Raw genomic sequence first — 56,267 nt, forward strand, 5'->3', positions numbered from 1 at the left:
AGACGTATTTCACTACCAACGCGACCCGTATCTACGCGAATGTCACAAGCGTAACATCGACTTCAATCACGGCCCGGGTACTCTTCCCGGACGATGCACCGGTCGGCCCGAACAGCTGGCTCGTCAACGTCACCACCGTCGACGGCGGCACCAGCACGTCACCGGTCAGGTTCACGCTCCTGAAACCCGTGCCGGCCATCACCACCATGACGCCCCTTACCGGTCTGAGGACCAGCCTTGTCACCTTCTCGCTGGCCGGAACCAACTTCCAGCCCGGCCCCGGGAACACCACAGTCACGCTCTTCAACCAGACCTATTTCACGGGGCATGGCACCAACGTGACAACATGGCTGACGAGCGTGACACCGACCGCGATCACAGGTAATTTCACCGTGCCGGCCGACTCACCGTTCGGGAAAACCTGGGCCGTCAACGTCACCACTCTCAACGGCGCCACCAGCACGTCGCCGGTCTTGTTTACGGTCACCAGATTGGCGCCGACCATTGCCATGGTCACTCCCGCATCCGGGTGCCGGAACAGCACCGTCATATTTACGATCACCGGAACGAACTTCCAGCCCGGCATGACGACGATAAACCTGAGCAACTCGGCCTTTGGCGAACTGGATACTATCATCTATTCTGTCATGTCGACGCAGATTAACGGTGGGACCCGGATTCCCCCGGATGCTCCTACCGGCGCATGGAAGCTCAACGTGACCACTGCTGATGGTGGAAAGGCCAGCTCCGTATTCATGATAAACAAGGTACCGGTGCCGGCTGTCATATCTATCACTCCAGCGACCATGTACCGGAATACGACCGTTGCCTTTACCCTTCAGGGCACCTCTTTCCAGACTGACGGGCGCACAGTCGTGAACTTGACCAATGTCAGCGGGTACAATATCACGACTACTCTTTCAGCGGTCTACCCGACTCTCATTACCGGTAACGTATCGCTCCCGGACGACAACATTACCGGCATCTGGAAAGTGAACGTGACAACGATTGACGGCGGTATGGGTACAAAGGTCAATGCCGTCACCATTCTCTGAAAAAACCCCTCTTTTTCTTTCTTCCCGTTCCGGCCACACATTTCATATTCCCTGCACCGATCACTCTTAGAGGAATGCCATATGCAGCGACCCGCATTGCTGATTATCGATATGCAGAACGATTTCGTCCTTGAGGACAGGCCCCTCCGGGTGGCATGCGCCCGTGCCGTCATCCCGAACATCCGGAAAGTCCTCGATGCGTTCCGGGCAAAACACCTCCCGGTCTTCCACATCGTCAGAGTCCACCGGAAGGACGGCTCCGATGTCGAGATCATCCGGCAGGAGCTCTTCCGGAAACAGCCGTTTGCCGTCGAGGGAACGCCCGGGGCGGCAGTGATCGACGATCTCGCCCCGCTTCCCGGCGAGTACGTGGTCCCGAAGGTCCGGATGAGTGCCTTCATCGGCACCGAACTCGACCTGATGCTCCGGAACCTTGGGATCACGGACCTTGTCGTTACCGGCATCCAGACCCCCAACTGCATCCGGACCACGGTCTTCGATGCAATCGCGTACAACTACCCGGTCATCCTGGTCGTGGACGCGACCGGCGCCCAGTCGGACGAGATCCACACCGCCAATGTCAGGGATATGAAAAATATCGGCGTCGGGATCATGACCACCCGCGACCTGATCGCCGCCCTCTGATTTATCGATAAACATGCTCTCCGGCACCGAACTCGCCCTCGCAGGACTGGCCGCAGTATTAGCGGGGCTGATCAACGCCCTTGCCGGAGGTGGAACCCTCGTCTCGTTCCCCGCTCTCCTCGTGATGGGAATCTCTCCGGTGGCCGCCAATGTCACCAACGCTGTGGCGCTCTGTCCCGGCTACCTTGGGGGCGCCCTTGCCCAGCGGGAGGACCTTCGTGGGCAGGGGCACCGGCTCCGGATCCTGATCCCCGCCGGCATTATCGGGGGTGTCACCGGGGGGATCCTGCTGCTCTGCATTGATGAACAGGTCTTCCGGGTGCTCGTCCCGTTCCTGATCCTGCTTGCCGCCGGCCTCCTCGCGGTGCAGGACCGGGTAAAAGCGTATATTGCTTCCCATGCTCCCCATGATGCGGGTGCCACACCGGCCGGACGGGCTGCCCTTCCGGTCGGCCTCGCCGCCGTCTACGGCGGCTACTTCGGTCCCGGGCTTTCCGTGATCGTCCTTGCCGTGCTCGGCCTCTTCATCGATGACAACCTCACCCGGCTCAACGCCCTCAAGCAGTGCATCTCGCTTGCCGTCAATGTCGCAGCAGCGGTCTTCTTCCTCTTCACCGGCTTCGTGATCTGGCCGCTCGCCCTCGTCATGGCAGCCGGCGCCCTGATCGGCGGGTCTGCGGGAGGAACCATCGCGGGGAGGGTCGACCCGGCCCGGCTGCGGTGGGCAATCGTCGCCATCGGGATCGTTGTCGGGATCGTCTTCCTGATCCGGCTGTAACTCACGGAGCCGGTGAGCCCTCGCCAGGATTATCCCGGAATTATCAGGGTTCGGCGATTTTCCGTCACTACCTCCGCGGTACGATACCACAGCGGTTAAAAAAGAGAGGGGATAGTCTTGATCCGGATCAGAGCGCGTTGACGAGCGAGCGCCGGGTGACGACCCCCGCCAGCCTGCCCTTGTCCATCACCGGGACGGAGCTGATGTTCTTCTTCAGCATCAGGGCAACCGCGTCCGACACCTTTGCCGTCCGTTCCACGGAGATAAGCGGGGCGCTCATGATGTCCTTGACGAGCAGGTTCCGGATGCGGTGGTCCTGGTGGTTTCCGTCGACCTGCTTGCGGAACTCGCGCATCGCGATCGCCACGTCGGTCTCGGTCACGATCCCCGTATACTTCTCGTGCTCCGTGACCACGAACCGGGTAATATTGTCGTCCAGCATCCGGCGCCGGAGGTGGACGACGCGTTCGTCCGCCTCGATCGTGAGCACCTTCTCGATCGCACTCTCCATCCCGTCCTCGGGCTGGAACTTCTTCAGCAGGTCTCCGGCCGTGACCTGCCCGATGAGTTTGTGGTCGGCATCGTAGACGACCACCAGCTTGTATTTCTGAAGGAGGGGGATCAGGACATTGGTGTTTTCATCGGGATAGACGCTGGTGAAGTCATCCTCGACTACACTCGCCACGTGGATGGCAGTCGGGGCAAGGCCGGAGTTCTGTCTGCTGCCCAGCTTCTGCGCAATCGCCTGCCTTGAAACTGTGCCGATCACTGCGTTATTGTTGACTGCAATCAGGGGGTCGAGACCCGAATCGAGCATCTTGTCGAGCGCTTCTGTGATCTTGGCTGATTTTGCTATGGTTGCAGGCTTTGCCATTACATCTTTAATAAAAACTTCTTTTGTCATTTCGCCACTTCCTTTATGATATCATCGCGTTTTATTATCCCTGAAATCGTGTTGTCCTCCATGACAACAAGGCTGTTGACATGGTGTTTTTCCATCAGTGCAAGGGCATCCGGGAGCGGTGTGTCCGCAGGGACCGTGATCACGGGACTCGTCATCAGGTCCTCCGCGGTCACCGAGGGGATCACCATCAGGCCCTGTCCACCTAGCCCGTCTGCCTTTTCCCGTCTCCGTATGGTTACATCCTTTCCAACCACACCCGATACCTTCGGTTCGTCTTCGTAGAATGCCAGGTTCGTCTCGGTGATGATACCGGCAGGGGTACCGTCATCGTCCGTCACCAGCACCTTGTCATTGCGTTCGCTCATCACACCAATCACATGGTCGATCGAGTGGTAGCGGCTGACCGTTGCCACATCCTCCATCACGTCCCCGGCCGTGCACGATAATGCCCGGACGAGGGCGGATTTCATCAGATCGGTCTTGGTCACGATGCCGGTCACCTCACCGTCCTCCACCACGGGAACACAGCTGATATTCCGGTCAACGAACATCCGTGCGATCTCCCGCACGCCGGTGTCGGGTGCGACGACGAGAGGGCATTCAGTCATGAGTGCCCCCACCGGGATCCGGTCGAGGGGGCGGCGACGCCAGGCCGGTTCTCCCTGCCGCAGCCGGTAGGCAATGTCCTTCTTGGTGATGATCCCGACAAGCCGCCCGTCTTCCATGACCGGGAGGCGGGAGATCTTGTGCCGGACCATCAGGTTCCGGGCATGCGCTACAGTTGCGTCGGGATCGACAACAAAGATCGGTGAGATCATCACGTCACGTGCATACATCGCCTTCACCCCCCCGAAAACGCCCGCACAAGGTCAAACTCGGTGACGAGCCCGATCAGGCGGGAGTCTTCGATGACCGGCAGGGCCCCGATGTTCCGGGAGAGCATCTCCCGGGCCACCTCGTTGATGTTCTTCTCCGGGCTGGTCGTGAAGAGCTCCCCCGCAATCAGGGTCCTGACCGGCAGGCCGGTCACTTCAGCGACATTACCGGTCGTCATGCGGGAGAAGACCTCGCGACTCCCGAGGTACCGCATGATGTCCGTTGCCGTGACGATCCCATACAGCACGTCATCGCTCACCACCGGCAGGCGCCGGAACCGGTGCTTTGTCATATCCTTGGTAACGGTCGAGATCGGGCAGTCCGGCGCGGTGACCCGGAGGGACGAACTCATCACGTCCTCGACATGCAGCGGGCTCCGCTCCGACCCGAGTACCCCGAGGACATCGCGCTCCGTCACGATCCCCGCAAGGACCCCTTCCCTGTCGATAATCGGAAGCCCTCCGATCTTTTTTTTGATAATCATATCCACGGCATCGCTGATCCGTGCGTCGCTCGCGAGCGTCTCGGGCTGCTGGGTCATGATCGAGCGGACGCTCTCGTTGACCGCAGCGATCAGGTTACCGTTGTGCCGGACCTGGACAAGTTTGTACTTGTCGCCCCCGCCCATGAAATTGATGATATCTCCCGAGGTGATGATCCCCCGCAGTTTCCTGGTGCCGGCATCCGTGACGGGGAGCCTGCGGAACCCGCACTTCGTCATCTCCTCCACCGCCGAAATAATGCTCTGCGTCGGCGGCACTGATATGACATCGCAGGTCGCGATCGCCATGATCTCCCCTTCCTGTTCCGCGATATGGGATTTGAACTCCACCGGCCCCCGGTCGAGTTTGCCCTGCATTTTCAGGAGCCGGTCGCCCTGTTTGACGCCCCGGCCGTTCTGCTGCATTATTGACCTCCCGATTGTTCGAAGATTATCCTTCTGTCCCCGGGGCGTGCCCGCCCCGGTATATTCTCAAATTCACGGTATCGTTTTGTATTTTCATGTGAGCGCTGCAAGGACATCGTGGCGGTTGACGACCCCGACCAGGTGTTCGCCATCGACGACCGGCAGGAGGCTGACGTCGTGTTTGACGATCAGTTCCGCCGCGGCACTGATTGGATCGTCCGGCGCAACCGTGACAACCTGCATGGTCATCGCGTCCCCGATGGTTGTACGGGCGTGCTGCGCAATCGACGATCTTACCCTCCTGCTGCTGATCAGGTCGCGGCGGGATATAACCCCGACAAGCCGCTTTTTTTCAACCACCGGGAAAGCCGCAAAGCCGCTCTCCATGATCATCGTGTAGACCTTCTGGAGCTCATCCATTGGCCCTGCAAAGACCACATTCCCGGACATCTGCCGGGAGACCGGGCCATGCAGTTCGTTCCGGGAGATGATCACCGGAAAGATGTCAGCAAGGAGAACCCCGCCGACCACATGCGACTTCTCATCGACAACGGCTACACTATCCGTATGGAATTGCCTCATTGTTCTTGCCACCTGTTCGATCGAATCCTGGGGACCGGCCACGGGCGCTTCCCGGACAAACCCCTCGATGGTCACGTTCGATTTGGTTGCGGTCACCCGCAGGCCGTCCGTGATGTCGATATATCCGAGGAGTTTTTTTTTCGCGTCCACGACATATACTTCACGGAAACGGTCATCTCTTAAGATCTGCCGTGCCTTGGTTATCTGGTCGCTAGATTTCAGCACAGGGATCTCACGGATGAAATCCTGTGCTGTCCTCATTTGATATTGTCCTCCTCCCGGCAGCTCGGGCAGAGCATCACGTTGTCCACCCGCTTAAGATCATCAGACATCTGACTGCAGCGGTCGCATACGCCCTGCTCGACAACCTCCTCGCGGTTGATCTCGATGAGATCAATGAGGAGCTCGTTGAGCTCGTTAGAAACGGTAAGGAGATCCCGCACGGTCACGATGCCAATGACTTTCTTGTGCTCATCGACAACCGGGAGCCTTCTTACCTTATGCTTCACCATCATACGGGCAGCATCCACTACCGTCTTCTCCGCACTCACCGTAATGAGTGGCGTGCTCATGATATCGTTTACCTGTACAGTACTCGGCTTGAGATCCTTTGCCACCACTTTGCAGGCAAGGTCTTCCTCGGTCACGATGCCGATGGGTTTCGTGTTCTTGAGGATGATGACACTCCCGACCTCCTCAATGCACATGGCCTTCGCTGCCTTATCAGCGGTCGCCTCGATGCCGATCATGATCGGGTTCTTCTTCATCACTTCCCTGAGCGGGACGCGGGTCTCAAACTGGATTGCGTTGGACGTCTTTTTCATGAGTCACCTCCTTGAAGTGCTTGTGCTGATGATTACAATTAGCATACTCCCCTCCCCTTGTATAAATACAATGTGGCCATGACACGGACTCATGCGGTGCAGTAATATCCGTAAGGCCCGGTACTCCGGTACCGGCGGGAGAGTGCCTGTCCGGGATAAGAAACATAATAAACTGCGTATTCTATACATTACTAACGCATTATGGTGAATTCCGTGTACCTGAGTACAACGCTTTCCCATCGAGGTGGATAGTGAAGATATTTTATCAGACCTTTGGTACGGTAAAGAAGAAATTTTCCAACTTCCTTAACCAGGTTTTCAAGAAGAAAAAGACCCGGATCGGCATTTACGGTCCCCCGAATGCGGGAAAGACAACGCTGGCAAACCGCATCGCCCGTGACTGGACCGGCGATGCTGTCGGCCCGGTGAGCGAGATCCCGCACGAGACCCGGAGGGCACGCAAGAAGGAGGACATCATCATCTCCGGTGCGAACGGCAACACGATCACCATCGATATTGTCGATACGCCAGGTGTGACTACCAAGATCGATTACCACGAGTTCCTCGAGTTCGGGATGGAGAAGGAGGAGTCGATCATCCGGGCCCGGGAAGCAACAGAGGGCGTTGCCGAGGCAATGCACTGGCTCCGCGAGGACATCGACGGCGTGGTCTACATGCTGGACTCGACGCTCGACCCGTTCCTTCAGGTAAACATCATGATGATCGGGATCATCGAGGCACGGGACCTGCCGATCATCATTGTCGCGAACAAGATCGACCTGCCGGATGCAGCCCCGGCACGGATCCGCAGTGCTTTTCCCCAGCACCCGGTGGTCGCGATCTCGAGTCTTGAGGGAAGGAACGTCGAAGACCTTTACGAGACGATGCTCGAATACTTCGGGTGATCAGCAATGCCGCACAAGTGCACGAAATGCGGGCGGGAATACAAAGACGGGTCAACCGAGATCCTGAGAGGGTGCGAGAGCTGCGGCAACAAGAAGTTCCTCTACGTCAAGCAGGCGGAGCTCAATAAGGACGTACTCGAAGAGAAGTCCATTGACGAGATCGCTGACGAAACGCAGCAGGAGATCCTCGAGGTTGTCGAGCCGAAAAAGAAAAAGAAGGAAGTGGAGATGTACGACCGGGTGGAAACAATCCGGATCGTCTCGCCCGGTTCCTACGAACTTAACCTCGAGAAGATGGCCCAGAGCGACGAGCGGATCGTCAGCGTGGGCAAGGAGGGCTCGTATATCATCGACCTGATGTCGATGGCAAAGGACGAGCCGAAGAAGAGGCACCGGAAGAAGTGAGGGGGTTCTTCCTTTTTCTTTTTTTAAATATACACTCATACGCTCATGGGGCTCCGCCCCGCCGCTGTGGCTCCCCGGGTTGCGATAGTGCCGTAGTACCTTTTCCGGCACTATTGCATTGTGCCCCGTCCCCCGCAGGGCCTGGTGGCACAAGAGGGGGGTAGAGTGAGTGAAATTGGGCATCGCTTCTCCTGCATCACACATTGTATGCGGACTCAATGAGCTGGGTATGGGAAAAGATTGTGTGGTTTACGAACCAGACATCTGGTACTCCTGTGCACAAGCCGGATAATGCTGACCGTTACGATCGCCAGATACGGATGACGATCCCGCATTACGACAATATTCACGAAGAGATCCTTAACTTTGTAAAGGTCCAGTATCCCAACCCTAAAACATGGCTGGATACCGGATGCGGGACGGGTTCTTTCATCCGGAAAGCACAGGATATTTTTCCGGATACAGAGTTCTTCATCGCAGATCCATCGGAAGGGATGATCAAAAAAGCCTCACTGACCCTCGATGGGTGCCGGTATTCCCTTCTTGGCAGGTGCGGAACTGCAGATCTTCCCGCAATTACAAAAAGCAGGTTTGACGTGATCACAGCGATCCAGTGCCACCATTACCTTCAACCGGAGAAGCGGATCGCGGCCGTCCATGCCTGTTATTCCCTGCTGGATGGCAACGGTCTTTTTGTCACTTCAGAGAATATCCGCCCCTTTTCTGATGAAGGAATTGCACGGTCCTTATCGTACTGGGGTGCCTTCCAGCGCCAGGCCGGTCGAAGAATGGATGAAGTCAGGGATCATCTGAGCAGATTTGACCATGAGTATTTCCCAATAACGGTCACCGACCACCTTCAGGCTTTCCATGACTCCGGTTTCTCCATTGCCGAGATCCTCTGGCTCTCGTATCTCCAAGGCGTATTCTGGTGCAGGAAGTAAGGCATTCTGCTCCCGGATTCACTGTGTAGCAAGCTCGTCCCGGATCCCCTCGTACGGCGCCGGCAGATCGAGCCGGCGGGGAATCTTCCCTCATCATATCTTACCCCGGCAACGAGACATTGAATGCTGTACCAAGTGCATGCCATCCGGACACTGCCAGGTATTTTGGCGTTGCCCAAAGATACGGAGGCCCGTCATAGCTCATCAGGAGGGGATAGGGGCCGGGCGTAGGACAGTTCTCCTCATACACCCCGATTTTGTTGAACCATTTGTCCCGGAATGTCATGTTACCGTCAGTGGCATTGTAGTACCCATAGTTGTCAGCGCACCAGGGATCGTAGTAATAGGATCCGTTGGCAAGCTCGACTTCCACCCACTGGTGCGAATAAGAATACGTCCGGACGAGTCGGGCGTCGATGCCTGATTGCTGTGCCATGAATGCAAACAATGCCGAGTATTCTCTGCATTCACCGACCATGTTGTACGCGATCCAGTACGGATCGTCCGCGTACATTGTGCCTTCCTGATTTCTCTGGGGATAGAGGATCCCATCGTAATACGGGCTTGCTTTCATCCGGTAGTGGTCGGATTCAAGGTATGCATATGTACAAGCGGTATTCGGACAGATGAAGGCAGACAGATTATCATTCGGTCGGATCCAGTCCTTCATCTCCCAGACAAAAATCGCGTCCAGCCGGGCATCCGGATCAGATATCTGCCGGATCTTTTCCAGTTCTGCGGAAATGCGTTCCTTTCCCTCCGGGTAGATGACGTGGGAGTACCGGTCAGTCATGTAATTGTTGAGAATGGTGATATTATCGGCATCGCTTTTCTCGAGGGCAACAATATTAAGAGTCAACGAGTTCAGTATCAGGAACGGGTTCAGGCAGGGAAAAACTATCATGGCACCCGCAAGGAGAAGAATCCCGACTGCAAGAACCGGTGCCCATTTTTTCCGCACGTGGTTCCCGTTTTGTTTCTTCATACATTCACCCTGCTGTCATACGGAATCCAGCTGTCCACAATCCTTCTTCCTCTGCCGGTCCAATCCCGCTCCCGGGTTGTTCTTCCCGGTAACGTGTGCTCGATCCGGTTCCGGTGCCGATTTTGGCACGTATATCGTACTATTGATATAGTATACACAACTTAATGTAATTTAAAACTTACAATTTGGGGCCATCCGAGGAACTTATCGGTAAATGTACCTACCGACGGCTAACACTGATAAAACAACGATGGTTCCAGAGTTAGCCGCTGTAAAATAGGAGTGGAACCACATGATTGGGCGATTCCAAGGTGTCTGCTATCCCGACTCTTGAATTCCTGACAGGTCCGTTTATACCGTGCTGGAAGTGATCAAAAAATATCCAACTAATGTACGGGAGTTGTCCGTTTTATCTCTAAAATATGGGTTATCTCGTCACCAACTCATCCCGGATCCCTTCGTACGGCACCGGCAGTTCCAGCCGCCGGAAGAACTCGTCCGTGAAGATGATGCTGTTCACAATCGCCCATTCCGCACACCCGTGGCCAAGACACTTGTTTGGGAAGAATGGCAGGTTCTTTGCGGCAAGCGGGTTTGTCGCAAACTTCTTCCTGAGGACTTTCTCGAACCTCTCTGCCGTGGTCTCTTCGCCCCTGCCAGCGGTGCGGTCATCATGGATCACCACCCATTCCCGCTTGTAGTGCATGAGGTGGTTACGAATATCGATCAACGTCCGCACGTTGGCAAACGCCTGATCGTTCTCATCGAACGAGGGTTTTCCCGCGATCGCGAGGATCTTCTGGTACTTGCTGATCATAGGGGCACGGTCGAAGTTTTTCTCGTTCCGCCACTTTTCACCGATCGTCTTGAGGAGCGTCTCGTTCTTCTCATCCGCGAAGAAATAGGCATCGTCCGCTGCATCGGCATAGAACTCGTTGACCGTGGATTCGAGAAACGAAACGGAGGAGAGGACGGAGGAGAGGATGACGGCCTCGTGCTGCAGGAGCACATCCTGCGACAGGGGCCCGGAGGCTGCGCTGGTTTTTTCGATCCCATACCCGAGCCGGCAGAGTATTGCGGCGGACTGGATATACCGTACGGAGAAGCAGTCCCGGAACCGGATCGCCGACTCCTCACCACTCGTTTCGAGAGGTATTTTGTCCATCGTTACCATTCTTTTTGTCCGGTAAGGTAAAAAGGAGAAGGTAAAAAAATGGTAAAAACCGGCTGATCCTGCATCAACATCCGCCTTTTTGTCCCCTCCAAGAAAACCCTATATCGGTGTTAGGATAACGATACAACAACTCGCATATCCTCCCGCACGAAGGTTGTGGGAGACCCGGAGATGACCACGGTTTCTGACGAAGAGCATACACCCCATACCCCCCCAGAAATACCTTGGCGACCGGGGACTCATCATCCTGATCGCTGTGCTCTCCGCCTTTGTCCCTCTCTCAACCGATCTCTACCTTCCCGCACTTCCCGGGATGAGCGACTTTTTTCATGTCTCTGTTGATATCACCAACCTGACCCTGATACTCTTCTTTGTCTTTTTCAGTGCCGGGATGCTCTTCTGCGGGCCGCTTTCCGACAAGTACTGCCGACGGCCCGTCCTGCTTGCCGGCCTTGCACTCTACATCGCCGCAAGCGTTGTATGTGCCGTATCATGGGACATCTAGCACCTGATCTTCTTCCGCATTCTCCAGGCTGTCGGGGGCAGTGCTGTCTCAGCGGTCGCGACCGCTATGGTCAAGGACGTGTACTACGGGAGGAAACGGGAGTCGGTGCTCGCGATCGTCCAGTCCATAGTCGTCACCTCGCCCGCCGTCGCCCCGGTTCTGGGTGCGTTCATGCTCCCGTATACCTCGTGGCGGGGCCTCTTCTGGACGCTCGCCCTCATCGGTATCGTCTCGATGGCCGGCTGCCTCCTGCTTACGGAAACCATACCCTCGCGGTATACCGGCACCATGATGCAGTCCGTCCGCCGGCTCGGGACCGTGCTGAAAAATCCCGGGTTTACCTCGCTCCTTATCGTCTTCTCGCTCGTGAGCGTGGCATCGCTTGCTTTCATTGCCAAATCCTCGTATATCTGTGAAGACGGATTCGGACTCTCAGAACAGTGGTTCAGCTTCTATTTTGCCATCAATGCCATCGCCATGATGTCGGGGCCCCTCCTTTATCTCCGGCTCTCCCGGTCCTTCAGCCGCAATGCGGTCATCGTATCCTGTTTTGCCACCATGATCGCCGGTGGCGCACTGATCTGCTTTTTTGGCCGCCTGGGGCTCCTGCTCTTTGCCCTCGCACTGTTCCCGGCGACCCTGATGGGCAGCTGCGTGCGACCACCCGGTGCATTCCTCATGCTCGAACAGCAGAAGGAAGACACCGGTTCCGCATCCGCCCTGATCAACTGCTTTGGCCTCGTGTTGGGCAGCGCCGGGATACTCCTCGCCTCCCTTGACGCGGACAATCTCATCCTTATCGTGGGGGCGATCTACGTGGCTGTCGGGCTCGTGTGCCTGGCGGGCTGGCTGCTGATCGGCAGACTGAACCTGATACATGAGGTGCCGGGGATGGAGACCGATGATCGCTGCGTGTGTGGCGACTGTCGATTTTCTCCCGTACCCTTTATTATCCCCTCCCACCAATAGTAGAATAGCACTTTTAATGTGCTGACAGATGTAAGTCCGACGTGCGACACCGCACTGCCTATAAGCATGGCTTTGGGATTACAGAGAGTCAGTAGCAGACATGCAACTGCACTTTTCTGGACTTACGTTTAGTCTACTAGGAGGCTACACCATGGCACGAATGCATGCCCGCAGAAGGGGCAAGTCGAGCTCAGTCCGCCCCTACCGGAAACAGGCACCCTCGTGGTCGAACTCCGACCCCGCGGCGATCACCAAGATCATCCTGGAACTCCGCAAGGACGGCTCATCGAGCAGCAAGATTGGACTGGTCCTGAGAGACCGGTACGGCGTTCCCGATGTTAAGCTTGCCACCGGCAAGCGCCTCGGGACCATCCTGAGAGAGAACAAGGTCGCATCCGAGATCCCCGAGGACCTCCGCGACCTGATGGTCAAGGCCCTTGGCCTGCGCAAGCACCTCTCCGAGAACAAGAAAGACCTGCACAACAAGCGCCAGCTCCAGCTGATGGAGTCCAAGATCCGTCGGCTCGTACGGTATTACACGGGAAGCAGGAGACTGCCCGCGGGCTGGGTCTACAAGCCGGAGAACGCGGAGATCCTCCTCTCCAGGTAAGTTATCAGGAATCGTCCATCATGTCCCCGTCGCTTAAATCCGCAGCAGAGACCGTTGCAGCGCAGATCCGCAGGCAGGAGTTTATCGAGGTGCTCGCGCACCACGATGCGGACGGCATCAGTGCCGCCTCGATCCTCTGCCACGCGATGCTCCGCGCAGGCATCCGGTTCCGACTCCGGGTACGGCAGGACGTGAACGCATCGGATCTTTCCGGTGAGAGTGCATACCTCCTCTGCGATATAGGGGCAGGAATGGCAGACCTCCCGAGGACGACGATGGTGGTGGACCACCACCTCCCGCTGTTTGAGGGCGAGTTCCATGCGAACCCGCGGCTGGCCGGCATCGACGGCGACCGCGAGCTCTCCGCAGCAGGCACCGCGTACTTCGTGGCCCAAGAGCTGGGTGACAACCGCGATCTCGCCGGCCTCGTCATCCCCGGCATCATTGGGGACCGTCAGGAGATCCTAGGCAAGAACCTCGAGATCTTCAATAATGGGGTGGCAAACGGGATCATCGTGCCGGACCGGGGGCTGACGCTGCCGGGCCGGGACATGATCGAGCGCTGGTACACGACAACGAACCCGTACCTCGCGAACATCAGCGGCGCCGAGCAGCTCGTCGAGGACTTTGTGGAGCAGGCAAAGGACCCGTCTTCACCCAACAAACCCCTCATGCTCGATGTCCTGATCTCAAGAGTGGTGCTCGAAGCGGCGCCGAAGGCGACCCTTGCGGGCCTGCGGGGCATCTGGGGCGACACCTACCACCTCCAGCGCGAAGTGATTGAGGACGCCCATGCCCTTGCAGCGGTCATCGACGCCTGCGGCAAGACCGGCAACGGTGACATCGGTGCGACACTCTGCCTCCGCTCCTCTCACGAGATCGACCGTGCCTGGGAGATCACGAGGCAGCACCGCATCCGGGTGATCGACGCTGTCAGGACCGCACACCCGCACGAAGGGATTGCCGGCGTCTTTGAAGTGAAGGACGCTACCGTCCAGAGTGACGTTGCCGACATCCTCTCCCGCGACCTGCCCGCAAGCGGACCGGTACTCGTGTACGCCAAAAGCGGCGAGTACTGCCGGATCTCCGCACGATCACCCTTCAGCAGCAGCCTGGAACTCGGACCGAAAGTCCGCGAACTGGCGGCAGCCTGCGGGGGAAGCGGCGGGGGGCACAACCTCCGGGCAGGGGCCACGATACCCTGCAACAAGATCGGGACCTTCGCAAAGGGCTGGCAGGAGGCAATCGCATCATGATGCAGATCGAAGGTACCATCATGACCCTGCACACGGATGCCGCCTCCGTTGCCGCGGCACTCTCGCCCGACAACCTGCGCAGCATGGAGACGAAGGCAGACGGCAACCGGGTGGTCACGACCATCACGGGCACACAAGCCCGGTCGGTCATTGCATCGGTGGACGATTATCTGATGAACCTGGCAGTAGCGGAGGACGCATGTTCCCTCCGCACCGGAAAAACCAACAGGTGATACTATGGCAAAGAAGAAACAGGTAGGAAGAAGAGTTGAAGGCTGGAAGGCCAAGAGCTGGTTCAAGGTGCACGTCCCCGACAACCTCGGGAAGACGTACATCGGTGACACCATCGCCAACGACGCCGAGAGCGTTGTCGGCCGTGTCATGACCGCAACGCTCGGCGAGATCACAAACGACTACGCCAAGCAGTACATGAAGATGAACTTTAAGATCACCACCGTTACCGGCGACTCGGCATACACCGAGTTCGTGGGCCACGAAGTCACCCGCGACTACCTCCGCTCGCTCGTCAAGCGCCGGAGCTCCCGCATTGACACCATCGTCCCGGTCGTCACCAAGGACGGCAAGAAGGTCCGGCTGACGGTCTGCACGTATACGTTCGCCCGTGCCAATATCTCGCAGGAGCACGCGATCCGGAACGCGATTATGCAGGCAATTGCCGCACAGTCGTCCGCATGGGACTTGACCACGCTCCTGAACGGGATCGTCTCGGGCGAGATCTCCCGCGATCTCTTCAAGGCAGTCAAGACCATCTACCCCACCCGCAGGGTTGAGGTCATCAAGTCCAAGGTCGAGCAGGTGGCAGCAAAGATCTCGACAGCGTAATTTTTTTTTTGTTATATTAACAATGCGGATGTGCCTTGGGAAAGTTAAATGCGACTGCAACATAGATGCAGGACAATTATACAAAAACGCCATACTGGTTAGCGTTAAAGAATGAATTATATTCGGTTCCACGCCATAAGTTTCAGCAGTCCAGCGTATTTTTCAGTTCTTACATTCTTTCAGCTGGGACTGCTTCGTTTGTCCTAATAGTTTCATAAAACATGTTGGATCTCCGGCATAAAGGTCTCGGGTCTTTAAATATGCTGCTGCCCTGCAACCTCCCCCGCAGAAAGAGGGTGCAAACGAACAGGTATTGCATGGATCGCCCAAGCGGATCTTTTCCATCGTTCGGAGTGTTTGCAGAACTGAAGCCGATCTCCAGACAGAGGAAAAAGGGTTCTGCAGAATATTGCCAAGAGGGAAATCGTGTAAAAAGGGACACGGATAGGCCATTCCATCCGCCCCGATACTTAAGGTATCGTATCCGGCAGAGCACCCCATCGGTCCGTTGATTATATTATCCTGGGGAGAAGTGTTAAAAAGGAACGAATGGCAGGTTTCAACAGAAATATCCATTCTGTCTTTCAATTCACGTTTTTTTTCTGAAAGGATTTTACATAAAAACAGGTGTTCCTTCTGGTTGAGTTGGAAACGGTCCGCATAGATATGACCCCTGCCTGCCGGGAGAAAGGGAAGCGCCTTGAAATTGGTACATCCCGTCTTTTCCACGAAATCTATAAGACTCTCCAATTGATTGATATTTTCTTTTGTCACCGTGGTGCTTACACTTATGCCAATACTACAGTCAAGCAGCCGTTGAATTGTCAGACAGGCTGCGTTAAAAGCACCATGATACCCTCTGAACGCATCGTGGTATTCCCGCATTCCATCGATACTTACCTGGACATTGAAAATTGACAGATCCTCCAGGGTCTTGAAAACCTCTTTCCTTATGTTTACACCATTCGTGGCAATCCCGACCCGTATTCTCGTCTTTTCCAGGTACTCAAGCAGATGGATTATATCGGGACGCATCAGAGGTTCGCCCCCGGAAAGCGAGAGTGAAAAAATTTTTGCATCTGCCAAAATATCAATCAGTCGACAGGCTTCTTCGGTTGTCAGTTCCTGCGGCGATTTTTTTCCTGAATCAGTCAGACAATGGTGGCAATGTAAATTACATTGATAGGTAATATCCCAGATAACATTCTTCGGTGCCGATAAAAGACAGGTATCTTCAGGAAAAATGAACGGTTCTGCCAGAATCGGGTACGGGTTTTCTTTCTGGCTGCGGATTTTGAGGGAAAACATCGCGTGAAGTTTGTTCTGCAGCAGTTCGGTATGTTTTTGACTTTCTTCACGGGAGATACCAAATCGTGACTGGACGGCTGCATTAATCTGTTTCCATGAATTGTGATCGTTGCACAACGTGGTGATATACGCTTCAACAGGGTCCAGTTCTTCTTCGATTGCAAGGAACGGGTTGTACACCAGCGCTCCGAACCGTTCCTGACGCAGGACAATAAAAGAGAAGATCGAGGGAACCGTCACCTCAGGATTTAGAGATTCCCCCTTACTCTCCAAGATGTTCCTCGCGAGATATTTGCTCCAGCATTTTCTGTAATGGTTTTCTTAAGTCCGGAGGAAGTTTATCGAGTTTTTCTTTTCCTTCAGGAGTTTGGATCTGTTGGGCAATCTTCAGAAGATCGTCAGTACCCCAGATTTCGGTGATGTGCTGCGTCCATCCCGACTTATCAGGGGTCATGAGTACCGGGCAGGCGCCAAGAAACGATGCGCACGCATGAACACTCTGCCGGCAGATGAGTTGGCGTGAACAAATGAGATTTTTGGTACACGGGCCAGGACCAAGAATTTCAAATTTGCAGGGGCCGGAGAGGGAGAGATCGAAATGGACGATGGTTTCCGTTGCGGAACTTACTGTCACAGTTTGTACCGGAGAATCCTGATAATGGAACTTCGATACCATTACGATATGTGTTCCCGGAGTTATGTTGCCAAAGGTCGATTCCGTTGTCTTTTGACTATCCACGCCATCGATCCAGATCTCTGCATCTGTCGGCGTTGAAGTAACACGGATGCTGCCCGGTGGACAATCCATTACGTTAATCGTTCCAATAGGTGACGTATAGGGAAGGATGTTCTTCCCGGAAACAGTTAGTGTTGCATCGCCCTTGACCGAGGGATTGATGGGGAAAGATACGTGACCCTGCGTGTCGGTATCGCCTTTGCCCAGTATTGTCTGGTCCATGCTGATACAAACCAAAGCAGAACCGACACCCTGTTTACCATCCGTTACCTCTGCCATGAACAACTGGCTTCCCGTACACAATGTGGCCGGAGGATGCACAGTCACCCGGATGGGAATATTGCTCCAGACCCGCATCGCAGGATCCCCGGAAAGGCCAAGATTTAATTGGGCCGTATAATCATCCTTGATCTGTTGAGCCTGAAACATCTTTCCCAAAATCCCTGAATTACACATTTCGGTAAAGATATCCTTTAACTGATGCTTGTCAACAGTTGGCTGACCTAGTCGGGAATTTCCTATATATCCAACCGAACCGCCATCTGGATTCCCCATTGCCGCTTCACAAATCGTCTCTACCTTACAATCCAGTTGACTGGTCAGGCAGGCAAAAGCAAACCACACGCCGGGGCAATTACTGAGACCCCCGACATCTGCCCTGTTAATAAGACAAAAAGCAACTTGAGTGCCATGACTCATCAGGGCAACTGCAGTGTTGCCAATATGGGGAATCCCGCCCACGTCCCTTTCCAATCCCTGAATAATGTCAGAAGAAGTTTTTGCCAAACCAAGATCTGGTCTTTTGTTGGTTCCATAATCGGGATAGCTGGCAGCATCCTCGTAGCGACACATAAAATCCCAATTTGACTGGAGTTGAAGCATTGTTTTTCTCAGGTCTTCCACAGGACCAGATTCTAATGAATATTCTCCCAAGAAAAAAGAGAGCGCAAATTCATCCGGCAGGGGAAGTTCTGAAGATCCTTTTTTGTAAACGAATTTTTCATAACGAATAACTTTGTTAACGAATATGTCCACGTCACCTTCGGTTGAAACTGATACGCGGCCAAGGTACAGTACCGGTGTGAGATTTAATGTATCCGGTTCTCCGACCAGGTGACTTGGGTCCCCATGGTAGTTTTCCCCATAAACAGAGTTGTTGTCGGCATCCCAGTCATGAGCCGAGTTGCCGGTTGGAAGGAATGGATATTTGGATATATCAATATCTGTGTAATACAGATCAGTCGGGATATAGTTACCACTATATTTCATAAGGAATGAATAGCCGTGATAACTCGCCGGTCCAGTAATCTCTATTAACAAAGTTTTCGGGGGCAAAATATTTGCCTGATCTCCCGGCGGCACAGAAAAATCCTTAATAAAATGCCATCCTGGTAAGGAATCATCGAATTTCTCATTGTAAGGGATCACCTTTCCCTCCTGTGGCCCTCCTGAAGTAATAAGTACAATTAAATTAGGGTCGGTGTCATTGCCGGAGTTTGGCATAACATCATCACCTTCAAAGTCAGAGGGAAGGATTAACCTCGTTACCGTATTGCTGAATTTATAGGCTCTGCCACGCGGCATTCCAAAAATTTTTATTGAATTCAGGGAGAAGTCTGTCCCGGATAATATACGCAAGGTGAAGTACCGTGCGGGTACTGCATTGAATGTGAGCGTTTCAGTTCCGCCCTTTCCGGATTGCGATATGACATCGGAATAACTTTTGCCATCTATCGAGGCTTGAATGGTATATGATGTTGCATACGTGCTGCCCCACGTCAGTTCAATCCTGTTAACATATTGTTCCAATCCAGATTCCGATGTCACTGTGACGTAGAGTTCAGGTTTTTTATCATCTGGTCCACATTCCCAGGATATGGACTTAAATGCATTAGGATCTCCATTTTTTACACTTGTTGCATTTAGTTGGCAAATGGTAAACTCAACACTACGGTCCTCCTGATAGAAATATTGTCCCCATCTTTGCGTAATTGCCCTCCTGATAGGAATCGTTGCTCCATTGCCACCAATCAAAACATATTCGGTTCCCCAGTTATGGTGCGCCCATTTCAGAAAATTCCGGACCGCTTCCGCATCGTCCCTGGTTCCACCATCAAGGTACCCGGTGTCCAGCCAGAATTTCTGATTATTCGTATCAGGTACCGTGATGGGCGTGCCGGGTTTGGCTGTGATCTCTTCCAGGGTGACAACTCTGGAAACGCGTCCCATCTGTGTGCGCCAGTCAGCAAGCGGCTGGAACTTTTTGGAAAGTGCCTGGGTTGTAATAATAACGTGATCAATATGGGGGAACGACATGGGATTCACACCCCATAAGGTTGGAGATTTCGGAGAGTCATGTATTTGATAACGGTCTCCGGATTGATCACTATTGACATATCACGATCACTAAAGGGTGATGAGCGTTCACCATGATTCGTCCTATGAATCTCTTCGTTCAGGAAGACGGATTGATAGAGCCCGTTATCGTAGATCCGGTCATCGGTTTTTGAGAAATGTGATGTAAATGTAATATGTTTGGTCGTTTCTCTTGCCAGATTAGGATTTTTTTTCATTTTGCACCCTTACATGGTGCATACATTTACAAACCGATAAACCCAGCTGTATTCAAAAAAATCGAAAAAATCAGCTAAAAGAAAAGACCGATCGTAATCTGTTAAAAGGAAGGGCAATACTATTGCGGATATTCAACTGCGCAATTCCCTACACACAAAACGTTCGAAGCCTGATGGCTTCTCTGCTTCGTGGTTGGAGAGGTTTAAGAAACCTCGACGAGGAGAAGGGAGGCATTAGCCGACCTTCGACTCACTGGCAAACCACTCAACTCTCGAATGTATGACCCAATTCATCAGAATATCTTGGACCCCGAATCCTACGGAAGCGCCATCAAGAATAATCCCTCAGTAATAAATTAATCAAAGAGAAGAACAAAAAATTTCAAAAATTACCCTTGAGGAGATGCCTCTTCCGGCACGTACGCCTCTTTTTTCGCCTTCTCCGCAATAATTCCGCTGTTCCCGGACGGATCTTCCAGGATTAACGTAATCGGGAACGTTCCTGTCTTCACCCGGGCAATATCCGCGAGAAGTACCGCCGCGTTCTCCTTCTCCACGTCAGTACCCCAGGAAAGGGCTCCCTTCACGACCTGCTCGATCCGGTCGAGCACCCCCTCCACATTGGACACAAACCCCTGGCATGAGGGGCCTGGATCGATGCGGACACCGAGCTCCGGGATCTCGATGCTCGCGCTCATGCTCCGCACCACGCGGACCGCGAGGTCATCCTCCGCATCTACTGCCATCGTGTACCGTGCGGGATCAGCCTGTTTCAGGAGCTGCGTGTCGACGAACCTGTACCCGCAGGAAGGGCAGACCGCAGAAATGATAAGGATATCAGAAAAATAGGGAATATTTTCTGTCTTATACAGGTATTTTATATCAGTATTGCAACAGGGACACGGACCCGGGACGACTGTCTGCACTTATGCTCCACCAATCTTGTCGCGCGAGATCTTTACCGACATGGGGGTCAGCACTACGTAGCGCTGGTCGCCAAGGCCGATGATATCACCGTTGACATCCTTTGCCACTTCTTTCAAATCCTTGAGTACACGCTCGTAGGAGATCTTGTCCATTTTGAGACGGGAGATATCGACGATCACGATGTTGCCGGAGTAGACCTCGTCCTTGACGCGGGGGGTATCCTTGAGATCGGTAATAGTCGCGATCTTCACGAGCAGTGCCGGGGATGATCCCCCGTGTTCCTCGTATGAGGCAAGGTCGAGTTCCATATAATCGTCGTCCGAGTTCGCGGAACTCTTACCAAGAAGGGTGTCTATGATCTTAACCATAAAAAAACTGTATGACGAAAATTATTTAATAGTATCTATTTTGAAGCCCCCGGTCAGGGTTTTCTTACAAAAAAATGGGCAAAACTGGCGTTTTCCCGCATATTCCAAAGTACCCTCTTTTGGTCAGATCTCCATGCTCCAGATCTCATCCCCGACGTGGTGGAACTTTTTTACCATCTTTCCTGCCGTACTGGCACGCAGATCGGGCGCATCAAAAAGGGAGATTCCAATCGCAAGCGGCTTACCGTGCCGCTCATCCACGATCTGGACCGGTGCATTCGCCTTCACGTCATCAGTGACCGAGACGATACCGGGGCGCATGATATCCGCCCCGTTCACTACATAGGGGATCGCTCCTGCATCCACGACCACCCGGCGTTCCGGGAAGGGGCACTGGACAGCACCTTTCAGCGTTGGGAAAACCCAGGCCTCGGTGGCCATCAGGAGCGGTTTCTTATTGACCATGAAGAGTGAGACGTTTGCCGTGGTCTCGAGAACTTCAATCATCTCAGCGTGGAAGAGGTTTGCCGACGGCCCGATCTGCTCTGTGAGTCGCGCCAGCAGGTCCTGTGCCTGACTCCTGCGGATCGAATGGCGTTTCTTTACGACAATCTTTTTCATTGTTCTGCATCAACATTCAGAGCGCAGGCATAAAAAAAATTTGCATCGCAATGAAAAAAAACCTCATTCCCGGAGCTTGTGCCCGGCAGCAAACCTTATTGCCATGGGGGGATCTACGGTATGTTTAAGTAAACTGCTCGCACACATATATTACTCCAGAGCGATGGTAACAGGGTAGTATTATGACCAAAAGGCCGTTGGATATTTTGGATCAGGTGCTGAACCGTCAGCCCGTTATTGTATCTCTCAAAGGCGGGAGAGAAATACGGGGCGTTCTCCAGGGATACGATGTACATATGAACCTCGTACTCGACAAGGCCGAGGAAGTGGAAAACGGGCAGGTCCAGAAGGTCGGCACGCTCATCGTCCGTGGGGATAATGTAATTTATATCTCTCCATCACTCGAACAATAAGGTGAAACAACATGTCAAAAGGCACTCCATCAATGGGAAAGAGGAACAAGTTCACCCACATCGCCTGCCGGCGCTGTGGGAAGATCTCGTTCCACGCCCAGAAGAAAGTCTGCTCTGCCTGCGGTTTTGGCAGAAGCACCAAGATGATCAGCAACAAGTGGAACACCAAGAGACCAAAAATCCCGACGCATTAGAGTTGTACCATGTGTGGAATCGTTGGCATCGTGGATGCTGGCGGTGTATCAATCCAGCTCTATTATGCCCTGTACGCTCTCCAGCACCGTGGCCAGGAGAGCGCCGGAATCTCCACTTTTGACGGCACCAATCTCCATAAATTCAAGGGGAACGGACTTGTTGCCGATGTTTTTTCCCCTCCTGTTTTAACCGATCTGAAAGGCAATGCCGGCATCGGCCATGTCCGCTACCCGACTACCGGGGCAAACCTTCCTGAGAATATCCAGCCCCTGAACTTCCAGTTCCAGGAACATTTCATATCCATCGCACATAACGGGAATCTTGTCAATACGTGTGAACTCCGTGCCGAGTACGAGGAGGCGGGCCAGATGTTTACGACCACGACCGATACCGAGATCATAGCAAAGATCCTGATCGACGCGATCGGAAATTCGGGATCGGTCGAGGATGCGGTCAGCTTCTGCATGCACAAGCTCGTGGGGTCCTACTCGGTCGTGATCCTGATTGACGGAGCTGTCTACGGCTTCCGCGACCCGCTAGGCATCAAGCCCTTCTGCATCGGAAAGACCGAGCACGGGTACATGCTCGCCTCGGAGAGTGTTGCGATGGATGCCCTGAACGCGAAGTTCCTCCGGGACGTGAAGCCCGGCGAACTGGTCCGGATCGATGCGGAAGGGATTAAGTGCATGCAGATCGCGGTGGCCGGCAAACGCGCCCACTGTATCTTCGAGTACATCTACTTCGCACGGGCCGATGCGATCATTGATGGGGTGCTCGTGTACGATGTCCGCCGCCAGATTGGCCATAAACTTTTTGAAGAAGATCCGGTGAAGGCGGATTCGGTCTGTTCGGTGCCGGACTCCGGGACCGCGTATGCGATCGGGTACGCGGAAGGCTCGAAGATCCCGTTCGTTGAGTCCCTGATGAAGAACCGGTACATGGGGCGGACGTTCATCATGCCGACCCAGAAGGAGCGGGAGAGGGCGGTCCGGATCAAGCTCAACCCGATCCCGGCCCATCTCAAAGACAAGTCCGTGGTGCTGGTGGACGACAGCATTGTCCGGGGCACGACCTCGAAACGGATCATCGAGATGATGCGGGACGCAGGGGCACGGGAAGTCCACATGCGGATTGGCTCCCCTGCGATCAAGGCTCCCTGTTACCTTGGTGTGGATATGCCGACCCGCGAGGAGCTGATCGCGAGCAACAAGGCCGAGGACGAGGTCCGGCACAGCATCACGGCGACCACCCTCCATCATATCTCACTCGATGCTCTCGTGGAGGCGATCGGGTTCGACCGCGAAAGCCTCTGCACCGGCTGCCTCACGGGCTGCTACCCGCTCCCCATCGAAGGCGAGAAGGCGAAGACCTGCCAGATCAACTTCGTGGACGGTACAATCCAGTCCAAGCTCGGCTCGTTCGAAGCATAAGCATTCCCCAAAAAGATCGCTCTTATCTTATCCCGGTTCTCTGATATGCAACAGGATATAAGTCGGTTCCCGCCGGATATTCCGGGAAGAGATCCGCGGGATCTTTTTGGAGACAGGCATGGAGCATATCAGGCAGGCCTTCAACCGATTCGCACAGGACTATGATACCCAGCGGGAGTACATCATCCCGGAGATGCGGCAGTTTTACGGTACCGCGGTCTGGGCGGCGGAATCCAAAGAACCGGTACCGGAGATCCTTGACATCGGGGCCGGGACCGGCCTGATGAGTGCATGGATATTGCAGAAGTTCCCGCAGGCGCACCTGACGCTCGTGGATATTGCCGAGAACATGCTGGATATAGCACGGCAGCGATTTTCCGGCCGCGAGCATACCCGGTATGTGGTGAGTGATTATTCCACGGGAGAACTGGGTGGTCCGTACGATCTGGCCTGTTCCGCGCTCTCGATCCACCATCTTGCCTCGGAAAATAAGCGCCGGCTTTTTAAACGAATTTTTTTAGCATTGAAACCGGGCGGCATGTTTGTGAACGCGGACCAGGCAGATGGCGAGACCCCGTACTTTCGGGAGCGGTACCAGGATTACTGGAACGAGTTCCTCATGAGCGGCCCGATGACCGAAGCACAGCATCAGGAGATCCTGAAGCGCCGGGATGAGCTTGATCGGAACGAGAAACTCTCGGACCAGCTTATCTGGCTGCGGGATACCGGGTTCTCTGACGTGGATGTGGTGTACCGGAACCGGACGTTCATCGTGACGGTGGCGAGGAAGAGGTGAGCTGAAGGATCGATCATCGCCCTATGACCTGAAGTAATCAGAGCCCGAAATAACCCCCGTTTTGCAAACGGTGAGGCATCACTTTTTCTGCAGCTTTCATGATGGAGTACCCGAAAAAAACCGGATTATCACTCATGCGATCAGGGGGAGACAACGTAAAGAAAAATATCCAAAACAGAACAATAGCGAGGGATGGATTTGAACCATCGATCTTCGGGTTATGAGCCCGACGGGATATCCTGACTACCCTACCTCGCTTCCTATAATCAGGGTTATAATATAGTCGGCATCCGCAGATATACTTTACTCACTTTCTGGGGACGTGGCAGGGATGCCCAATTCGCTAGCATTAAATGAGCGGCGCCGTTATAATGAAAATATGGATGATGAGCTTGCCCGGTTGCGGGAGAAGCGGATGCAGGAGATGACACAGAAGATGAAACACGCAGAGAAGGGCAGGGTAGAGAATGTCGACGAGATGCACTTCCAGCAGTTTGTCAGCACCAATACATTTGCGGTCATCGATTTCTGGGCGGAATGGTGCGGACCCTGCCGGCGGATCGCCCCCATCATGGACGAACTCTCTGTCGAATTTGCCGGGAAGGTCGCGTTCGGCAAGTGCAATACCGATGACAACCGGCACCTCGCGATGCAGTTCAACATCGACGCGATCCCGGCGATGATGCTCTTCTCCCGCGGCCAGCTGGTGGACCGGATTATCGGGGCGTACCCCAAGGAAGCGATCCGGGAAAAGATTATCCGGAAGTTCGGGCTGGACTAAACTTTTTTAAAAATCAGAAAAATTACTGCTCTTTACCCTTCTCGTTCAGCTTTGCGGCCATGATAAAATCATTCAGTGTCAAGCCGCCGGCGGGATACGTGTAGAATGAAACTTCGACGACCCGTGACTGCTTCACGCAGACGTCCGGGAAATGTCCCTCCCCAGTAGAGAGAGCTGCAATCTCGTTGAAAAATGAGATACAGGAAGCTGCGTCTTCCTGCCCAAACGTTTTGGTAATATGCCCGTTATTGAGCGTCCAGCCCGGTACCTGCCCGAGGAGTTCCATCGTCTCCTTTCTTGTGAGGGGCGGGGAGCCGGGCTTATAGGTTGTGCACTTTTTCTGTGCGAGTTCCATGGTTATTTCTCGTCACTTTGGACAAAAATAGTTTCTCCAAGAGTATGGCAGCTGTTGTTGCCCCCGCCAGAGAAGCCCCGATGGGACATCATTATACCGTGTCTGGTCAGGGCAACGGAGGGGAAAGACCATAACGCCCAAGGAACAATCACTCTTTCTGGAATCGTGTCATCCGTTTTTTCATCCCTGCATGAGTCCCTCCAGCAGGTGCTCGCCCAGAGGCTCGACTGGTCCGAGCTGCGCGAAGTGCAGGAGCGGACGTATGCGGCAGTCACTGAAGGAAATGATGCGCTCGTCATCGCCCCGACCGCCGGGGGCAAATCAGAGGCAGCGCTTATCCCGGTGATGGATGATATCCTGAAGCATGGCAGGACCGGCGTGACCTGCCTTTACATTTCACCCTTAAAAGCGCTGATCAACGATCAGGAAGATCGGTTTGCCGCGTTCTGCGTCCCGACCTCCCTTTCGGTGATGAAATGGCACGGGGATGTGCCGAAAGGTGACCGATCATGGAAGGACGAGCCGCCCCACTTCCTGATGATCACACCTGAATCTCTCGAAGTTCTTTTGCAGGAACGAACACTGTCCGCGAGTCTCCGGCAGGTTCGCTTCATAATTATCGACGAACTGCATGCGTTTGTGGAGACCGACCGGGGGGTGCAGCTCAAGGTGCTGCTGGACCGTATGGATAGTATCACCGGGCGAAAGGTCCAGCGGATCGGGCTCTCGGCAACGACCGGGAACCCGGAAGAAATCCTGCACTGGCTTTCGGACGATCGCCACGGCGCTGCGCTGGTTGCGGTCCCGGCCCCGGCCCAACAGAAACAGTTCAGTTTCTTCATCGAACCCGAAGAAAGTAAACGGATCGATGCCCTCACAAGGATTGTTGCCGGCAGGAAGGCGCTTGTCTTTGTCAACAGCCGCAGCAGTGCGGAAAACCTGGCAAAATCCCTGCACAGCCGGGTCAAAAATCTCCATATCCACCACTCCTCCCTTTCCGTGGAAACGCGGAAATCCGCAGAAGATGCGTTCCTGTCGCATGATGGCGCCTGCATCATCTGCACGAGCACGCTCGAACTGGGCATCGATATCGGAGACCTTGATGTCGTGGTTCAGGTTGGCCCTCCGGATTCGGTCTCCTCGTTTCTCCAGCGGATGGGCCGGAGCGGCAGGCGGGGGCAGGCGGCATACATGGCATGGGTGCTCAAAGACTCCTGCGAGCTGCTCTGCAGCTGCGCCATCATCGAATGTGCCATGGACCGGGAGGTGGAGAATCTGCAGCCGCCGGAAAAACCGTACAATGTCCTGCTCCAGCAGCTCTTTCTCTCCCTGCACAACCATCCCCGATCAAGCCGCAGGAAGATCAGCGCAGAACTCCTCTCCCACCCGGTATTTGCCAATATCAGCCACAAGGATCTCGACAAGGTATTCAGGCATCTCATCGCGGAGGGTTTCATCACCACCGATGGCGAGATGCTGATGCCCGGCACCGAGGCGGAACGGGTGCTCGGGAGGTCGAACTGGAAAAACCTGTACTCAGTGATCAGCGGGGGCGGGGAGTACCGGGCCATAACGCCGGAGGGCGAGGTGGTGGGCAAGCTCGATGCCCGTTTTGTCAACAGCTGCAACGCAGACGGGATCACGCTTGGCGGCCGCGAGTGGTCGATGGTGAAGTGCGATGAAGGGCACAATATCGTAGTCGTTGTACCGTCAGGCGCCGTTGCGTCCCGCACGTTCTGGACCGGGACTGGAGAAACCGGTCTCTCATCCCTTGTCTCTGAAAGGATTCAACGGATCCGGATGCAGGGGGATTCCATACTACCCCTTGGAGAGCCCGAAAAGGAGCATCTCAGGCAAATACTCTCAAAAATTCCGGAGGGTGTAGGGAAGCACGGGCTGTATATCCTGGAGAAGAACGAACACGGGAGGAGAGAAGTCGTTGTATACTCCCTGCATGGGAGCCGGTTCAATCGCGTCCTTGCCCTCCTTCTCAAGGAAAGTCTTGGCGCAAAGGCACATGCCCGTGCCACGGATTTTGTCATCCGGGTTACCGGCGCGGGAAACAATGTTGCAGCTGCACTGGACGTGGTCAGGAATATGTCCCGAGATGAGATCGGCACCCTGCTCCCTATGCCCCCGCGGGAAGCCTGGAAGTTTGCCGGCCTGCTTCCGGACAACCTCTTCGCTGAATGTGCACTCTCCGATTATTATCATATCGGGAAGTTCATGGAAGCGATGTCATCCATGGAAATTAGTTCTCTCAAAAGCCCGGTTCCCGTGGCCCCACAGTCTCCGGAATAAGCGATACCTGGCAATTGATCCAAAGAGCGGATCACCTTTTTGTGGTCAACCGCCGAAGATAACGTATGCAGAAATGGTTCGTTCTTCTTGTCCTTGCCGCTCTTTTCGTACTGATCGGGGGGTGTGCCCAAGAGACTCCTTCGAAGCAGCCGTCAACACCTGTGCTGACCCCGACAGTACAACATACCACCGTGCCGCACTCACCTCCGACAACGGCTATAACACTACCGGTTACAACGCTGTTGGTTTCGGAGACCACGATTACGATCACGGACAATGCGTTCAACCCGGCAAATCTGACGGTGATGGTCGGGTCGCAGGTGCGATGGGTGAACGGGGATGATCACCCACACAATATCGAGTTTTCCAAGAAGATGTTCTCCACGTCCCACTACCTCCTTGGGCCAAGCCAGTCATTCAGCCAGCAGTTCGATCAACCGGGCACCTACGACTATGACTGCCTGATACACCCGTACATGCACGGTACCATCACCGTTGTGGAGTGACCTATGTTTCAGGAAATTTCCTATACCCTCATTTTCGGAAAACCGCTCATCATGTACCTGGGGATTCTCACCCTGCTCTCGTTTCTGGCTACCGCCTCCATCGCGATTATGAATATGAAGGGGATCACGACAATTCCCTTCGCGTGGCACCCGCGTCTTGCCGTCTTCTCCATCTGCCTCGCGCTGATCCATGGGGCGCTCGGAGTACTGGCATATTTCTAAAAAGAGAATGGAAAAGAAAAGTGAGGGGGGAAATTACAACCCGACCATGCAGAGTATGGCACCGACCACGATACCGGACATTGACGTGGATGCCGAAAGAATGCCTAAGAGAATATACCCTGCAATCGCCCCGGTCTTCAGCGGCATATAGGTATGATTACGGTTCAGCCTCCGTATGGCGCGGAAGGATTTCGCGTCTGCGGAAATGAGGGGAAGAATAAAACCGCATTTACAAACGCCGAGGGGGAGATTTGAACTCCCGAGGCGCGAAGCGCCAGTAGCTTTCGAGGCTACCGCCTTCCCGGGCTAGACTACCTCGGCACCCGGTTCTCTATTTTTTCTCATCGATTGCTCTAATAGTTATCTGATACAGGCCAGAACCGGATGGCAGACCCGGACCGTTCCCTGAAACAAACAAATCTGGGATTACCGGAAACACGAATTTTAAAAAAAAGGACTGGGTTATGAGTATTTACATCCCGTGAGGGGCACCGGCCTTGCCGCCCTGCTGGGTGATCATCATGTCATCAACACGGATAAGCATAACGGCAGTCTCCGAAGCGCTCTGGATGGACTGGCGCTTTGAACGCAGGGGCTCGATCACGCCCTCTGCAAGCATATCCACAACTTTACCCTCGTAGACGTTCAGGCCGGCATTCTTCTTGCCCTTGGAATGGACGTTCTTGAGCTCGACCAGCTTATCAATCGCGTTGAATCCCGAGTTTTCTGCAAGTGCCCGGGGAATCGACTCGTATGCTGCCGCATAGGCCTCGATCGCAATCTGGACACGGCCTCCAACGGTCTGGGCGTATTCCCGGATTTTCATGAGCAGTTCGGTTTCGACCGCACCGCCACCAACGACATAGGTGCCGTCTTCCATCGCATCCATGACCACGCGGGTCCCATCGATTACGGCACGCTCGAGTTCATCGAGAATGTAATCGCTGGTTCCCCTCAGGAGGATGGTCGTGGTCTTGGGGTTCTTGCAGCCGGAAATCCGGGTAACATTACCCTCTGTGTCTTCCTTAACAAGGTCCGCAGTTCCGAGGTCCTTTGCTGTCAAGGTATCGGGCTTGTTGACGATATTTGCATGGAGGGCGCGGGCTGCGTATTTCATGTCTTTCTCAGGGACATCCTCGATCGCAAAGATGCCGTTCTTGGCCAGATAGAACTGGACCGGGTCGGCAATGCCCTTCTGGCAGAGAAGAACATTGGCGCCACTGGCGATGATAGCATCGGCGAGTTTCCGAAGGGCTTCCTGCTCCTGCTCGCTGAAAGCGGTGATCTGTTCGGCGCTGGAGATCTTGATCTTGGCCTTGACCTGCGTCTTGGTGATCTCAAGGGGCATGGCGATGAGGGCGACCTTTGCCTTGGACACACTCTTAGGCATACCCTCGCTGACCCGCTTCTTGTCGATGACCACACCACTAATCAGCTCGGCATCGTCCATGGATTCGCCTTTCTGCTTCTTGATCATCACGTCTTCCTCGTCAACGGTATACTTGCTGTCAATCTTCTCGGCAACGGTCATCACCGCGTCGACGATAATAGCGTCAAGCTTCCCCTTGACGAGCTCGATGGACTTGCCGGTGATGGCAGTGTCGGCGATCTTGAGTAAGGTCTTCCGGTCGGTTGGGTCGACCTTGAGGGAAAGACTGTTCGCGATCTCGAGGGCCTTTTCCATGCCCATGCGGTATCCCTGGGCGATAACGGTCGGGTGGATGCCCTGTTCGAGCATCCCCTCGGCCTGTTCCATCAGGGCGCCGACAAGGATGACCGCAGTGGTAGTCCCGTCACCGACTTCGTCGTCTTGTGTCCGTGCGACCTCGATCACCATCTTCGCGCCGGGATGCTGTACGGCAATTTCACCGAGAATGGTTGCACCGTCGTTGGTGATAACAATGTCTCCCGTGGAGCCGACGAGCATCTTGTCCATGCCCCGGGGGCCAAGGGTCGACTTGACAGCGCCGGCGATCGCCTTTGCTGCCGCAATATTCGAGCGCTGGGCTTCCTTGCCGCGATTGCGCTCCACATTTTCTTTTAAGATGATAATTGGTTGTCCAGATAGCATAATGGATCCTCTGATGTTGTAAAAGGTGGAATTGAACTTCTATATAAATTATGTTGTGATGGCTCCGGAAAAATGGCGGGATCAATCAATACGGGAGATTTTAAAGAGCGAATAGACCGGGACACCATCGATGTCCTTGATACCGCGCTTGTCAAAGATGATCCATATGGCAACCGGTGTCGCATTGTGCTTCTTGAGGTACTTGACCACTTCCTTCATGGTATTACCGGATGTGATCACGTCGTCAACGATGATACATCGCTGCCCGTTCACGGGAGCAAAGTTCCCGCTTATCGATCCCGTCGGGCGCTCGCTCTGGCTCTGCTTGGAGGGGTGGTAAATAGCAAGCTGGTTTGCCTCCTGGACCGCAATTACCGTTGCAAGCGGGATTCCCGAAAGTGCGATACCCACGATGACATCCGCTGCAGGAGACCCCGCAGCCCCGTCCTCCCGGGACTGGTAGTACCGGTTCAGCAGCATGAGGGCGGTCTCCTCGAGCAGAGGGGCTTGGCTCGATACCGCGGTCCAGTCGATGTGGACGTCCTTGGGGGCGGTCGTACCCTTGGCCTGTGTCAGAAGCCATGTTACCGTCTCCATGGAAAGGGAGAGTTCATCTGCAATCTGACCCGGGCTGTGTCCTTCTCCAAGGAGCATCTTTGCCCTGCCAATCAGATCATCTAGTGAAGACATGCACAAAGATTTGCCGGTATCTATTTAAGTTTTCTTTTAACCACCGAGCCGCAGACCGGACACTCCCCATCGTGGTCAAAATACCTGCCGCAACCCGTACACCGGTATTTCCAATGGACCCGCTTCGCCCTGCGCTGGTTGATGGGGTGGGTCTTTACACCAAGGATGAGAGCAACATTCTGGATGGCAAAATCATCCGTGTACAGGGCAGCCTCCAGTTCCAGGGCAAGGGCGAGCAGGTCCCGGTCGGTATCGGAGATCACGCTGGCATCCCGGCTCGTCGTGGCGGCAGCAGTTACCACCTCTTTACTCTCACGTCCCGGCGACATAATCCTAAGTCCTTCGGCGCAGAGTTTTTCGTAGTTCCCTCTGGAGCGGATATCACGAAGCTCGTCGCAGACCGAATGGGTTGTGAACAGGTCTCCTTCGGGGTGCCAATCGGAAAAAAAAACACTTGCATCAAGAACAACTTTCATGATCGGGAACCTGATGCAATGAAAAAAGAGGTCATGGGGGCTGGCATGGGATCAGCGTTTCCGGATCGCCCCGGCAATCCTTTCCGCCGCAGATATCCTGCTGCATGCCCGTTCGATCGTGTCGCTGCAGATCACGTCGCGGATGCCGGTTGACATCAGCCGGGCATATGCACCGTTTGCAAGAACGCCGTGGACGCATGCCGCGTACACATCGGTGGCTCCCTGCTGGTACAACATACCTGCTGCTGTCGCGATCGTCCCACCGGTTGAGATGATGTCATCGACGATGACCACCGGGTGGGATGCTGCACACACCTTCTTGGGTGCCATGCGGACCTCAATGTCGCTCAGCCGTGTCTTCTCGAGATGGTCGAAGTCCCATCCCCCGGCAGATGCGACCTGTCCGGCAAAAGCAAGGGCCCCGTCGTCCGGTGCTAGGATGAGCGGGTCTTTGAGGTGAAGGGCTTCGATGTAAGAACCGATACCACGTGCAAGAGAGAGGTTCTGTTTCGGTACCGTGAAATATTTCAGCACATCCGGGTCATGGATATTCACGGTAAAAATTTCGGATACGCCCCGACTGAGAGCCATTGCCACAACCCGGGCGCTCAGCGGCTCTCCCTGTTTGAACTGCTTGTCCTGGCGGGCGTATGCCATATAAGGGAGCACAAGCCGGATATGGGAATGTTCGCAGGCATCGATCAACAGCATCAGCTGGACCAGTGCGTCATTATCGACAACACTTCCGACAACCACGATCTCGTCATCAAGATCGCCGGCACGGAGGTAGTATTCCCCATCCGGAAAACGGGAAAAGGTTACATCGACAATGGGGACCTGAAGTACTTTTGCAAGGCGGGCACCGAGAACCTGGGATCGTTCAGTACAAATCACTTTCATGGTATCGTTCCTTATTCCGGGATCTTCCCGGACCGGGGCTTTCTCAACCAAGTAGATATACGATGAACTGTATTGTAGTTTTCCGCTTTTCAATTGTTTGGGAAGACGTCACCGTTTCCCCTGCATCCCTCTGGATGCCATCAGCTGAAAGTACTTAAACTATCATGAGACATTGTATATGAAAATCCAAGGGTAGGAAGAAGGCAAAACCGCAATGGAAAATTCTGAAATACAGCCTCCGCAGGAAAAACCGACCCCGCCGGAAGGTGCGACTCCTGAGGTGTCCACACCAGACAGCGCAGTTGCGACATCAGCGCAGATTGAAGTTCCCGCAAGGCTGATCGACCAGGTGATCGGCCAGGAGCGTGCGGTCGAGGTCATTAAAAAGGCCGCGATTCAGCGCCGGCATCTGATGATGATTGGCAGCCCCGGTACCGGCAAGTCGATGCTCGCGAAGGCAATGGCAGAGCTCCTGCCAAAAGAGGAGCTGCAGGATATTCTCGTTTACCCGAATTCCGATGATCCCAATAACCCGGTCGTACGGACGGTTGCCGCAGGCCGTGGCAAGCAGATCGTTGCAGCCCATAAGGCCGAGGCAAAGAAGAAGACACAGTTCCGGCAGACCCTCCTGATGCTCCTCCTGCTGGGTATTGCAGGGTATGCGATCATCACCATGCAGCTCCTGATGGGACTGATCGCAGGCGCGTTTGTATTCATGGCGCTGCGGTACTCCACGCCCCGTGAGGAAGCGATGGTACCCAAGCTCCTCGTCTCGAACGATACCAAGAGCATCGCCCCCTTTATCGACGGGACGGGTTCCCATGCCGGCGCTCTTCTTGGCGATGTCCGGCACGACCCGTTCCAGAGCGGCGGTCTTGAGACCCCGGCGCACGACCGTGTTGAGGCCGGTGCGATCCACCGCTCGAACGGCGGTGTCCTGTTCATCGATGAGATCAACACGCTGGACGCCCACTCCCAGCAGAACCTCCTCTCGGCCCTGCAGGAAGGGGAATTCCCCATCACCGGGCAGAGCGAGCGATCGAGCGGTGCAATGGTCCGCACGGAGCCGGTGCCCTGCAGGTTCGTGATGGTATCGGCAGGGAACCTCGATGCGATCCAGGGTATGCACCCTGCACTCCGCTCCCGTATCCGCGGGTATGGTTACGAGGTCTATATGGCCGAGAGCATGGACGATACCCCGGAGAACCGCCAGAAATATGTCCGGTTCATTGCGCAGGAAGTCAAGAACGATGGGAAGATCCCGCACTTCGACCAGAGCGCCATTGACGAGATCATCCGGGAAGCCCGCCGGCGCTCGAACCGCAAGGGCCACCTGACCCTGAAGCTCCGTGACATGGGCGGCCTGATCCGGGTTGCCGGGGATATTGCACGGCAGGAGAATGCCCCCATCACCACGGCAGCGCATGTGACCACTGCGAAGAAGACCGCCCGGTCCATTGAGGACCAGGTCTCGGACGAAGTCACCAGGCACCTCCGGGAGTATGAGATGACCATTGTCGAGGGGACGCGGATCGGCCGGGTGAACGGGCTTGCCGTCACCGGGAGTGACGCCGGTTCGGTACTGCCGATCATGGCGGAGGTGACTCCGGCTATAGGAAAAGAAGGTGGGGAAGTTATCGCAACCGGGATGCTCAAGGAGATCGCCCAGGAATCCATTAAGAACGTCAGTGCGATTCTCAAAAAATTCACCGGCAAGGATGTTAAGAATATCGATATCCACATCCAGTTCATCGGCACCTACATGGGTGTCGAGGGCGATTCCGCATCCGTCAGCGTAGCAACTGCTGTGGTGAGCGCTATTGAGGGCATACCCGTACGGCAGGATCTTGCCATGACCGGATCCCTGTCAGTCCGTGGGGATGTCCTGCCGGTTGGCGGTGTGACCTACAAGATCGAGGCGGCGGCGAAGGCCGGGATCAAGACCGTCCTCATCCCCCGCATGAACCTCGGGGACGTCCTCATCGAAGAACGGTTCAAGTCTATGGTCACTATCATACCTATCGACAATATTGAGGACGTCCTCAAGATCGCGCTCGTCCCTGAAAATACCGACGGTTTCCTCATCAAGCTCAAGAAGATGGCGATGAGGTCGACCGCGATGATCGCGGAAGTACCGGCAATCAACCCGTCGACGGCATGAGCGCAATGCACGGGATCTCCTATTACGACTTGCGGCACGTGACCGGCGAGGTCACTCATATCGATATCGACAATGGTGTCGTGGAATCCGCAGGCACCTCTTTTTTGAACATGGCCATCCTCCGTGTTCTCGTTAAAAGTGGCTGGGGCGTCCTCCAGATCGATAACTATACTCCGTGTTCCGGTAGGAAATTCGATGAACTCCTCAATAGAGCGGCAAAACTTGCGGCTATCACTGAAGAGAATGTCGTGCTCGGTGAGGCACCACGGGGCCAGCTCTCCGTCCCTCATATGAAAGAGGATCCGCGAGAGGTAAGCATTGAAGAGAAATCCGAAATCCTCGCCGATATTGAGAAAAGCGCCGCCGATCCCTCTGTCGTGAACCGACGGGCAAATTATATCGAGCGGATTGAACAGGTCCGGTTCTCTGACGGTTCCGGGAACGAGCACTTCTATGAGATGAGCCGGTCGGGATTCAACATCCTTGCAGTGGCGTCGCGCAACAGCAATGTCCAGATGGGATATGAACGGGAGCACTCCATCAACGGGTTCAACCTCCGACACCGGCAGGATCTGGGAAGGAAAGCTGCAGAGATTGCTGTCGCTCTGCTGGATGCAACCGCTGCCAAAGGAGGGAAGATGCGGGCGGTGCTCGACCCGGAACTTGCCGGCGTCTTTGCTCATGAAGCCGTGGGCCATGCCAGCGAGGGCGACCTGATCCAAGAAGGCAATTCCGTCCTGAAGGGAAGAACCGGGGAGCGGATCGGCAACGAGAACCTCACCATTGTTGACGACCCCGGCATCCATGAGTTCGGGTTTGATCCCGTGGATGCAGAGGGGGTGGCAGTGACCCGTACCGAGATCATCCGACGCGGGGTGATCAATGCCTTCCTGCACAGCCGGGAATCGCTGGCTGCTGTGGGGAACGGCGTTGCCGGCCATGCCCGTGCGATGCCGGGCGAACCCCCCCTCGTCCGGATGAGCAACACGTTCATCGAATCCGGCGATTCGACTACAGAAGAGATCTTTGCGGAATGCAAACGGGGCATCTTTCTCAAAGGCTCCCGTGGTGGGCAGGTCGACCCGGGACGGGGCATATTCCAGTTCAATGCGGAGTACGGGTATCTCGTGGAAGACGGAGAGTGCACAAAGATGGTCCGGGATGTTTCCCTCTCCGGCGAGATCCTCACAACTCTTCACGGGATTCTCCTGTGTGGGAACGACAGGACCATGAGTCCCGGGTATTGCGGGAAAGGCGGGCAGAGCGTTCCGGTAAGCGACGGGGCTCCGCACATCCTTCTCAACGACGCGGTGGTGGGTGGCAGTGGCGTGGATTGACCAGCTGATCCGGGAAGCGGAGAAGGTCGTTGATGAAGTTGAGGTCTACTATGTCGAGGGAACCAGCGTCTCCGCCGACCTTAAAAAGAAAAAACTGAGCCTTGCGACGACCTCGCAGGACTGCGGCCTTGGCGTCCGCACCATCCATAAGGGGAGGATAGGGTCGTCCAGCACCAATAACCCCGGTCAGTGGCGGGAATGCCTGGCAGCAGCAGTGGCGAGCGGAAAACTGGCAACCCCGCAGGATTGGAACGGACTGCCCGGATCAGAGCCTCTTGATACAGCCCCACTCTCGTTTGATACCGCGATGAAGATCGAACCCGGCACAGCCAAAAATCTGCTTGAATCAATGCTTGAGGGTGCAGCGGAGCACCCGGCTGAAGTAACCTCCGGGTCCGCAGGTCTGTCATCAATGGAGGTAACCCTTGCCAATAACAGAGAAGTCCGCTATACCAATCGCCATACATCAGTCTCAGTGTCCCTTGAAGCGATCCATGGGCAATCAACCGGCTACGAATTCGACCATGGCTGGTCGATGGATCGCATAGATCCGGTCACAGTAGGTGAACGTGCAACGTTTTTTGCCTGTGAGTCTGCGCAAGGCAAGGATATCCCTACCGGGGAATACGAGGTCCTCCTCTCCCCCCTTGCCTATGCGGAACTGCTCGGGAATGTCTTTGTCCCTGCCCTGAACGGGCGGAATGTCCACGCGGGGCGCTCCCGGCTGGCACAGTCTCTTTCGGAGCGGGTCGCAGACCCGATGATTTCGATGTACGATGACCCGCTCCTTCCCGGGGCAAACGGGAGTGTCCGCTGGGATGCGGAGGGCTCCCCGACCCGACGGATAGATTTCATCCGGGATGGCACCCTGTGTGCCTTTGCTTACGATCTCAAGACGGCCTCACGGTACGGAAAGAAGAGCACGGCAAGTGCCGTCCGTGGCGGTTTTGGCGGATCACCGGTGATCGGACACCATAATTTCATCGTTGACGGGAAACGGGAGACTGTTGATGACGACCGGGTCGTGTATGTGCACAATGTTGTGGGTGCCCACACGGCAAACCCGATGAGCGGGGAGTTCTCGGTTGAGCTCTCCAACGCCTTCTGGATGGAGGATGGCGGGTTCCAGAGCCCCATCCGAAGCGCGATGCTCTCCGGCAACGTGTTCGATCTCCATCACGTTATAACAGGATTGAGCAAAGAGTCCCGGACCATCGGGTTGCTGATCCTCCCGTCAGTAAAAATTAATAAACAGCGTATCATTGGTAAATAGGTAAGACAATGACCAACCTTCTCGTGGCCCTCATCCTTGTCATCGCGATCATTGCCATCATCTGGTACCTGGTAAAAAAACTCACCGTTCTTGTGGTGAATGCAGTTCTGGGCCTCATATGCCTCTTTCTTATCAACTTCCTCCACGTTATGCAGTGGATGGGAAAACCCGACCTTGGGTACTCCGTTGCAACGCTTCTCGTCTGCGCCCTTGGGGGATTGCCCGGTGTACTGATCCTCATGCTGCTGAATATTCTGGGCATCACGATCTGAAAATGCATCAGAACAGACCTGGCATCTCAATCAAGACATTAACGAAGGAACTGCACAGTGAAGCTCGGAATAATGGAGGGGTAACTCCCCCGATCCTGGACCCTTGATCACCCCTCCTACCTGCCATTTTCCCTGACTTCCTCCAACCCGAAAAACCGACTTTTCAAAATGGGATCCGATTGCCAAAAGAGAGCTGAATTGAGGGGTGATTTTCCAAGGGGACTGTAAGTACAGGTAATGTCGGAAAAAGGGGAATGTGGGAATCACGCCGGCAATACCATAGATGGACAGACAAAATCCGGTATTCATCTTCTAAATTAATCAGAATGCATTTGCTTCAGAGTAGACCAGCATCTTGTCCTGCATTAGCTCGAAGGGTTTGATCTCGCGTGAATGTGCGGACATCCGCATCTTGACCACTTCGAGAGTACGGCGGACATCGCTGATATCTGACACCTGCACGAACCGGAGGAGATTCGCCGTATCGGCCAGGTATTCAATGATCTTGCAATAGCTGCATCCGTGCCTTATCCAGGCCCTCTTCTCCGGGCTCATCGCGGGTCAGATGGGGGGATCATCCATTGCCGCGGGAGTGAAACATGCTTGTGTACTCCTGGCGATATCGCTCGTAGTGTTCAATTTTATCCTTGTGTAGGTTTGGGAAACCGCAGTCAGACCCGCTCACGAAAACCCGGGTCAGATACCATTAAATCTTTGCGTGAAGATGTCGATAGTGAGGTGAACGAACGTGTGTACTGTTGGTGGCGGGCCCACCGGAGACCTTAACTTCGATGAGCGGGTAACGGGGAAACAATACCGCTGCAAAGACTGCGGCGAGAAGTTCGAAAGCATCAGCAAGAAACCCATCTGTTCCAGTTGCCAGTCCGATAACGTGACGGCACTTTGATACTATGATCGTGCCACTGCGGGATGAGCTGCTGCTCATCTCGGGCACCCGCTCTTTTTTGCTGGCTGCAAAGGCCAATGCCCTGTTTGCACTTCGAATCGAGACGCCGGATAAGGAATACTGCCAGACGATAGAACCTTCTGACATCATCGTAGTGTCGGCACCGGAAGGAGGGGCAATTGAGCCTGCGATAATGCTTGCCGAGTTTGTCAGGACCTATCGCATACCCCTGATCGTCCTCCCGAAAGATCATCCCGGATCGAAACATTTCTCTTACCTAGTTTCTGCCGGCCCGCTGATCACGACCAGCTGCACGATCCGGCGGGGGACCCACCCGGAGCAACACCTGGTATGCTCAAGCGACGAGCTTGCAGGGACAACGCTTAAGGGACATACGGACGGTGTGGAAATCACCGGCTTGCCTGCAGGGGCTTCCCAACGGTTTGTAAATTACCGGATGTTAACCGAATTTTCCTGATCGGAGATCCACGCCGTCGTATTTTCCGTTCCGGCGCGTGAAGTCTGAACCTAAATAACAATACATATATGGTTTTTTTCACCTATTATTGTACTTGCCGTGAGAGGAGGGTTGGATGAAGACTGAGGTCCTGAAAGACATCAAAAAAGCTGAAGAAGAGTACCAGTCTGTAATCAGCAAGGCCCAGGAAGAGAAGAAATATAAGCATTCCCAGGCCGAGCTTGAAATGGACAATCTGGTTACCAAAGCGCAGAGCAATGCAGAACAATACAAAAAGCTGAAACTGGAAGAAGCACGGCACCAGGCGGCACTTAAGCACGCTGAAATCATAAAAAGTGGCAATCAGCGCGCAGCAGCACTGAGATCGAAGGGGGAACAGAACCTCTCGGAGGCAGTGCAGCTGCTGGTTTTGCGGTTTAAGGAGCAGCTGCATGTTAAAGCCTAAGCAGATGAGCCGTCTCCTCATCGCCGCCTCGCGGGACCAGATGGGTCCTGTCGTTGCGGAGCTCTATCGATACCACCTGTTCCACATCGAGGATTATGTTGAGGGCTGGGCGGAAGGCTATGAGGGCTTTAAGATTGGTACGCCTCTTTCGGGAGCAAGCGAAGCGTCCGTTGATCTCATCAAGATACGGTCGATCGAAAATGTCATCTCTGTCCGGGGGGATGACATCGATGCAAAACAAACTTGTAACCGTTCAGAACTCCGGACCAGAATCGAACGTGAACTCCCGCTCATTGAACGGGAAGTTGAGGAACTGACGGCAAGGCGTTCGAAACTTGACACGCAGGTAAAAGAGTACGAACAGAAGATCTCCGAGATCACGCCGTTTATCCCGGTCCCCGCTGATCTGGATCTTTACTATGGATACAGGGGTTTCTCCGTCATCGCCGGGTATGTAGCCCGCGAACCGGTGATTGCTGTCCCGTGCGAATTGTTTGTGTCCAGAGGAAAGGAAAAGCAGTTTATTGTTATCGTTACTCCTGTCGCGCAGCGCAGCGACGTCGAGCGGGCATTACAGGAAGTTGCATTCCAGGCAGTCCAGATCCCTGAGGAATCCGGCAGTCCTCAGGCACGTATCGACTATTACTCCGGCCAGATTGCAACGATCCGTCAGGAACTTACTGACATCAGCAGCAAGCTGGAAGCAGTAAAACAGAAGCACACCGAATTTCTGGTATCCTGCGAGGAATTTTTAAAAGCGGAAGTGGAACAGACCGAGGCACCGCTCCGGTTTGCAACCACAAAACAGATGTTTGTCGCTGAGGGATGGGTACCGTCTGATACCGTCCCGACAGTAACTCAGGCGCTTGAAAAAGCTGCCGGAGGAAAAATTTTTGTCACCGAATTATCCATAGACCTTGAGCATGACAATGTGCCCGTCGAGTACAACAACCCGTCGTTTGCACAACCTACACAGATGCTCATGGATATCTATTCCCGGCCCAAGTACACGGAAGTCGACCCCACCCTGCTGGTCTCTATCGTGTTTCCGATATTCTTCGGGTTGATCCTCGGTGATGTAGGGTACGGGCTGATACTTCTTGTCATGGCATTCGGGCTCCGGAAGTTTATAAAAGGCGGAGAGGGCCGGCAGTTACTGACGGTTCTCCGGAATGCCAGTATCTCGAGTATCTTCTTTGGTATCATATTCAGTGAGTTCCTGGGATTCGCGATTCCCGGATGGAATCCTGTCCTGTACTCCCGTCACCTCATGTCCGAGCACGGGGGACATGGTCCGAATATCCCGGAACTGATGGTCCTGTCGATCTGGATCGGGATCCTGCATATCACGCTGGGCAGGGTGCTCAGCATGTATAACCACGCAAAACAGGACCACGGTCACCACCGTACCATGGCAGTACTGGCCAACTTCGGCTGGCTTACCGTGATGTGGGGGATTATCCTTGCAATCTGGTCTGTCGCTGCGGTGCCGCTGATGCCCAACCTTTCCGGGCTTTCTGCGGTCGCAACGGTGCCAGGTGTCGGGTTTGGACTGAACCCAGCAGCAATCATAGGCGGAGTACTCATCCTCGTGGGTATCATCCTCATCGCACGGGAGAACTTCCTTGAAGTGATCGAGTTGCCCACGATCGTTTCCCACGTGCTCTCGTACGCCCGTATCGTTGCAGTCGGGCTTTCATCGGTCGCCATCGCAATGGTCGTGAACTACATGTCCATTACGATGTTCATCAATCCCGCACTGAAAAATCTCTCAATTCTTGGAATCGTCATGATCCTTGTCGGTATTGTGGTATTCCTCCTCGGGCATACCCTCAATATCGCACTGGGGATACTGGGTGGCGGTCTCCACTCGATTCGTTTGCACTATGTTGAATTCTTCACCAAGTTCTACAAGGGTGGAGGCAAGAAGTACATCCCATTCGGGATGAAACGCAGATTTACGGAGGATTAAATTATGGCAGTTGAAGCAGTAGCAGTAGCAGCAACAGATCTCGCAACAATGCAGGCATCGCAGTTGGGAATGAAGGCACTCGGCGCAGGTATTGCCGTCGGTCTCACCGGTATCGGAACCGGTGTGGCTGAGATGGGTATCGGTTCAGCCGCAGTCGGTGCTGTCGCCGAGAACAAGGACATGTTCGGTCTGGCACTCCTCTTCACCGTTATTCCTGAAACAATCGTCATCTTCGGTCTGGTCGTCGCTCTCCTGTTGTTATTCGTATAAAACGGTGCAGACAATGGGACTGGAAGCCGTAGTTGCAGAGATCAGGGAAAAAGGCAAAACCGAAGCAGAAAAGATCCGTGCCGAGTCAAAACAGGATGCAGACAAGATCCTTGCAGCAGCGAACAAGCGTGTGGAAGAGATCAAGCTTGCCGCTGAAGCAGAGTCAGTAAAACAGACTTCACATATTGTGGATCAGGAAACGTCTGCGGCAAACCTGCTGGTCAAGCGCGAGCTGTTGAACACACAGAAATCGCTGCTGGACACCGTCTACGAATCCACGCGAGCGGAGATTGCCAGACTCCCTGAAAGCTTCCATCGTGAAGCCATCAAGAAACTCCTTGCCGAGGCCAAGAAGGAGATCCCGAGCGGGACTCTTTCCTGCAATGCCCGCGACGTGGCATCTGCAAAGGCCATCATCGCCGGGAACCCCGAATTTGCAGGATTCAAAGTCGGAGAGCCGGTCGATATCGATGGGGGGATCCTCATCGAAAGCGAGGGGAGGGCGTTGCAGATTGATTACAGTTATCGCACATTCCTTGCCGGAGTGTGGGAATCCGGGTTGAAAGATGCATCCGACATCCTGTTTGGATAAGGGGGTAAACGTATGGTTGGGATGAGAGGTATCTCAGCACCGTACATTTACGTGTGTACCAGAATGCGGGTAAGGAAGGCAAAACTCCTCCCGAAGGAGGAATATATGCGAATGCTCAACATGAGCCTTGCCGAGATCACCCGTTTCATCGGTGAAACCGAATACAAACAGGAAATCGACGAACTGGGCACGACGTTCCGGGGAATCGATCTCATCGAAGTCGCATTATCCTGGAACCTTGCAAAGGAATACCAGAAGATCCAGGAGATCACACCGGGTAACCTGAAAGAGTTCACCCGGGCATACCTCAGGCGCTGGGATATCCAGAACGTCCTCACGATCCTGCGGGGCAAGACGCAGGGGGTAAAATCCGGTAAGATAAAGGAGATCCTTGTCCCTGCCGGCAGCCTTGATAGTACAGTCCTCGACCGGCTCCTTTCTGAGGATAATACCGAGAGGATTATCGATGCGCTCAAAGGCAACCGCATATACCCGGTGCTTGCACGGGAGTATCCATTAGCCAGGGAGAGTGGATCGTTCTCCCGCATGGAAAATGAACTCTACAAGCAGTTCTACGCGGAGATCATCGCAGAGGCCGAGAGCGGGATCAAGGGGGGTCACCTGTTCCTTGAGTTCATCCGGCTCGATATCGACATAAAGAACCTCAAGACCCTGTTCCGGCTGCGTGCAGACACGTTCGAAGAGGATGCACGGGAAATGTACATTCCCGGCGGTGCACTCCTGGTAACGGATTTTTCCTTCATGAACACGATCAAGGACCAGGGCGAGTTCATCGATTCCCTCAAAGTGAAATACCGACAGAAATTGCTGATTTCCCTTCTTGATGAGATGAAAAGTGAGAAAACAATACATGATGTTGAGGTTCGCTTGACCCGTGTCCAGCTGGAACAGATGGAACGTATGTCCAAGCGCAATCCCATATCGATTCACCCGATCCTCATCTATCTTGAGAAGAAGAAGTACGAGGTCTTTAACCTGCGGGCGCTCGCCCGAGGCAAGGAATCGAAGCTGCCATCCGAGAAGATCGCGGAATACCTGGTGATGTAAATGGAGATTGCAGTAATCGGCAACAGTGAGTTCATTCTCGGGTTCCGGCTCGCAGGCATCCGCAAGACCTACGCAGCGGAGAACGAGGAGAAACTCAATGAGCACATCACCACTGTACTACAGGACGGCGAAGTCGGTATTCTCGTCCTCAACAGCAGTGACATGGAAAAGATTCCCCGCAGGCTTCGCGCCACGCTGGAGACTTCCGTAAAGCCGACCGTCATTGCGATCGGCGGCGAGGAGGAGGGCGGGCTGTCCATGCGGGAGAGAATCAAGAGATCGGTGGGTGTTGATCTGTGGAAGTAAAAGGCAAACATGCAAAAGAACAGAAACAAGGGGTCCTGAAAAGGATCGCCGGCCCTGTCGTTACGGCAGTCAACCTTGACGCCCACATGTACGATGTGGTGAAGGTCGGCAAAGAAGCGCTGATGGGAGAAGTCATCAAGATCCAGGGTGATAACGTCATTATCCAGGTGTACGAGGATACTTCGGGTATCCGGCCCGGCGAACCGGTGGTGAACACCGGCCTCTCGCTCTCCGTTGAACTGGGTCCTGGTCTTCTGACCAGTATCTACGATGGTATCCAGCGCCCGCTGGCGGTTCTCGTGGAAAAGATGGGCAACTTCATCGAACGTGGTGTCTCGGCACCCGGGCTTTCCCACACGAAAAAATGGACCTTCAAACCGCTCGTCAAGACCGGCGACAAAATTGAACCAGGTGCGATTCTTGGCGAAGTGCAGGAGACCAATATCGTCCACCGGGTCATGCTCCCTCCCAATGTAAAGGCAGGGGTTGTCAAGACAATCAAGAGCGGGGACTTCACTGTCGACGAGATCATCTGTGTTCTCGATGACGGTCGCGAGTACCCGATGATCCAGCGTTGGCCGGTCCGTGTCCCCCGCCCCGTGAAAGAGAAGAAGAACCCGACGATCCCGCTGATCACCGGTCAGCGGATCCTCGACGGTCTCTTCCCAATCGCAAAGGGCGGCACGGCAGCCATCCCCGGACCGTTCGGAAGCGGCAAGACGGTCACCCAGCAGCAGCTGGCGAAGTGGTCGGATGCCGAGATCGTGGTCTACATCGGCTGCGGTGAACGCGGCAACGAGATGACGGAAGTTCTTACGGAATTCCCGCACCTCGAAGACCCGAAGTCGGGCAAACCCCTCATGGAGAGGACAGTGCTCATCGCAAACACGTCCAACATGCCGGTCGCAGCCCGTGAAGCGTCCGTATACACCGGTATCACCATCGCGGAGTACTTCCGTGACATGGGGTACGACGTCTCCCTGATGGCAGACTCGACTTCCCGCTGGGCAGAAGCCATGCGTGAGATCTCAAGCCGTCTGGAAGAGATGCCCGGTGAAGAAGGGTACCCGGCATACCTTGCAGCCCGGCTCTCGGAGTTCTACGAGCGTGCCGGTCTCGTCGAGACCCTGAACGGAGCCTCCGGTTCCGTTTCGGTTATCGGTGCGGTCTCACCGCCCGGCGGAGACTTTTCGGAGCCGGTCACCCAGAACACCCTGCGTATCGTCAAGGTCTTCTGGGCACTGGACGCAAAGCTCTCCCAGCGCCGGCACTTCCCGGCGATCAACTGGCTGAACTCATACTCCCTGTACCTGGAAGCCCTCCACGACTACTATGACAGGGAAGTCTCTCCCGAATGGAACAAGCTCCGGTCATGGGCCATGGAAGTGCTCCAGAAAGAGGCAGAACTCCAGGAGATCGTGCAGCTCGTTGGTTCCGATGCCCTGCCCGAGTCAGAACAGGTGACGATTGAAGTCGCCCGTATGATCCGTGAGATCTTCCTCCAGCAGAACGCGTACGACGCGGTCGACACGTTCTGTGATATGACCAAGCAGTACGACATGATGAAGGCGATCAAGCTCTTTGCAGACCTTGCCTACTCTGCCCAGCTTGCCGGCGTCAGCCCAGCGCAGATCATTGGCGTCAAGTCCAAGAACGAGATGCCCCAGATCAAGTTCATCAAGGACTACAAGCCGGAACTCGCCAAGATCCAGAAGCAGATGGACGATGAGTTCAACACACTGAGGTCGGCAGCATGAAGGAATACAGGACGATTAGTAAGATTGCCGGCCCGCTCGTTTTCGTCGAGAAGACCGAGCCGGTTGCCTATCAGGAACTCGTGAACATAGTCCTCTTCGACGGGACCATCAAGCGCGGTCAGGTCCTCGACACGAGCGACGAACTCGTCGTTGTCCAGATATTCGAGACCACGACCGGTATCGGCAGGGACAGCGGCGTCCGGTTCACCGGCGAGACCATCAAGATGCCAGTCGGCAGGGAGATGCTCGGCCGTATCCTGTCCGGTGGCGGTAAGCCTATCGACGGTGGCCCGGAGATTGTGCCGGAGAAGCGCCTTGATATCACCGGTGCGGCCATCAACCCGTACGCACGGGGAATGCCGGCGGATTTCATCCAGACCGGTATCTCAACCATCGATGGTACCAACACCCTTGTCCGTGGCCAGAAACTCCCGATCTTCTCGGCAGCAGGTCTCCCGCACAACAATGTTGCGCTGCAGATTGCCCGTCAGGCAAAAGTGCCCGGTTCAACCGAGACATTCGCCGTGGTTTTCGCTGCAATGGGGATCACGAAAGAAGAAGCGAACTACTTCATGCAGGACTTCGAGCGCACTGGTGCCCTTGAGCGTGCCGTCGTCTTCCTCAATCTTGCGGACGACCCGGCTGTCGAGCGTATCATCACCCCGCGTCTTGCCCTGACAACTGCTGAATACCTTGCCTTCGAGCTCGGTATGCACGTGCTCGTCATCCTCACAGATATGACGAACTACTGCGAAGCACTCCGTCAGATCGGTGCTGCCCGCGAGGAAGTGCCCGGTCGCCGTGGCTATCCCGGGTACATGTACACGGATCTTGCCTCGCTCTATGAACGTGCCGGTATGATCAAAGGACTGAAGGGTTCCGTTACCCAGATCCCGATCCTGACCATGCCCGGTGACGATATCACCCACCCGATTCCCGACCTTACCGGCTATATTACGGAAGGCCAGATCGTGGTCAACCGTGAACTGCACCGCAAGGGTATCTATCCGCCCATCAACGTGCTGCCCTCGCTCTCGCGTCTTATGAACCTCGGTATCGGCAAGGGTCACACCCGTGAGGACCACAAGAAAGTCTCCGACCAGATGTACGCCGGGTATGCAGAAGGCAACGACCTTCGCGGCCTCGTGGCCATCGTCGGTAAGGATGCCCTCTCCGAGCGCGATCGGCTGCTCCTGGAGTTCGCGGACCTCTTCGAGAACCGGTTCGTCCGGCAGGGCTACGATGAGGACCGGACCATCGAGGATACCTTAAATCTCGGCTGGGAACTCCTCTCGTCGCTGCCGGTTGAGCAGCTGACCCGTATCGACCGCGATCTGATCAACAAGTACCACCCGAAATTCCGTGCCGGTGCAAAGAAGGAGTAACCATCCATGGCGCTGCGCGATATCAAGCCAACCCGTTCGGAACTGATCACCCTCAAACGGAAGATCCAGCTCTCCGAGCGTGGCTACAAGATCCTCAAGATGAAGCGCGATGGACTGATCTTAGAATTTTTCAAGGTACTCGCAGATGCAAAGGATTGCAAGGGCGACCTCCTCAAAAAACATGCCCGCGCCGTCGAGATGATGGCAGTGGCGAACACTGTCGAAGGTGCAATTGGGGTGAAATCTGCGGCATTCTCGGTCAAGGAAGTGCCTCAGATCACCTTGAAAAGCAAGAATATCATGGGTGTCGTTGTGCCCCAGATCGAGTCCTCGAAGGTCAGGAAGAGTCTCGCAGACCGTGGTTATGGTGTCCTCGGGACATCTACGGTCATCGACGAGACCGCCTCGGCATTCGAGGAACTCGTGGAAGCGATCATCCTGAGTGCTGAGATCGAGACTACGATGAAGCGTCTGCTCGATGAGATCGAGAAGACCAAGCGCCGGGTCAATGCACTCGAATTCAAGGTGATCCCGGAGCTCACCGCTGCCCGGGACTTCATCAAGATGCGCCTTGACGAGATGGAGCGTGAAGAGCTCTTCCGGATGAAGAAGATCAAATCCCGGAATACCGCGTAACATTTTCTGGGGTATATCGATGCCGATTGGAACGATCAAGGACTTGGGAGCTGAGGGAAAAACAGTCCTCCTCCGGCTCGACCTCAACTCCCCCATCGACCCCACGTCCAACCTTATTCTTGATGATAAGCGGTTCCGGGAGCACCTGCCGACCATCCATGCTCTCGAAGAAAGCCGGGTCGTGATCATTACCCACCAGAGCAGGCCCGGGAAGAAGGACTTCACCACCCTTGAGGCCCATGCAGAGAAACTCGAACAGCTGCTGGGGAAGCCGGTCCTGTATGTCGACAGCATCTTCGGGCGCCATGCCCGTGAGGCAGTGCATGCGATGAAGACCGGTGACATCGTGATGCTGGAGAATGTCCGGTTCAATGCCGAGGAGAACCTCACCCTCAAACCGGAAGAAGCAAAAAAGACCCACCTTGTCAGGAAACTCTCGGCCATGGGGGACGTATTTGTTAACGATGCCTTTGGCACCGCCCATCGCTCGCAGCCAACAGTTGTCGGCCTGCCCCTTGCGATGCGATCGGCAGGAGGGCTCCTCATGGAGAAGGAAGTCGCCACCCTGTCACGGGTCTTCTCCGGTGCTCCCCGTCCCGTCTGCATGGTGCTGGGAGGCACCAAGGTGGACGACTCCATTGACGTTGCCCGGCACGTGCTGGACACCGGCATCGCAGATCAGGTCATCGTGATTGGTGTGGTCGCCAACGTCTTCCTGATCGCGGCTGGGTACAATATCGGCAAACCCTCCACGCAGCTGATTGCCCAGCTCAAGTACCAGCCGGAGATCGAGAAGGCAAAAGAGATCCTCTCCCGCCACCGCGACCGTGTCGTGATGCCGGAGTCCGTTGCTGTCCGACAGGACAACCGCCGTGTCGAGTATGCCGTCGGGAAGATCCCCGATGATGCCCCGGTGCTCGACCTTGGCATGGATGCCCTCACCTCGCTTGTCCAGAACCTTAAGAAAGCTGGGACGGTAGTCTTCAACGGCCCGGCCGGTGTCTTTGAAGATGCCGACTTCGCCACCGGCACCTACGAACTCCTCAGGGCCGCATCGAAGGTGGAGTTCTCGGTCGTCGGAGGCGGGCATACCGCAGCCGTTATCGAGAAGATGGGGATCGAGCAGGATTTCACCCACATCTCTACCGGGGGCGGGGCTTGTATCGAATTCCTGACCGGGAAGAAACTGCCCGCGGTCGATGCCCTTGAGCAGTCAAAAAAGATCTTTGGATAATTTAATTAATCTTTTTTCAGTAGTGTGTCCGCCATGATACCGGAGAGGTAGTTGTTATGCCGCTTCCGGGACACGACGGCCGGTTGCCCGGATCCCTGCTGTGAAATTGTGACGATCTCATCCGGTGTGCCAACTTGAAGTACCGGCTTCTCGATCCGGTTTCTTCTCCCCCGCATGGTGCTGAGTACGGCAAACGAGAACACGAGTGCCGTGAACATGAACAGGCAGACGGAAAAAAGCGTGGTGATGCCAAGGATTAAACCGAACCGGGTCTCCTGAAGCACGGCCCAGATCCCGATGATGAACAGCGCCCAGAAGATCAGTACGGCAATCTTTGTGGATTCGATGGGGCTTGCAAGACTGCGTTCGCGTATCGATTCATCACCAGCAGGGAACCGGTCGATCATCTTTCCGAGGGCCAGGAGTGCCACGCTGCAGCCGATAGCAAAAACGCCAACAATAGGCAGGAGTAACAGGAGTATTTCATTCACGGTTCTCACCTCACGATGATCTCCTGTTAACTGCCGCGCTATAAAAAGTATTCTTTATGTATGATATAAGGATTACCCGAAGAAAAAAAAGTATTACTTAAAGATTATTGCAGGCGATTAACAGCCTATTTATAGTAATTTGCCCTAGTTTGTAGGGAATGGCTGAAAAAGTACCGGCGAGTCGCGGGGAGCGTGTCGCGATTTCTTACAAAATGCCCCCCAATATCTATGAAAAGGTCAATAAACTTGTGTACGAGGAAAAGAAGTTCTCCACGGTCTCCGACTGCATCACGCAAGCTTTATTAGCCTTCGTCGATAATCACCACGATATGGGACAGTTCAAGGAGCTGTTCAAGGACTACATGTCATCTGATGAGGGTCGGGAACTCATGAAAAACATGATGAAAGAAGTCCTGCTGGATGTGTTATCCAACCAGAAAATCGATACAAAAGATGCTAAGGGTAATTCATAGGTAACATGCTTCCATCTCTTCTTTTCGCCCCCCTGTAGCATGCGTTATGGATAAATACTCGGAATCTTGTGCTTTTGACTATGCAGATCCGTATTATTGCGGTTGGTAAGATCAAGGAAAAGTTCCTGCAGGACGGGATTTTCGAATACGAAAAACGACTCCGTCCCTACGCGAAGGTGCAGGTATCCGAGGTCTCCGAGGAGAAGCGGCTGGTAACTGCCTCTGCGTCCGTGGAAAGGGCAACGATGGAGAAGGAAGGCGAACGGATCCTTGCTGCTATCCCCGACGGTTCGTTCGTGATCGTCCTTGATATCAGGGGAGAGAGCTGGTCGAGCGAGGAACTGGCGGAATCCTTCCGGCAGTGGGAACTGGCCGGGCAGAACCAGCTGGCGTTTGTGATAGGCGGGGATCTCGGAATCTCCCCGGAGGTCCTTGCCCGGGGCGACCTGCACCTCTCCCTCTCCCGCATGACCTTCACTCACCCGATGGCGCGTTTCCTCCTCGTGGAGCAGGTATACCGGGCGTTCCGGATCATCCGGGGCGAGCCGTACCACAAGTGAATCTCTCTCTAATACTTTTCCTTTTTTTGGAAAAGAGGAACCGGGGCAGCACCGGCAGACCTGTGCGCCCCTCCACACAAATGGGGATCGAGGGTTCGGCTGTTTTATCGATTAATTATTTATAATGAAATTACATTATACTAGTATAATGTACCAATACGTTCCTTTCAGGATGATCGTGGAGACAAGGGTACGGGCCATTCATGGTAAGCGGATGCTTTTCTTAATCTGTTAGGACCTGCTTTTCTGGCAATCCGGCAGAAAATTGGTATCGTTTTGGAAAAAACTAAAAAATTTATTTGGTGAATACGATGGATTTGAGTGTTGAGAAACCCGATGTTGAGTGGTACAATTCCTTTCCCCGGAAAGGTGCCATATATGATTTAGCGTATGCGGCAGTATCCGGATCGGAGAGGGAAGAGCGGTTGCGGGCTGTGGGGGCTCTCGGAAAGAGCGGGGATCCACGGGCGGTCCGCCCCCTGATGGACCTTGCAGCTGACAGTGATCCGGAGATTCGGTCTTCCGTGATCTCGGCACTGGGCTGCCTGAAAAGCGGACGCTCGGTTGAGGTCCTGATCGGGTGCCTGAGGGACAGGGACGAACAGGCCGGAATCCGGCAAGACGCAGCGGCAGCGCTTGCCGCCATCCGTAGCACCGGGGCGATCCGGGGACTGAAGGAGTTCATCGCAGATGAGGGGGGCGAGGACGCTGAGATCCGGTCCGCTGCGAAGGATATACTAAACAGCATAGGAACCTGGTGAAGGAACGGATACCTCGCCCCTCAGAACCATCCTCCTTTATTATCCGGGTTTGTTACAAACCGCAGGAATGGCAGGAACCCCCCTACCCCCACTAAGGGAGCCACTCCTCACGTTCCCACCCTTCCGGTTTTTTGGAGGGGGGGATGGGGGATACCCCCCCCTTACCTGCATATCCACGTTCCACTTCTTCTGCGGAATTCACGTCGGAAAACTATCATTGCCTGCATGCCAGTCCGGTTGTCAGACAGGGGTATCCGGCATACCCCCCACCCCATGGAGGGGGGGTCTGGACGATTTGAAAACCAAACAGTGGGGGGGTCTGCCGGATACCCCCCCTCCTCAATTGTAAGTGGGAATTACTTTTACGCAACCGTCTGGCTACAGTTTCGTGTGGAGTCTCCGACTGACGGGCAGATCTTCAGGGTTCCCAGAATTGATAATGAGGGGGTTCCCGGGCCCGGAGGGGGGAGGGGTCTATGGCATACCCCCCCATGGCAGGGTGGGGGGGGTTTCCGCGATTTGAAATCCGGATGGAGGGGGGGATCGCCTTGGCCCCCCTCACCCCCTCCTCAGTACCACAGCCCGGTTCACGAAGAAGAACGACCTCTCGACCTGCAGGAACCCGGCCTCCTCTGCCAGTGCAAGGTTGTCCCTGAACTCCTTCCCAGAGACAATGAACGGGGGCTCAGTATAGAAGAGCGTGCCGCCCGGCTTCAGGAGTAGGGTAATCTCCCGGAACAGTTTAGCTGGGTCCGGTACTTCGTGGACGACAAAGATGGTGAATGCGACATCGAAGGTCCCGTGCAGGTCCGGGGGGAGGTTGATGAAATCCGGCTTGCACTGGTGCGTCCTTATCCGCGGCAGGAGGCCTTCAGGCTCCAGTTTTCCCCGCAGGGTCGCAAGCATCTCCTCCTGGATGTCAACGGAGAATACCTGCCCGCCCTCCCCGACCCGTTTCGCAAATTCGCGGGCGAAGAACCCCGGACCGCAACCGAAGTCGAGGACCCGGTCGCCGGGTTTCACGTACCGCTCCGCGAGCCGGTCGGGGCGGTAGAGGACCCAGCGCAGGCGGGTGTCGAGGTGCCCAGCTTTCTCGGCAGAGAAGACCTCGTGGGGGTGGTTTATTCTTGGCGTTTCACCGGGACTCATGGAGAACTGTTGGCAAAATGTTCCTGATAACTGTTCCGATGAGAGAAAAGATTGTAACCGTTTCACGGCATGGGCGCGTCGCCTTTTTTTCTCTTACGGACTATGCGGGTTTCGGGGGCTTCTCATTCCCGGCGTCCGGTGATTCTCCCTCCGTTTCCCCTTCTTCCTCGCCCGGCTTCTGGGTCTTCATCGAGGGGAAGAGAATCACTTCCTTGATGGAATTGTTATTGGTAAGCAGCATCACGAGCCGGTCGATGCCGATCCCGACTCCGCCGGTCGGGGGCATGCCGTACCCGATGGCATTGATGAAATCGTAGTCGATCATCTGGGCCTCGACGTCCCCGAGCCGGCGCTTCTCATCCTGCGCCTCGAACCGCTCCTTCTGGTCGACCGGGTCGTTGAGCTCCGAGAAACCGTTACCCACCTCCATACCGGCGATGAAGAGCTCGAACCGCTCAGTGAAGCCCTCCTTCTCGCGGTGGCGTTTCGCCAGAGGTGAGTTCTCGACCGGGTAGTCATAGATGAAGGTCGGCTGGATGAGTTTCTCCTCAACAAGCCCTTCGAAGAAGGCGATGAGGAACTCCCGCTGGCTCTGCGGTTTCTCCGGCTCATCGATCTTGTGTTCCCGGGCAAGCGTGCGAAGTTCCTCAACAGAATGAGCGAAGATATCGATGCCGCCCAACTCCTTCACCGCGTCGGCCATGGAGAGTTTCTTCCAGGGTCTGGTGAAGTTTAGCGTGATCTCCCCGAACGGGATCTCAAGTTTCCCGTGGACATCCTGAATGATAGAGGTGACGATTGATTCGGTGAGGTCCATCATGTCCTGGAAGTCGCGGTACGCCCAGTAGATCTCTACCATCGTGAACTCGGGGTTGTGGTCGGTGTCCACACCCTCGTTCCGGAAGTTCCTTGAGATCTCAAAGACCCGCTCGAACCCGCCGACCACGAGCCGCTTGAGATAGAGTTCGGGGGCGATACGGAGATAGAGTTTCTGGTCAAGGAAGTTGTGGTAGGTGGTGAACGGGCGGGCGTTTGCCCCACCGTAGACCGGCTGGAGGATGGGCGTCTCGAACTCGAGGAAACCATGGTCGTCGAGGTACCTGCGGAGGAGCGAGATGATCCGGCTCCTGGTGCGGAAAGTCTGTCGGTTCTCCTCGTTCACGATCAGGTCCACGTACCGCTGGCGGTAACGCTTCTCGACGTCCTTCAGACCATGGAACTTCTCCGGCAGAGAACAGACTGCCTTGCAGAGAAGGGAGAATGTGTCCACCCATATGGTGATCTCGCCCAGTTTCGTCCGGAAGACGTTGCCTACAACCCCGATGATGTCTCCCCTCTCGACATACTGGTTGAAGAGCTCGAACTGCTCCTCACCGAGGTCGTTCTTCCGGATGTAGAGCTGGATCTTGCCGGTCTCATCGCCGAGGTCGGCAAAGATCGTCTTTCCATGGTTCCGCACAATATGGATCCGCCCTGCCGTTGAGACGCTCTCCGCACTTTTGTCATGAGTGATCTCCGCGTAGCGGGTCTTGATCTCAAGGACAGTGTTCTTGCGGTCGAACGTGGGAGGGAACATGGGGAGCCCTTTCTCGCGAAGGGCCTGGATCTTGTCGAGCCGTGTCTGGTCGAATGCAGTATTCTCGGTGGGGCTGCTCATGGGAAAAACACCCGGGGACTGGGGATATGTATCGTAATAATGCGATCCCGGAAGTAATAATACCTTCAGCATCTGCGACGGTAACCCGGGCAGGAACGATGAAGGGTTTACCGGCTCCCGCGCTTTTTGAGGATCTCTGAGGCGTATTTCGCCAGCCCGTAGACCCCGTCCGTGGAGGGGTGGACCTCGATGAAATCCTCGAAGTCGTGCACGGTGAAGTGGTGCTTCATCAGGAATGCCATATAACTGGCAATCAGACCTCCGCCGGGGGAGGCAGAGCAGATGCTGCTGATGGAACCATCGGCCCCGACCATGATCTTGGCAAGACCAGTATTGGAGGTGGGAACCTCCCAGAAGGTACCAGGCCCTGCAGGCCCGGGGATGACGAGGGGTTTGGCACCAGGGCTATCGTCCGAGCAGAAGGCAAGCTCGTACCCGAGGTTGAGCGACTGGGGAATGGCAGCATAGTCCATCTTCCGGTGTTTGCCGAGGATGTTGTCTGCCGCTATGATCCCCTGCTGGCGGGCAACAGGAGTTAGGAACGGGGGGCCGGTCACATCCCCGCAGGCATAGACGCAGGGAACGTCCGTCCGCATGAACTCATCCACGATCACTTCGCCGTTCTTCCGCTTGGAAATCCCGTCGAGCATCTCCGAGTTGGGGGTGAGACCGGCAGCGATAAGGACCGCATCGCAATCAAGGGCATCGGCCCCTCCCATGGTTTTCAGGCTGAGTCGGAGGTTCCTGTTCTCCCCCTCAACTGAGAGGAGATCTGTGCCTTCCCGGATATCAGCACCTGATAGTTCCCGGACTGCATGTTTCCGGAGGTGCTCATCGAGGTTTTTCAGGAACCGGCTCCGGGAAAGAATGGTCACCCTGCTCCCGAAACAGGAGAAGATGAACGCAAACTCCGCTGCCATGATCCCACCGCCGATGATGGCGAGTTTTTCCGGCAGGCGGTCCATATTATGGAGGGTGTGCGGGGTATACACGCCTCTTGTGGAAATCCCGGGGATTGTCGGGATAGCGGGGCGGGAACCGGTGGAAAGGATGACGGCATCGGCCTCCAGCTTTTCATCGCCAAGAATGACCTGTTTTCCGTCGAACCTGCCTTCCCTGCCGTAGACGATCTCTGCGCCGGCATCCCGGGTCTCCTTGTCGAGCACAGATGCAATGGTCTCCTGCACCTTCTGCATCTCGCGGAGGAGTGCCGGGAAGTTCACTTCCGGGACCGAGTCGACAATCCCGAGGTTCCGGAAGGTTCCGGCAGCCTGGACGTGACGGGCAACATCGTTGAGGGCACAGACCGGCATGCAGCCGAAATGGAGGCACTGCCCGCCGATCCCACCCCTTTCTATCAGTGTTACCTCCTTACCGGCAGACGCCAGCCGGACCCCTGCCAGCCGGCCGGCCGGACCCCCGCCCAGAATGACGATCATACGAAACCCGCACCCCCCGGGATCGACCCGCGGTTATTGTCGGCACCGACAAAAAGAAGGTAAGAAAAAAGCGGCATGAGGGAACCGGATATCCTGCGGAAAAAAGAGATACTGATGCTCATTCTCTTTTAGAAGACTTCGACGCCTTCATCCATTGGTTCTGAGAGCAGCTCGCCGGTAAATGCGTTCACTTCCACGATCTTCTTGCCCCTGATCTGCCATACGGGAATGTAGACCTGCTTTGTGTCGACCGTGATATTCTTCTTGTCGGGCTTGAGGATCTTCTCCTCGTAGAAGATCGCGTCGCCTTTTTCCTGCTTGATCCGGACCTTCTGGGTGAGCCGGTCGATCAGTTCGCTCACGATCCGCTCTGTTGCCTCATCCTTCCTGATATGGGGATCGCAGACTTCTGCACCACCGGGGATCTCCTTCTCCTCCACGAGTTTCCCGTCAAGATCGATCTTGATACCGTTGATTGCATTGATCGCTCCCCACCCGTCAGCATCGAATGGGATGCGGCGATCCTTGTACACCTGCTCACCCGTGCTCTGGTAATGGAAGAGGAAATAGGGTATGAAACGGAGCTTTGCAACTCCCTGAACGCCGCTTGCCCGGATGGCTGCCTGTTCGGAGAGTTTTATGGGGAAATGGGGGATGGTGATCCCTGATGGTTCTTCCTTCTCGGCAGTGGCTGCTGCAACAGCGACCTTTCTTGCTTTGGTGGGCGTAAGATCGAGTGCCAGTTCGCGGCCGAGGATGTCTGCAAGCACGGCCTCGCCGGTGTACCGCACGAACTCATCAACCCCCC

Annotated in this window: 60 protein-coding genes, 2 tRNA genes and 1 pseudogene (1 of these 63 running past the window's edge); 38 read left to right on the forward strand and 25 right to left on the reverse strand. The window is 55.0% G+C overall.

Going from position 1 to position 56,267, the window contains the following annotated elements:
* From ABSG49_RS00005 to ABSG49_RS00015, 3 genes are all read left to right on the forward strand, one after another.
* The coding region (locus tag ABSG49_RS00005; protein WP_424024042.1) for a hypothetical protein at positions 1-1,055 on the forward strand (1,055 nt) is incomplete at its 5' end.
* A gap of 81 nt (positions 1,056-1,136) precedes the next feature.
* A complete protein-coding gene (locus ABSG49_RS00010; protein WP_424024043.1) occupies positions 1,137-1,700 on the forward strand; it encodes a cysteine hydrolase family protein in 564 nt (187 codons plus the stop codon).
* Positions 1,701-1,713: 13 nt separating this feature from the next.
* Positions 1,714-2,478, forward strand: coding sequence for a sulfite exporter TauE/SafE family protein (locus ABSG49_RS00015; protein WP_424024044.1), 765 nt, complete (start codon positions 1,714-1,716; stop codon positions 2,476-2,478).
* A gap of 127 nt (positions 2,479-2,605) precedes the next feature.
* Here ABSG49_RS00015 and ABSG49_RS00020 read toward each other — a convergent pair whose 3' ends face one another.
* The 5 genes from ABSG49_RS00020 to ABSG49_RS00040 form a co-directional block, all read right to left on the reverse strand.
* Complete coding sequence (locus ABSG49_RS00020) at positions 2,606-3,382, reverse strand: CBS domain-containing protein (protein ID WP_424024045.1); 777 nt, start codon at positions 3,380-3,382, stop codon at positions 2,606-2,608.
* Entirely contained in the window at positions 3,379-4,218 is an 840-nt protein-coding gene (locus ABSG49_RS00025; RefSeq protein WP_424024046.1) for a CBS domain-containing protein, read from the reverse strand. Before ABSG49_RS00025 ends, ABSG49_RS00020 begins: the two co-directional genes overlap by 4 nt.
* Before the next feature lie 5 nt (positions 4,219-4,223).
* A complete protein-coding gene (locus ABSG49_RS00030; RefSeq protein WP_424024047.1) occupies positions 4,224-5,165 on the reverse strand; it encodes a CBS domain-containing protein in 942 nt (313 codons plus the stop codon).
* 93 nt (positions 5,166-5,258) lie between these two features.
* Positions 5,259-6,008, reverse strand: a complete 750-nt coding sequence (locus tag ABSG49_RS00035) for a CBS domain-containing protein (RefSeq protein WP_424024048.1) — start codon at positions 6,006-6,008, stop codon at positions 5,259-5,261.
* A complete protein-coding gene (locus ABSG49_RS00040; protein WP_424024049.1) occupies positions 6,005-6,571 on the reverse strand; it encodes a CBS domain-containing protein in 567 nt (188 codons plus the stop codon). The genes ABSG49_RS00035 and ABSG49_RS00040 overlap by 4 nt, the downstream gene beginning before the upstream one ends.
* Before the next feature lie 251 nt (positions 6,572-6,822).
* Between ABSG49_RS00040 and ABSG49_RS00045 the strand changes: the two genes are divergently transcribed.
* The 3 genes from ABSG49_RS00045 to ABSG49_RS00055 all read left to right on the forward strand — a co-directional run bounded on the left by ABSG49_RS00045 (position 6,823) and on the right by ABSG49_RS00055 (position 8,825).
* Positions 6,823-7,476, forward strand: coding sequence for an Era-like GTP-binding protein (locus tag ABSG49_RS00045; RefSeq protein WP_424024050.1), 654 nt, complete (start codon positions 6,823-6,825; stop codon positions 7,474-7,476).
* A gap of 6 nt (positions 7,477-7,482) precedes the next feature.
* The gene (locus ABSG49_RS00050) at positions 7,483-7,881 is read left to right on the forward strand and encodes a Zn-ribbon domain-containing protein (RefSeq protein WP_424024051.1); all 399 of its coding nucleotides are present in this window, start codon (positions 7,483-7,485) and stop codon (positions 7,879-7,881) included.
* A gap of 218 nt (positions 7,882-8,099) precedes the next feature.
* The gene (locus ABSG49_RS00055; RefSeq protein WP_424024052.1) at positions 8,100-8,825 is read left to right on the forward strand and encodes a class I SAM-dependent methyltransferase; all 726 of its coding nucleotides are present in this window, start codon (positions 8,100-8,102) and stop codon (positions 8,823-8,825) included.
* Between the two features lie 100 nt (positions 8,826-8,925).
* Here ABSG49_RS00055 and ABSG49_RS00060 read toward each other — a convergent pair whose 3' ends face one another.
* Together ABSG49_RS00060 and ABSG49_RS00065 are read right to left on the reverse strand one after the other, a co-directional pair.
* Positions 8,926-9,810 carry a transglutaminase-like domain-containing protein gene (locus ABSG49_RS00060; protein ID WP_424024053.1) on the reverse strand — a complete coding sequence of 295 codons (885 nt, stop codon included), beginning with the start codon at positions 9,808-9,810 and terminating at the stop codon, positions 8,926-8,928.
* Positions 9,811-10,237: 427 nt separating this feature from the next.
* Positions 10,238-10,975 carry a hypothetical protein gene (locus tag ABSG49_RS00065; RefSeq protein ID WP_424024054.1) on the reverse strand — a complete coding sequence of 246 codons (738 nt, stop codon included), beginning with the start codon at positions 10,973-10,975 and terminating at the stop codon, positions 10,238-10,240.
* Positions 10,976-11,240: 265 nt separating this feature from the next.
* Here ABSG49_RS00065 and ABSG49_RS00070 point away from each other — a divergent pair.
* The 5 genes and pseudogenes from ABSG49_RS00070 (at position 11,241) to ABSG49_RS00090 (ending at position 15,167) form a co-directional block, all read left to right on the forward strand.
* Positions 11,241-12,458: pseudogene (locus tag ABSG49_RS00070) on the forward strand (multidrug effflux MFS transporter).
* Between the two features lie 151 nt (positions 12,459-12,609).
* The gene (locus ABSG49_RS00075; RefSeq protein WP_424024055.1) at positions 12,610-13,068 is read left to right on the forward strand and encodes a 30S ribosomal protein S15; all 459 of its coding nucleotides are present in this window, start codon (positions 12,610-12,612) and stop codon (positions 13,066-13,068) included.
* Positions 13,069-13,088: 20 nt separating this feature from the next.
* Positions 13,089-14,324: a DHHA1 domain-containing protein gene (locus tag ABSG49_RS00080; protein WP_424024056.1), complete on the forward strand. Its 1,236-nt coding sequence runs from the start codon at positions 13,089-13,091 to the stop codon at positions 14,322-14,324.
* A complete protein-coding gene (locus ABSG49_RS00085) occupies positions 14,321-14,557 on the forward strand; it encodes a KEOPS complex subunit Pcc1 (protein WP_424024057.1) in 237 nt (78 codons plus the stop codon). Before ABSG49_RS00080 ends, ABSG49_RS00085 begins: the two co-directional genes overlap by 4 nt.
* Positions 14,558-14,561: 4 nt before the next feature.
* On the forward strand, positions 14,562-15,167 hold the full coding sequence (locus ABSG49_RS00090; RefSeq protein ID WP_424024058.1) for a 30S ribosomal protein S3ae: 606 nt from the start codon (positions 14,562-14,564) through the stop codon (positions 15,165-15,167).
* Positions 15,168-15,329: 162 nt separating this feature from the next.
* On the opposite strand, the gene ABSG49_RS00095 is transcribed toward ABSG49_RS00090, so the two are convergent.
* The 5 genes from ABSG49_RS00095 to ABSG49_RS00115 all read right to left on the reverse strand — a co-directional run bounded on the left by ABSG49_RS00095 (position 15,330) and on the right by ABSG49_RS00115 (position 21,700).
* Positions 15,330-16,748: a radical SAM protein gene (locus tag ABSG49_RS00095; RefSeq protein ID WP_424024059.1), complete on the reverse strand. Its 1,419-nt coding sequence runs from the start codon at positions 16,746-16,748 to the stop codon at positions 15,330-15,332.
* Positions 16,738-19,527 (reverse strand): C25 family cysteine peptidase, encoded by a 2,790-nt coding sequence (locus tag ABSG49_RS00100; RefSeq protein WP_424024060.1) that lies wholly within the window; start codon positions 19,525-19,527, stop codon positions 16,738-16,740. Before ABSG49_RS00100 ends, ABSG49_RS00095 begins: the two co-directional genes overlap by 11 nt.
* Positions 19,528-20,173: 646 nt before the next feature.
* Entirely contained in the window at positions 20,174-20,710 is a 537-nt protein-coding gene (locus ABSG49_RS00105; RefSeq protein WP_424024061.1) for a ZPR1 zinc finger domain-containing protein, read from the reverse strand.
* The gene (locus ABSG49_RS00110) at positions 20,711-21,079 is read right to left on the reverse strand and encodes a cell division protein SepF (protein WP_424024062.1); all 369 of its coding nucleotides are present in this window, start codon (positions 21,077-21,079) and stop codon (positions 20,711-20,713) included. It lies immediately after the preceding gene.
* A gap of 123 nt (positions 21,080-21,202) precedes the next feature.
* Positions 21,203-21,700 (reverse strand): RNA-binding protein, encoded by a 498-nt coding sequence (locus ABSG49_RS00115; RefSeq protein ID WP_424024063.1) that lies wholly within the window; start codon positions 21,698-21,700, stop codon positions 21,203-21,205.
* A gap of 182 nt (positions 21,701-21,882) precedes the next feature.
* Here ABSG49_RS00115 and ABSG49_RS00120 point away from each other — a divergent pair, with 182 nt between their 5' ends.
* From ABSG49_RS00120 to ABSG49_RS00135, 4 genes are all read left to right on the forward strand, one after another.
* On the forward strand, positions 21,883-22,113 hold the full coding sequence (locus ABSG49_RS00120; RefSeq protein ID WP_424024064.1) for an LSM domain-containing protein: 231 nt from the start codon (positions 21,883-21,885) through the stop codon (positions 22,111-22,113).
* 11 nt (positions 22,114-22,124) lie between these two features.
* Positions 22,125-22,307 carry a 50S ribosomal protein L37e gene (locus tag ABSG49_RS00125; RefSeq protein ID WP_424024065.1) on the forward strand — a complete coding sequence of 61 codons (183 nt, stop codon included), beginning with the start codon at positions 22,125-22,127 and terminating at the stop codon, positions 22,305-22,307.
* Positions 22,308-22,316: 9 nt separating this feature from the next.
* Entirely contained in the window at positions 22,317-23,738 is a 1,422-nt protein-coding gene (purF, locus tag ABSG49_RS00130) for an amidophosphoribosyltransferase (RefSeq protein WP_424024066.1), read from the forward strand.
* A gap of 118 nt (positions 23,739-23,856) precedes the next feature.
* Complete coding sequence (locus tag ABSG49_RS00135; protein WP_424024067.1) at positions 23,857-24,534, forward strand: class I SAM-dependent methyltransferase; 678 nt, start codon at positions 23,857-23,859, stop codon at positions 24,532-24,534.
* A 183-nt stretch (positions 24,535-24,717) separates the two neighbouring features.
* On the opposite strand, the gene ABSG49_RS00140 is transcribed toward ABSG49_RS00135, so the two are convergent.
* Positions 24,718-24,792, reverse strand: a tRNA-Met gene (locus ABSG49_RS00140).
* A 121-nt stretch (positions 24,793-24,913) separates the two neighbouring features.
* Here ABSG49_RS00140 and trxA point away from each other — a divergent pair.
* Positions 24,914-25,315, forward strand: coding sequence for a thioredoxin (gene trxA / locus ABSG49_RS00145; protein WP_424024068.1), 402 nt, complete (start codon positions 24,914-24,916; stop codon positions 25,313-25,315).
* A 22-nt stretch (positions 25,316-25,337) separates the two neighbouring features.
* Here trxA and ABSG49_RS00150 read toward each other — a convergent pair whose 3' ends face one another.
* On the reverse strand, positions 25,338-25,670 hold the full coding sequence (locus tag ABSG49_RS00150) for a 4a-hydroxytetrahydrobiopterin dehydratase (RefSeq protein ID WP_424024069.1): 333 nt from the start codon (positions 25,668-25,670) through the stop codon (positions 25,338-25,340).
* 165 nt (positions 25,671-25,835) lie between these two features.
* On the opposite strand from ABSG49_RS00150, the gene ABSG49_RS00155 reads away from it, so the two are divergent.
* From ABSG49_RS00155 to ABSG49_RS00165, 3 genes are all read left to right on the forward strand, one after another.
* Positions 25,836-27,971: a DEAD/DEAH box helicase gene (locus ABSG49_RS00155; protein ID WP_424024070.1), complete on the forward strand. Its 2,136-nt coding sequence runs from the start codon at positions 25,836-25,838 to the stop codon at positions 27,969-27,971.
* Between the two features lie 65 nt (positions 27,972-28,036).
* Positions 28,037-28,477, forward strand: coding sequence for a plastocyanin/azurin family copper-binding protein (locus tag ABSG49_RS00160; protein ID WP_424024071.1), 441 nt, complete (start codon positions 28,037-28,039; stop codon positions 28,475-28,477).
* A 3-nt stretch (positions 28,478-28,480) separates the two neighbouring features.
* Complete coding sequence (locus tag ABSG49_RS00165; RefSeq protein ID WP_424024072.1) at positions 28,481-28,699, forward strand: hypothetical protein; 219 nt, start codon at positions 28,481-28,483, stop codon at positions 28,697-28,699.
* A 236-nt stretch (positions 28,700-28,935) separates the two neighbouring features.
* On the opposite strand, the gene ABSG49_RS00170 is transcribed toward ABSG49_RS00165, so the two are convergent.
* The 5 genes from ABSG49_RS00170 to ABSG49_RS00190 form a co-directional block, all read right to left on the reverse strand.
* Positions 28,936-29,020 (reverse strand) — tRNA-Ser (locus ABSG49_RS00170).
* 151 nt (positions 29,021-29,171) lie between these two features.
* The gene (gene thsA, locus ABSG49_RS00175; protein ID WP_424024073.1) at positions 29,172-30,770 is read right to left on the reverse strand and encodes a thermosome subunit alpha; all 1,599 of its coding nucleotides are present in this window, start codon (positions 30,768-30,770) and stop codon (positions 29,172-29,174) included.
* An 81-nt stretch (positions 30,771-30,851) separates the two neighbouring features.
* Entirely contained in the window at positions 30,852-31,460 is a 609-nt protein-coding gene (locus ABSG49_RS00180; protein ID WP_424024074.1) for an orotate phosphoribosyltransferase-like protein, read from the reverse strand.
* 20 nt (positions 31,461-31,480) lie between these two features.
* A complete protein-coding gene (locus tag ABSG49_RS00185; RefSeq protein WP_424024075.1) occupies positions 31,481-31,936 on the reverse strand; it encodes an NOB1 family endonuclease in 456 nt (151 codons plus the stop codon).
* A gap of 51 nt (positions 31,937-31,987) precedes the next feature.
* Positions 31,988-32,836 (reverse strand): ribose-phosphate diphosphokinase, encoded by an 849-nt coding sequence (locus ABSG49_RS00190; protein ID WP_424024076.1) that lies wholly within the window; start codon positions 32,834-32,836, stop codon positions 31,988-31,990.
* A 214-nt stretch (positions 32,837-33,050) separates the two neighbouring features.
* Between ABSG49_RS00190 and lonB the strand changes: the two genes are divergently transcribed.
* Genes lonB through ABSG49_RS00210 form a run of 4 tightly spaced genes read left to right on the forward strand, consistent with a single transcriptional unit; the run spans position 33,051 to position 37,879 of the window.
* On the forward strand, positions 33,051-34,997 hold the full coding sequence (lonB, locus tag ABSG49_RS00195) for an ATP-dependent protease LonB (protein ID WP_424024077.1): 1,947 nt from the start codon (positions 33,051-33,053) through the stop codon (positions 34,995-34,997).
* Positions 34,998-35,002: 5 nt separating this feature from the next.
* Positions 35,003-36,334, forward strand: coding sequence for a TldD/PmbA family protein (locus ABSG49_RS00200; protein WP_424024078.1), 1,332 nt, complete (start codon positions 35,003-35,005; stop codon positions 36,332-36,334).
* Positions 36,321-37,607 carry a TldD/PmbA family protein gene (locus tag ABSG49_RS00205; protein WP_424024079.1) on the forward strand — a complete coding sequence of 429 codons (1,287 nt, stop codon included), beginning with the start codon at positions 36,321-36,323 and terminating at the stop codon, positions 37,605-37,607. The genes ABSG49_RS00200 and ABSG49_RS00205 overlap by 14 nt, the downstream gene beginning before the upstream one ends.
* An 8-nt stretch (positions 37,608-37,615) precedes the next feature.
* Positions 37,616-37,879 carry a pro-sigmaK processing inhibitor BofA family protein gene (locus tag ABSG49_RS00210; protein ID WP_424024080.1) on the forward strand — a complete coding sequence of 88 codons (264 nt, stop codon included), beginning with the start codon at positions 37,616-37,618 and terminating at the stop codon, positions 37,877-37,879.
* 321 nt (positions 37,880-38,200) lie between these two features.
* On the opposite strand, the gene ABSG49_RS00215 is transcribed toward ABSG49_RS00210, so the two are convergent.
* Positions 38,201-38,434: an ATPase domain-containing protein gene (locus ABSG49_RS00215; RefSeq protein WP_424024081.1), complete on the reverse strand. Its 234-nt coding sequence runs from the start codon at positions 38,432-38,434 to the stop codon at positions 38,201-38,203.
* A gap of 193 nt (positions 38,435-38,627) precedes the next feature.
* Here ABSG49_RS00215 and ABSG49_RS00220 point away from each other — a divergent pair, with 193 nt between their 5' ends.
* The 12 genes from ABSG49_RS00220 to ABSG49_RS00275 all read left to right on the forward strand — a co-directional run bounded on the left by ABSG49_RS00220 (position 38,628) and on the right by ABSG49_RS00275 (position 48,929).
* Positions 38,628-38,786 (forward strand): hypothetical protein, encoded by a 159-nt coding sequence (locus ABSG49_RS00220; RefSeq protein ID WP_424024082.1) that lies wholly within the window; start codon positions 38,628-38,630, stop codon positions 38,784-38,786.
* 4 nt (positions 38,787-38,790) lie between these two features.
* Complete coding sequence (locus tag ABSG49_RS00225; protein ID WP_424024083.1) at positions 38,791-39,264, forward strand: alpha/beta hydrolase; 474 nt, start codon at positions 38,791-38,793, stop codon at positions 39,262-39,264.
* A 115-nt stretch (positions 39,265-39,379) separates the two neighbouring features.
* Positions 39,380-39,709, forward strand: a complete 330-nt coding sequence (locus tag ABSG49_RS00230; RefSeq protein WP_424024084.1) for an ATPase — start codon at positions 39,380-39,382, stop codon at positions 39,707-39,709.
* On the forward strand, positions 39,696-41,681 hold the full coding sequence (locus ABSG49_RS00235) for a V-type ATP synthase subunit I (RefSeq protein ID WP_424024085.1): 1,986 nt from the start codon (positions 39,696-39,698) through the stop codon (positions 41,679-41,681). Before ABSG49_RS00230 ends, ABSG49_RS00235 begins: the two co-directional genes overlap by 14 nt.
* 3 nt (positions 41,682-41,684) lie before the next feature.
* Positions 41,685-41,951 (forward strand): ATPase, encoded by a 267-nt coding sequence (locus ABSG49_RS00240; protein ID WP_424024086.1) that lies wholly within the window; start codon positions 41,685-41,687, stop codon positions 41,949-41,951.
* A gap of 13 nt (positions 41,952-41,964) precedes the next feature.
* Positions 41,965-42,543, forward strand: coding sequence for a V-type ATP synthase subunit E family protein (locus ABSG49_RS00245; RefSeq protein WP_424024087.1), 579 nt, complete (start codon positions 41,965-41,967; stop codon positions 42,541-42,543).
* Between the two features lie 12 nt (positions 42,544-42,555).
* Positions 42,556-43,611 (forward strand): V-type ATP synthase subunit C, encoded by a 1,056-nt coding sequence (locus ABSG49_RS00250; RefSeq protein WP_424024088.1) that lies wholly within the window; start codon positions 42,556-42,558, stop codon positions 43,609-43,611.
* A complete protein-coding gene (locus ABSG49_RS00255) occupies positions 43,612-43,917 on the forward strand; it encodes a V-type ATP synthase subunit F (protein WP_424024089.1) in 306 nt (101 codons plus the stop codon). It abuts the gene before it with no gap.
* Positions 43,908-45,674: an ATP synthase subunit A gene (locus ABSG49_RS00260; protein WP_424024090.1), complete on the forward strand. Its 1,767-nt coding sequence runs from the start codon at positions 43,908-43,910 to the stop codon at positions 45,672-45,674. The genes ABSG49_RS00255 and ABSG49_RS00260 overlap by 10 nt, the downstream gene beginning before the upstream one ends.
* Entirely contained in the window at positions 45,671-47,059 is a 1,389-nt protein-coding gene (locus ABSG49_RS00265; protein WP_424024091.1) for an ATP synthase subunit B, read from the forward strand. The genes ABSG49_RS00260 and ABSG49_RS00265 overlap by 4 nt, the downstream gene beginning before the upstream one ends.
* 6 nt (positions 47,060-47,065) lie before the next feature.
* Positions 47,066-47,695 carry a V-type ATP synthase subunit D gene (locus tag ABSG49_RS00270; protein WP_424024092.1) on the forward strand — a complete coding sequence of 210 codons (630 nt, stop codon included), beginning with the start codon at positions 47,066-47,068 and terminating at the stop codon, positions 47,693-47,695.
* A gap of 19 nt (positions 47,696-47,714) precedes the next feature.
* Positions 47,715-48,929 (forward strand): phosphoglycerate kinase, encoded by a 1,215-nt coding sequence (locus ABSG49_RS00275; protein WP_424024093.1) that lies wholly within the window; start codon positions 47,715-47,717, stop codon positions 48,927-48,929.
* A 5-nt stretch (positions 48,930-48,934) separates the two neighbouring features.
* On the opposite strand, the gene ABSG49_RS00280 is transcribed toward ABSG49_RS00275, so the two are convergent.
* Complete coding sequence (locus tag ABSG49_RS00280) at positions 48,935-49,420, reverse strand: hypothetical protein (RefSeq protein WP_424024094.1); 486 nt, start codon at positions 49,418-49,420, stop codon at positions 48,935-48,937.
* 158 nt (positions 49,421-49,578) lie between these two features.
* On the opposite strand from ABSG49_RS00280, the gene ABSG49_RS00285 reads away from it, so the two are divergent.
* The 3 genes from ABSG49_RS00285 (at position 49,579) to ABSG49_RS00295 (ending at position 51,214) form a co-directional block, all read left to right on the forward strand.
* Entirely contained in the window at positions 49,579-49,893 is a 315-nt protein-coding gene (locus ABSG49_RS00285; protein WP_424024095.1) for a hypothetical protein, read from the forward strand.
* An 80-nt stretch (positions 49,894-49,973) separates the two neighbouring features.
* Positions 49,974-50,453, forward strand: coding sequence for a 23S rRNA (pseudouridine(1915)-N(3))-methyltransferase RlmH (gene rlmH, locus ABSG49_RS00290; protein WP_424024096.1), 480 nt, complete (start codon positions 49,974-49,976; stop codon positions 50,451-50,453).
* Between the two features lie 311 nt (positions 50,454-50,764).
* Positions 50,765-51,214, forward strand: coding sequence for a HEAT repeat domain-containing protein (locus ABSG49_RS00295; protein WP_424024097.1), 450 nt, complete (start codon positions 50,765-50,767; stop codon positions 51,212-51,214).
* Positions 51,215-51,772: 558 nt separating this feature from the next.
* Here the strand turns inward: ABSG49_RS00295 and ABSG49_RS00300 are convergent.
* The 4 genes from ABSG49_RS00300 to ABSG49_RS00315 all read right to left on the reverse strand — a co-directional run.
* Entirely contained in the window at positions 51,773-52,363 is a 591-nt protein-coding gene (locus ABSG49_RS00300) for a class I SAM-dependent methyltransferase (protein WP_424024098.1), read from the reverse strand.
* A 100-nt stretch (positions 52,364-52,463) separates the two neighbouring features.
* Positions 52,464-54,020 (reverse strand): lysine--tRNA ligase, encoded by a 1,557-nt coding sequence (gene lysS, locus ABSG49_RS00305; protein ID WP_424024099.1) that lies wholly within the window; start codon positions 54,018-54,020, stop codon positions 52,464-52,466.
* Between the two features lie 107 nt (positions 54,021-54,127).
* Positions 54,128-55,459, reverse strand: coding sequence for a dihydrolipoyl dehydrogenase family protein (locus ABSG49_RS00310; protein ID WP_424024100.1), 1,332 nt, complete (start codon positions 55,457-55,459; stop codon positions 54,128-54,130).
* Positions 55,460-55,587: 128 nt separating this feature from the next.
* On the reverse strand, positions 55,588-56,267 hold the 3' portion of the coding sequence (locus ABSG49_RS00315) for a two-component system regulatory protein YycI (RefSeq protein ID WP_424024101.1). 274 nt of this gene lie beyond the right edge of the window; the window shows 680 of its 954 coding nt (coding positions 275-954); its start codon lies off the right edge, out of view; the stop codon is at positions 55,588-55,590.

The organism is Methanoregula sp. (assembly GCF_049510175.1).
Classification (GTDB): Archaea; Halobacteriota; Methanomicrobia; order Methanomicrobiales; family Methanospirillaceae; genus Methanoregula.

Coding starts and splice junctions, on each gene's coding strand:
- ABSG49_RS00010 (WP_424024043.1), top strand. CDS start 1,137: ATGCAGCGACCCGCATTGCTGATTATCGATATGCAGAACGATTTCGTC.
- ABSG49_RS00015 (WP_424024044.1), top strand. CDS start 1,714: ATGCTCTCCGGCACCGAACTCGCCCTCGCAGGACTGGCCGCAGTATTA.
- ABSG49_RS00020 (WP_424024045.1), bottom strand. CDS start 3,382: ATGACAAAAGAAGTTTTTATTAAAGATGTAATGGCAAAGCCTGCAACC.
- ABSG49_RS00025 (WP_424024046.1), bottom strand. CDS start 4,218: ATGTATGCACGTGACGTGATGATCTCACCGATCTTTGTTGTCGATCCC.
- ABSG49_RS00030 (WP_424024047.1), bottom strand. CDS start 5,165: ATGCAGCAGAACGGCCGGGGCGTCAAACAGGGCGACCGGCTCCTGAAA.
- ABSG49_RS00035 (WP_424024048.1), bottom strand. CDS start 6,008: ATGAGGACAGCACAGGATTTCATCCGTGAGATCCCTGTGCTGAAATCT.
- ABSG49_RS00040 (WP_424024049.1), bottom strand. CDS start 6,571: ATGAAAAAGACGTCCAACGCAATCCAGTTTGAGACCCGCGTCCCGCTC.
- ABSG49_RS00050 (WP_424024051.1), top strand. CDS start 7,483: ATGCCGCACAAGTGCACGAAATGCGGGCGGGAATACAAAGACGGGTCA.
- ABSG49_RS00055 (WP_424024052.1), top strand. CDS start 8,100: ATGAGCTGGGTATGGGAAAAGATTGTGTGGTTTACGAACCAGACATCT.
- ABSG49_RS00060 (WP_424024053.1), bottom strand. CDS start 9,810: ATGAAGAAACAAAACGGGAACCACGTGCGGAAAAAATGGGCACCGGTT.
- ABSG49_RS00065 (WP_424024054.1), bottom strand. CDS start 10,975: ATGGACAAAATACCTCTCGAAACGAGTGGTGAGGAGTCGGCGATCCGG.
- ABSG49_RS00075 (WP_424024055.1), top strand. CDS start 12,610: ATGGCACGAATGCATGCCCGCAGAAGGGGCAAGTCGAGCTCAGTCCGC.
- ABSG49_RS00080 (WP_424024056.1), top strand. CDS start 13,089: ATGTCCCCGTCGCTTAAATCCGCAGCAGAGACCGTTGCAGCGCAGATC.
- ABSG49_RS00085 (WP_424024057.1), top strand. CDS start 14,321: ATGATGCAGATCGAAGGTACCATCATGACCCTGCACACGGATGCCGCC.
- ABSG49_RS00090 (WP_424024058.1), top strand. CDS start 14,562: ATGGCAAAGAAGAAACAGGTAGGAAGAAGAGTTGAAGGCTGGAAGGCC.
- ABSG49_RS00100 (WP_424024060.1), bottom strand. CDS start 19,527: ATGTCGTTCCCCCATATTGATCACGTTATTATTACAACCCAGGCACTT.
- ABSG49_RS00110 (WP_424024062.1), bottom strand. CDS start 21,079: ATGGTTAAGATCATAGACACCCTTCTTGGTAAGAGTTCCGCGAACTCG.
- ABSG49_RS00115 (WP_424024063.1), bottom strand. CDS start 21,700: ATGAAAAAGATTGTCGTAAAGAAACGCCATTCGATCCGCAGGAGTCAG.
- ABSG49_RS00120 (WP_424024064.1), top strand. CDS start 21,883: ATGACCAAAAGGCCGTTGGATATTTTGGATCAGGTGCTGAACCGTCAG.
- ABSG49_RS00125 (WP_424024065.1), top strand. CDS start 22,125: ATGTCAAAAGGCACTCCATCAATGGGAAAGAGGAACAAGTTCACCCAC.
- purF (WP_424024066.1), top strand. CDS start 22,317: ATGTGTGGAATCGTTGGCATCGTGGATGCTGGCGGTGTATCAATCCAG.
- ABSG49_RS00135 (WP_424024067.1), top strand. CDS start 23,857: ATGGAGCATATCAGGCAGGCCTTCAACCGATTCGCACAGGACTATGAT.
- trxA (WP_424024068.1), top strand. CDS start 24,914: ATGGATGATGAGCTTGCCCGGTTGCGGGAGAAGCGGATGCAGGAGATG.
- ABSG49_RS00150 (WP_424024069.1), bottom strand. CDS start 25,670: ATGGAACTCGCACAGAAAAAGTGCACAACCTATAAGCCCGGCTCCCCG.
- ABSG49_RS00160 (WP_424024071.1), top strand. CDS start 28,037: ATGCAGAAATGGTTCGTTCTTCTTGTCCTTGCCGCTCTTTTCGTACTG.
- ABSG49_RS00165 (WP_424024072.1), top strand. CDS start 28,481: ATGTTTCAGGAAATTTCCTATACCCTCATTTTCGGAAAACCGCTCATC.
- thsA (WP_424024073.1), bottom strand. CDS start 30,770: ATGCTATCTGGACAACCAATTATCATCTTAAAAGAAAATGTGGAGCGC.
- ABSG49_RS00180 (WP_424024074.1), bottom strand. CDS start 31,460: ATGTCTTCACTAGATGATCTGATTGGCAGGGCAAAGATGCTCCTTGGA.
- ABSG49_RS00185 (WP_424024075.1), bottom strand. CDS start 31,936: ATGAAAGTTGTTCTTGATGCAAGTGTTTTTTTTTCCGATTGGCACCCC.
- ABSG49_RS00190 (WP_424024076.1), bottom strand. CDS start 32,836: ATGAAAGTGATTTGTACTGAACGATCCCAGGTTCTCGGTGCCCGCCTT.
- lonB (WP_424024077.1), top strand. CDS start 33,051: ATGGAAAATTCTGAAATACAGCCTCCGCAGGAAAAACCGACCCCGCCG.
- ABSG49_RS00200 (WP_424024078.1), top strand. CDS start 35,003: ATGCACGGGATCTCCTATTACGACTTGCGGCACGTGACCGGCGAGGTC.
- ABSG49_RS00210 (WP_424024080.1), top strand. CDS start 37,616: ATGACCAACCTTCTCGTGGCCCTCATCCTTGTCATCGCGATCATTGCC.
- ABSG49_RS00215 (WP_424024081.1), bottom strand. CDS start 38,434: ATGAGCCCGGAGAAGAGGGCCTGGATAAGGCACGGATGCAGCTATTGC.
- ABSG49_RS00225 (WP_424024083.1), top strand. CDS start 38,791: ATGATCGTGCCACTGCGGGATGAGCTGCTGCTCATCTCGGGCACCCGC.
- ABSG49_RS00230 (WP_424024084.1), top strand. CDS start 39,380: ATGAAGACTGAGGTCCTGAAAGACATCAAAAAAGCTGAAGAAGAGTAC.
- ABSG49_RS00235 (WP_424024085.1), top strand. CDS start 39,696: ATGTTAAAGCCTAAGCAGATGAGCCGTCTCCTCATCGCCGCCTCGCGG.
- ABSG49_RS00240 (WP_424024086.1), top strand. CDS start 41,685: ATGGCAGTTGAAGCAGTAGCAGTAGCAGCAACAGATCTCGCAACAATG.
- ABSG49_RS00245 (WP_424024087.1), top strand. CDS start 41,965: ATGGGACTGGAAGCCGTAGTTGCAGAGATCAGGGAAAAAGGCAAAACC.
- ABSG49_RS00250 (WP_424024088.1), top strand. CDS start 42,556: ATGGTTGGGATGAGAGGTATCTCAGCACCGTACATTTACGTGTGTACC.
- ABSG49_RS00255 (WP_424024089.1), top strand. CDS start 43,612: ATGGAGATTGCAGTAATCGGCAACAGTGAGTTCATTCTCGGGTTCCGG.
- ABSG49_RS00265 (WP_424024091.1), top strand. CDS start 45,671: ATGAAGGAATACAGGACGATTAGTAAGATTGCCGGCCCGCTCGTTTTC.
- ABSG49_RS00270 (WP_424024092.1), top strand. CDS start 47,066: ATGGCGCTGCGCGATATCAAGCCAACCCGTTCGGAACTGATCACCCTC.
- ABSG49_RS00275 (WP_424024093.1), top strand. CDS start 47,715: ATGCCGATTGGAACGATCAAGGACTTGGGAGCTGAGGGAAAAACAGTC.
- ABSG49_RS00285 (WP_424024095.1), top strand. CDS start 49,579: ATGGCTGAAAAAGTACCGGCGAGTCGCGGGGAGCGTGTCGCGATTTCT.
- rlmH (WP_424024096.1), top strand. CDS start 49,974: ATGCAGATCCGTATTATTGCGGTTGGTAAGATCAAGGAAAAGTTCCTG.
- ABSG49_RS00295 (WP_424024097.1), top strand. CDS start 50,765: ATGGATTTGAGTGTTGAGAAACCCGATGTTGAGTGGTACAATTCCTTT.
- ABSG49_RS00300 (WP_424024098.1), bottom strand. CDS start 52,363: ATGAGTCCCGGTGAAACGCCAAGAATAAACCACCCCCACGAGGTCTTC.
- lysS (WP_424024099.1), bottom strand. CDS start 54,020: ATGAGCAGCCCCACCGAGAATACTGCATTCGACCAGACACGGCTCGAC.
- ABSG49_RS00310 (WP_424024100.1), bottom strand. CDS start 55,459: ATGATCGTCATTCTGGGCGGGGGTCCGGCCGGCCGGCTGGCAGGGGTC.